Consider the following 57671-nt stretch of genomic DNA (forward strand, 5'->3'; position numbering starts at 1 on the left):
GACCGGCAGATCGTGCTGCACTGCAAGTCCGGCGTCCGCTCGGCGGAGGCGCTCGCCGCGCTCAAGGCAGCCGGATTCAAGGATGCCGTGCACGTGCAGGGCGGAGTGCTCTCCTGGATCAAGCAGATCGACCCGTCGCTGCCCGCGTACTGACGATCGAGCCGGGGCGGCCGCGTAGCCGCCCCGGCGAATCGACGCAGATGACGCCGAGCGGCTGTCCGGCCGGAGCGACGCAGCCATTCCGGGCTGGCCGATTCTCCGAGGCGGCATCGCGTCTGCGCAGGTAGCGTCTCCGCCGTGGTCGACTTGGAAGCCGCGATCGGGTTCGTCGTGGCGCATGGGGATGCGGTGGAACGCGCCCGCCTCTCCTGGCTCCGCAACGGCACCGCCGTGCCCGCCGAGTTGCTGGAGACGGCCGAGGTCGGCCAGTCACCGGACGGCGGTTGGCCGGCCACCTGGGGCGGCGAGGTCGCCTCGATCGACGCCACCTGCTTCCGGCTCGTCGAGCTGGACGACCTGGGCGGGCTGGGCCGTCCCGCCGCCCGCCGAGCCCTGGACTGGCTGGCGTCCCGGCAGCAGGCCGACGGCGGTTGGGAAGAGGACGCGTCGCTCGCCGACTCGGCACCGGAGTGGGCCCGTCCCGGCGACCCGGAGGCCGGGTTCCTCGTGTCGGCAAACGCCGGCTTCTGGCTCACCGTCGCCGGCCTGGACGCCCGGGCCTCGGGTCCGCTCGACCATCGGGTCGGTGGGGCGTACGCCGGGGTGGTGCAGGCGGCGGCCCACTCGCTCGCCGCGCGGCTGCGCCCGGACGGTAGCTGGCCGTCGTACCTCGCCGCTGGCTGGCTGAGCGCGGCCGTGCTGCACCGGCAGGAGATGTTCCAGGAGTCCGCCCGGATCCAGGTGGTGCTTGCCGAGCGGATGCCGAAGATGTCCCCCGGGGACGTGGCGTGGCTGGCGGCCACGTTGCGCCGCGCCGGCGTCGACCCACAGGACTGGATCATGGTGCGGGCGCTGCGCCGGCTGACCGAGACCCAGCGCAGCGACGGCGGCTGGGAGAGCGACGACGGCCACCAGTTCGACGTGCACGCCACGCTGGCCGCGATCCGGGCGGCCCGGCCCGCGCCGCCCGGCTGAGCCGCCCCGCCGCTAGCGCACGTGCCCGTCGCCGGTGACGACGTACTTGGTGCTGGTCAGCTCGGGCAGGCCCATCGGACCGCGAGCGTGCAGCTTCTGGGTGGAGATGCCGATCTCCGCACCGAAGCCGAACTCGCCCCCGTCGGTGAACCGGGTCGAAGCGTTCACCATCACCGCCGCCGCGTCCACCCTCGCGACGAAGTCGCGGGCCGCGCTCGCCGAGTCGGTGACTATCGCCTCGGTGTGCCCGGTGCCGAAGCGGCGGATGTGCGCGACCGCCGCGTCCAGCGAGTCGACCACCGCCACCGAGATGTCGGCGGACAGGTACTCGGTGGCGTAGTCCTCCTCCGTCGCCGGGACCACGGCGGCGGAGTGGGCGGCCACCTCGGGTGAGCCGTGCACCGTCACCCCCGCCTCGGCGAACGCGGCCAGCACCGGCGGCAGGAACGCGTCGGCGATGCCCGCGTGCACCAGCAGCGACTCGGCCGTGTTGCAGGTGGACAGGCGTTGCGTCTTGGCGTTCAGCGTCACCGCGACGGCCTTCGCCAGGTCGGCGGCGGCGTCGACGTAGACGTGGCAGTTGCCCACCCCGGTCTCGATCACCGGCACTGTCGACTCCTCGACCACGGTACGGATCAGCGACGCGCCACCGCGCGGAATGAGCACGTCGACGAGACCCCGGGCGCGCATCAGCTCCTTGACCGAGTCTCGGGAGCTGGCGTCGAGCAACTGCACCGCGTCGGCGGGCAGACCCGCCCCGGCGACCGCGTCGCGCAGCACCGCGACCAGCGCGGCGTTCGAGTGCGCGGCCGACGACGACCCGCGCAGCAGCGCCGCGTTGCCGGACTTCAGGCAGATCCCGGCGGCATCCACCGTCACGTTGGGCCGCGCCTCGTAGATGATGCCGACCACCCCGAACGGCACCCGGATCTGGCGTAGCTCCAGGCCGTTGGGCAGGGTGGACCCGCGGACCACCTCGCCGACCGGGTCGGGCAACGCGGCCATCTCACGCAGCGCGTCGGCGATGCCGGCCACCCGACCCGCGTCGAGCGCGAGCCGGTCCAGCACGGCCGCGCTCAGCCCGGCCTCACGGCCGGCCGCCAGGTCCGTCTCGTTCGCGGTCAGGATCTCCGGGGTACGCGCCACCAGCGCGTCGGCCATCGCCACCAGCGCGGCGTCCTTGACCGTACGCGTGGCCACGGCCAACTCCGCGGCGGCGTCCCTCGCCCGTCGCGCCTGCTCGGTCACGCTCATGCCGGCACTCCGCTGCGCTCCGTGCCGGCCTGAGGCACCAAAGCCCTGAGCCGATGATTCGCTCGCTGACGCCCGCTCATGCCGGCACTCCGCTGCGCTCCGTGCCGGCCTGAGGCACTAAAGCTCTGAGCCGATGATTCGCTCGCTGGACGCTCACTCATTGTTGACTCCTTAGAGCAGCACCAGGTCGTCGCGGTGGACGACCTCTCGTTCGTACGCCGGGCCGAGCGCCGCGGCGAGTTCGGACGTGGAGCGGCCGAGCAGCCCGGGTAGCTCCACCGCGTCGTAGTTGACCAGCCCTCGGGCGACCGGTGCGCCAGCGGTGTCCACCAGGTCCACCGGGTCGCCGGCCGTGAACGTGCCGTCCACGGCGGTGATGCCGGCCGGGAGCAGCGACTTGCGCCGCCCGACGACGGCGGCGACAGCGCCCGGGTCGAGGTGCAGCCGCCCCCGGGGCGAGGTGGCGTGGGCCAGCCAGAACAGCCGGGCCGTCGGCCGTCGCCGCTGCGGGTGGAAGAGCGTGCCGACCGGTTCGCCGGCCAGCGCCGGCGTGGCCAGGTCGGCGGCGGTGAGCACCACCGGGATGCCGAAGCCGGTGGCGATCCGGGCGGCCTCGACCTTGGTCACCATGCCACCGGTGCCGACGCCGGACCGACCGGCCCCGCCGATGGTGATGCCGGCGAGGTCCGCGTCGTCGCGCACCTCGGCGATCCGCGTCGAGCTTGGGTTGGTGGGGTCGCCGGTCCAGAGCGCGTCCACGTCGGAGAGGAGCAACAGCAGGTCGGCGTGCACCAGCGCGGCCACCAGGGCGGCCAGCCGATCGTTGTCGCCGAACCGGATCTCCTGGGTGGCCACCGTGTCGTTCTCGTTGACGATCGGCACCGCCCGCAGGTCGAGCAGCTTGCGCAGCGTCCGGTACGCGTTGCGGTAGTGCGCTCGCCGGGTCACGTCGTCGACGGTGAGCAGTACCTGCCCGACGGTGCGGCCGTGCCGGGCGAAGCTGGCCGCGTACCGGCCGATCAGTAGCCCCTGCCCGACGCTGGCGGCGGCCTGCTGGGTGGCCAGGTCGCGCGGGCGGCGGGACAGCCCGAGCGGGGCGAGCCCGGCGGCGATGGCGCCGGAGGAGACCAGCACCACCTCGCGCCCTTCGGCGGTGAGTCGACCGAGGGTGTCGACCAGCGTGTCGACGCGCTCGTCGGCCAACCCGCCGGTGGCGGTGGTCAACGAGGAGGATCCGATCTTGACGACGACCCGCCGGGCCGTCGTGACTGCGTCGCGCACCCGACCATTCTGCGTGGTCACTGCCGCACCGCCCGGCGGCGTTCCCATATGGTGGCGGATTGTGACTCCAGACGAGTACGTCGAGGCGGTGCTCGACCTGGTCGAGCGGATCCCGGAGGGCCGGGTCATGTCGTACGGCGGGGTGGCCGACGCGCTGTCCGAGCGCTCGGGGCGTGCCTCGGCCCGGTTGGTCGGCAACATCATGGCCCGGCACGGGGGCTCGGTGCCCTGGCATCGGGTGGTGACCGCGAGTGGGCGACTGCCGCCGGGGCACGAGCGGGAGGCGCGGGCCCGACTGCGGGCCGAGGGAGTGCCGCTGCGCGGCGAGGGAGTGGACATCGCGGCGGCGGGCTGGTCGCCGGACGAGGTTCGGTGACCATCGCCGAGCGGGTGCGGTCGGTGGCGCGGATCGCGAGCGGTGCGGTGCCCCTTCCGGGTTAGGGACGGGGCACCGCGAGGTGGATCAGAGCTTGAACGGGAGATCGACGCTGTTGTCGTCCCTTTTCAGATCGGGCCACTCGCGGTCCTGGGCGTCGTGGTGGGCGACCCAGAATCCCCGGATGTGCGCGTCGGGCCCGGGCTCACCCGGCACCAGTTGCACGAACGTGTAGCGCCGCGACCCACCGGCCGGTACTCCGGGTAGCAGGCACGACCAGTTGGCAGTCTCGGCCGCGTGCTTCGGGTCGCACTTCGACCAGTCCCCGCCCGCCGCCTCGAAGCCGAAGCCACGGATAGAGATTTGGGGCGCGTCGAGCGGCCCGGCGTTGGTGACCGTGAGGACGGTGGTGAGTTTGCGCCGGGTGTCGGTACCGGGAACGTCGACCAGTTCGTGGGTCATGCGCAACCTCAGGTCGGTGAGTCGGGGGTCCTTGCCGAATGCCGTGGGGCCGTCGGTCTGACCGAATCGCTTCCCGTCCCACTGGTACGTCCGCACCTGCTCTCGGCGCAGGTAGACCGGTGTGCCACAGCACGGCACGATGTCGGCCACGCGCACCTCGACCGACCCGTTCCGGTGGACTTCCACGGCGCGAATGTCGTCGAACCCGTCGCCGGTCCGGACCACCCTGCCGACAGTCACGATTCGACCGCCCGGGTCCCGGTCGAAGGCCACCACCTGCTTCGCCGACGCCTCGCCGTACCGGCAGGCGACGACGGCGAGGGTCTCGACGGCGCCGTCGTCGTCCAGGTCGCCGTACCTGAACGGGGCGTCCGCCAACATCGACACGAAGGTGTCCGTCGTGTCGGTCTTGAGCCGAACCTTCGAGGTGGTGCAGCCGCCCTCCGCCATCCCCGACGGCCAACTCGGTAGGTCGACCCGGGTGGCGAGCAGTTGGGCTCGACTGATCCGCCCGTCCGGGGCGTTCGGAGTGCTCGTGGTCGCCGACGGCGACGCGTTAGGAGTGGGCGTTGGCGGTGCCGAGGTCGACGGGGCGGTGGGTTGGACGGACTCCGCCGGCACCGGCCTGTTCTGGTCACCGCGCAGTGCGGCGTTGGCGACGACGGGGGCCACCACCAGAACGACCGCCGCGGCGGCCACGGCCACGGCTGTCATCCGCCGGCGTCGGCGCAGGAGGTGCCGGGCCTGGTCGGGGCCGGGGCCGGCGACCTGGGTGACCACATCATTGCGGTACGCGGTGAGCCGCTCGCGCAGTCGCGGGTCGAGGTCAGACATCGCACACCCCCTCGGTGTTCTCGTCGAGCAGCCCGGCCAGGGCCGTCCGGCCACGGTGCAACCAGGACTTCACGGTGCCCTCGGCCACCCCTTCCTGAGCGGCGATCTGACTGACGGAGAGGTCGGCCAGGTAGTGCAGGATGACCGCTCGGCGATGGTTGGCGGGTAACTGCGCCAGCGCCGCGTCGATCGCCACCCGGTCGGGGGTCGGGCCGGCCACCTCCGCCTCGGTGCGTCGTTGCCGCAGCAGATGGTTGCGGGCGGTACGCAAGCGTCGCCAGCGGCTCCGGGCCAGGTTCCAGGCGACCTGCCGGACCCAGGCCACCGGGTCGTCGTACCGGACCAGGCGGTCCCAGCGGGCCAACGCTCGGTAGAACGCCTCCTGGGCGAGGTCCTGCGCATGCCCCAGATCCCCGGTGTACGCACACAGTTGGGCGGTCACGCTGCTGAAATGCGCGTAGTAGAAGTCGTCGAAGGTGATCGTCGCCGCGACCACTCCACCGGCCGGTCGTGCCGCCGGTGGCTCATTGGCGCGGGCTCCCATCGTTGCTGTCACTGCCCCTCCCCGTTACCGCCAGGCTGGTCAGCCCTGGGCACCGGTAACACTCCGACACGGTGACGGCGGTTGCGGGCCCGTACTGCCGTCAACCTGACTGTTCGGCTGTGCGTACCAGGGCCGGCAGGTTGGTCAGTCCTCGAAATAACGTGAGTAACATTCGGGCCCATGAAAACGCCGCCGGGCGCCGGCTCGTCAGCCACCGGCTCGCTGCCCCGGTCGGTGCACGCCGGCTACGCGCTCGGTTCACTGGCGACCGGAGCGTTCGGCACCGTGCCCGGTCTGCTGCTGCTGCCGTACCTGACCGACACCCTGGGCGTGGCCGCCGGGCTGGCCGCCCTGCTGGTGTTGCTGCCGAAAGCCTGGGACGTGCTGGTCAACCCGGTCGCCGGGCGGATCTCCGACCGCACCCGGTCACGGTGGGGGGCTCGCCGGCCGTACCTGCTCGTCGCCGGCCTCGCGCTCGCCGTCCTGTTCGCGTCGATCTTCGCCGCGCCCTTCGGTAACGGTCCGGCCGCCGTGGCGTACGTGGCGTTCGCGTTCCTCGCCACCGCCACCGCGTTCGCCTTCTTCCAGGTGCCGTACGTGGCGATGCCGGCGGAACTGACCGGCGACTACGCCGAACGCACCCGGCTGATGACCTGGCGGATCGCGGTGCTGGCGCTGGCCATCCTGGTCTCCGGAGCGGTCGCGCCGCTGGTGGTGAGCGCCGGTGGTGACGGCGTGGCCGGGCACCGCTGGATGGGCCTGTTCGTGGCGGTGCTGATCGCCCTCGGCGCCCTCGGCGCGTTCCTGGGCACCCGGTCCGCGCCGACCGGCACGGTGGGCGAGAGCGAGCCGACGCTGCGCGCCCAGCTCGCCGTGGCCGGTGCCAATCGCCCGTTCCGGGCACTGCTGATCTGCTTCGTGGTGCAGTCCGCCGGGGTGGCGACGATCCTGGCCGGGGTCAACTACTTCGCCGGGCAGATCCTGCGTGACGAGGAGAGCGGGCCGACCCTGCTCTTCGTCTGCTTCGTCGGGCCGGCGCTGCTGGTGATGCCGATCTGGAGCCGGATCGGTGCCCGGCTGGGCAAGCGCACCGCGCTGGTCGTCGCCTCGCTGATCCTCGCCGTCGGCGCGTTCGCCCTGGTCGCCGCCCCGGTGCTGCCGGCGGTGGCCGTCTATCTCGTGGTCGCGCTGATCGGCGTGGGGTACGCCGGGCAGCAGGTCTTCGCGCTGGCCATGTTGCCGGACTGCATCGCGCACGAGACGGCGCGCACCGGTCGACGGCAGGCGGGCGTCTTCACCGGGCTGTGGACCGCCGGGGAGACCTTCGGCCTGGCGCTCGGCCCGGGCATCTACGGACTGGTGCTCCAGCTCTCCGGCTACGTGTCCTCCGACACCGGCTCGGCGGCGGCCCAGTCCGACACGGCGAGGCTGGGTGTCCTCCTCGGCTTCACGCTGATCCCGGCCCTGCTGATCGCCCCTCCGATCCTTCTGCTCCGCCAGTACACCCTCACCGCCCACAGCGACCTGGCAGATCGTGGGGTTGTGCTGGGGGACGAAAGTCGTTGACCGTCACGAGAAGGGCACCGTAACTCCATGATCGACGAGAACAGGGTTGAGGCTGGGGCGCTCTCCGCTACCGGGGTTCCGGCGGAACGGGTTCTGGAAGAGGTGCGGGAGCTGCGGGCGAGTGACGCGCCCACCCACGGGGGACGGCTGTTCGCGTACGTCTACGACCCGGCGGTGCCCGGCCTGGACGAGCTGGCCGCCGCCGCCCACCGGGAGAGCGCGCACGTCAACGGGTTGGACCCGACCGCGTTCCCGTCCCTGCTGGCCATGGAGAACGCGCTCGTCGGCGCCGCCAGCCGGGTGCTTGGCGCCGGCCCAGGCACCACCGCCCCGGACGTCGTCGGCAGCGTCACCAGCGGCGGCACCGAGTCGCTGATCCTCGCCGTCAAGACAGCCCGGGACGCGCACCCGGAGATCGCCGCACCCCGGATCGTGGTGCCGTCCAGCGCGCACGCCGCGTTCGCCAAGGCGGCGCATTACCTGCGGGTGGCGCTGGACGTCGTGCCCGTCTCCCCGGAGACGCTGCGTCCCGACCCGGCCGCGATGGCCGCCGCGATCCGCCCGGAGACGGTACTGGTCGCCTGCTCCGCGCCGTCGTACGCCCACGGGGTGGTGGACCCGGTCGCGGAGATCGCGGCCGCCGCGGCCGAGGCGGGGGTGCGCTGCCACGTGGACGCCTGCTTCGGCGGCTGGACCCTGCCGTACCTGCGTCGGCTCGGGGAGCCGGTGCCGCCGTTCGACTTCGCGGTGCCCGGGGTCACCTCCATCTCGGTCGACCTGCACAAGTACGCGTACGCGCCGAAGGGGGTGTCCGTGCTGCTGCACCGCGACGCCACGCTGCGCGCTCCGCAGTACTTCGCGTACGCCGACTGGCCGGGCTACACCATGATCAACCCGGTGATCGCGTCCACCCGCTCGGGCGGCCCGATCGCCGCCGCGTACGCCACGTTGCGGCACCTCGGAGACGAGGGCTACCTGCGGCTGACCGCCACCACCCGGGACGCGGTAACCGGACTGGCCGACGCGGTCCGCGCCGTCGACGGGCTTCGGCTGATGGCCGAGCCGGAGTCGACAGTCGTCTGCTTCACCGCCACCGAGGGTGGCCCCGACCTGTTCGTCCTGGTCGACGAGCTGACCGCGCGGGGCTGGCACACCCAACCCCAACTGTCGTACGACGGCCTGCCCGCCAGCGTGCACCTCACGGTGACCGCCGCGGTCGCGCCCCGGGTCGCCGAGTTCGGACCGGCCCTGACCGACGCGGTGGCCGCAGCCCAGACGGCCGGTCCGGTCGCCCTTCCGCCTGAACTGATGGCGCTGGCGACGTCGCTGACCCCGGACGCGCTGACCCCGGAGCTGGTCGCCGGCCTGGCCGCCGGGCTGGGCATGGGCGGCGAGCCCGATGGTGCGCCGCTGCCGGAGCGGATGGCGGTGGTGAACACGCTGCTCGACGCCGCGCCGCCGGCCCTGCGGGAGCGGCTGCTGGTCGAGTTCGTCGGGCTGCTGCAACGTCCCACCTGGTGATCGGAGCGCCGGCCGCTACGTACGCCCCCGTGGCGTACGTAGCGGCCGGCGACCGGATGCTCAGCGGTAGGTCATCCGCACCTGGTTGTCGGCGTCGTTGACGTCCAACAGGAAGTCGAATCCGGCGTCCATCGCCCAGACCCGCACGTCGGCCTTTCCGGTGCCCAGCGCGACCCCCTTGGCCACCCGGAAACTGAGGTCCAGCCGCACCTCCGCCCCCGCCGCCAGCCGACCGAGGGTGCAGGTCACCGGCTCGCTGGTGTCCTGGGGCTCGCCCCCGCACGGGGCCCATCCGTCGACGTCCGGCCGCACCGCCGCGGGTACGCCCAGCCGCAGGTCCACGTGGGCGACCGGCTTGGTGCCCCGGTTGCGAACCCGCACGGTGGCCGTACCGGTTCGGGAGCCGTCGTCCGCCGTGGTCAGCACGAGGTCGGTGGCGGTGACCGAGACGTCCGCCGAGTGCGGATTCTGGCCGAAGGCCGTCGGCCCCGAGACCTGGGCGAAGCCGTCGCCGTTCCAGCGGTAGCCCCGCCACTGCCGCTGTGACCACTCGGCGGGCCAACCGCCCCCGGGAGCGATGTCACCGACCTGCACGCGGACCGTGCCGTCCCCCACGACATCCAGCGCGAACAGCCACTGCGGCTTGTCGATGGTGGTCGCGACCACCCGGCCGACCGTCGTCACCTTTCCTTCCTTGTCGCGGTCGAAGGCGACCACCTGCATCGGCCCGCGGGTGCCGAGCACGCACTGCACGAGCGCCACCGTCTCCACCGCGCCGTCGCCGTCGAGGTCGCCGTGGTCGAGCGCCAGGAGCCAGTTCGCGCCCTCCCTGGCATCGGCGGTGAGCCGCGTCTGCGACGTCGGGCAGTCTGGTCCGGCCCGCCATGCCGGCAGGGTCACCGGCACCCCCAGCAGCTGGGCCCGGCTGAACCGGCCGTCCGGCACGGTTGTGGTCGGGCTGCTACTGGTCCCGGCAGGGCTGGGGGTCGGACTCGTCGGCGTCGGCGTCGGCGTCGGTGACTCCGAGATGTTCGGCGTCGGGTCGACCGGACCGGGCCGGTGGTCCGGGCCGCTCAACGCCGCGTATCCGACGGCCGACCCGCCGAACAGGGCGAGCGCTGTCGTGGCGCTGGCAGCCAGCCGGCGTCGGCCGCGGCCTCGTACGGTCCGTCGAACGGCGGCGGGTCCCGGCGCCTCGACCTCCGCCAGCGCGGTACGGCGGTAACGGGCGAACTCTTCGGCGAGGTCAAGGGTCTCCTGCTCAGACATCCCGCACCTCCTCATTGGTGTCGCGTAGGTGGGTGGCGAGTGCGGTGCGGCCCCGGTGCAGCCAGGACTTGACAGTCCCTTCGGCGACCTGTTCCTGGGCGGCGATCTCGGCGACCGTCAGGTCGGCGAGGTAGTGCAGTACGACGGCCCGCCGCTGCTTCGGCGGCAACTTCGCCAACGCGGCGTCGAGGGCGACCCGGTCCGGGCTCGGCTCCGCAACGTGTGTCTCCCGCTGCCGCAGCAGCCACAGCTGGGCGGTCCGCAGCCGCCGCCAGCGGTTGTGGCCGAGGTTCCAGGCGACCCGACGGACCCAGGCCAGGGGGTCCTGGTATGCGGCGAGCCGGTCCCAGCGGGCGTACGCCCGACAGAACGCCTCCTGAACCAGTTCCTGCGCCTGCCCCCGGTCGCCCGTGTACGCGGTCAACTGCACCACCAGGCCGCGGAAGTGGGCGTGGTAGAAGTCGTCGAAGACCAGCTCTGTCGACGCGGAGGTTGCGATTCCCGGTGGGTCCGGTGGGCGTCCACCCAGCCGCACATCTCGTGTCACAAGCACTCGTCCTCCCCGTGGCGACTGCCGGCGGTGTGTTCGCCAGCACCGGTCACACAAGCGAGCGCGCCGGCAGGTTGCGCGTCAATCGCTGCCGATCCTTGTCGGCTCCGAGACAGTTGGTGGGCCGCTCGCGCCGATCACCGCCGGACCGCACGGACGCCGTCTGTGATTCACTGTCGGTGAGGAGAGGGGGGCGGTCGTGCAGGTGCCGGCAGTGCTCGGTGAGCCGATCCGGTTCGTGCTGAACTGGGGGCGCCGCTACTCGCTCTGGGTTTTCAACTTCGGTCTGGCCTGCTGTGCCATCGAGTTCATCGCCACCAGCATGGGTCGGCACGACTTCATCCGACTCGGCGTGATCCCGTTCGCCCACGGCCCCCGCCAGGCCGACCTGATGGTGGTCTCCGGCACGGTGACCGACAAGATGGCCCCGGCGATCAAGCGGCTCTACGACCAGATGCCCGAGCCGAAGTACGTCATCTCGTTCGGCGCCTGCTCCAACTGTGGCGGCCCCTACTGGGATTCGTACTCGGTGACCAAGGGCGTCGACCAGCTCATCCCGGTCGACGTGTACGTGCCCGGCTGCCCGCCCCGGCCGGAGGCGCTGCTGCACGGCATCCTGCGCCTGCAGGAGAAGATCGCCGCCGAGCAGTCCGGCATCGGGGGTGTGCCGCAACGGGACGTGCTGGCCGCGCCGCTGGACGCCCCGCCGCGTGAGGCCGCCGCGCCACGCTCCGTCGACTCGCTCACCGCCCCGCCGGTACGCCCACCCACCGCCAGCTGAGGGCGGTGGGCCGCCATCCGGAGTTGATCCGGGCGGCGGCCGTCCGCTGGTTGGTCAGCTGGTCGGCAGGGCCAGGTTGAACGTGACGGTGTTGTCGCTCGGGTCGACGTCGGAGATCGTTTCCATCCAGTAGTGCGTGGCCAGCTCCACGGTGATCGTGGCCGACTCGTCCGCCGGGTCGGTCGGCCGGCTGATGAACAGCGCCACGTCGCGCTCCTCACCCTGCATCAGCAGCCCGCCCGGCACGAAAGCCTGCGGGCCGTATACCGGACCGTCGTGGGGATCGGTAAAGAGGATCATCGACCCGGCGGGCAGCTGCGTGGCGGTGAGCGAGTGGCCGAGTTGCGGGGCGTCACCGCCGTACCGGACCCGAAGCGGCACCCGCCGGGTGTTCTCGGGGCCGTCGGTCACCGGGCCGGCCAGCTCGACCGACGCGTCCGCCTGGGTGTCCTGCACGTACGTCTGTGGGCGGGCCAGCGTGCCGTCGAGGGAGCGGAACTGCGCGCTGAACGGAACGCTGCCCAACGATCCGGTCTCGTACGAGTAGGCGGTGACCAAGCCGCCCGCTGCGATCATCGGGTAGCTGCGGGCAGTGGTCAGCACCTGGAACTCCACGGTTGCCCTGCGGGACTCACCCGGGGCCAGGTCACTGCCGCTCGGCAGGGCGCAGGTGCGGACCAACCGCCCCTCCTCCACGCCGTCCGATTCGCAGCGTGACTCCACGCCCCCGGAGAAGGAGCCCGCCACCGCCTCACGGATCCGGAAGTAGAAGCCCTGCGTGCTGTCGCTGTTGTTGGTGATGGTCACTCGAAGGCTGCCCCGGTAGCCGCGTTCGGTCGGCTCGAGCACCAGCCGGCTCAGCGAGAACGTGGGAGCGTCGGCGGAGGCCGACGGTGCGGCCGCGGCCGGTCCGGCCCCGCCGATCGTCGCCGTCAGGCCGAGCAGTGCGGCGGTGAGTAGGGTCCCCGTCTTGTGGAGCATCTGTATCTGGTCCTCCGTGGTCGACGCCCGGCGAGGGACCTGTCGTCCGCGCTTGGCAGCGACGCGATCGACCGACGTGACCGTGGTGTCCGGGCCCCCGCGCCGTGACCCAGACAGCATGATCGATGGATGGGCCGTTCGCCACCCTGTTGTGGACCCGCCGCACTAGCCTGCGCACTATGAGCAGCTCAGCGGACCAGCGGTCCACCCACATCGTCGACGTGCTCACCGAGGAGTTCGGCGCGTCGATGGCGATCGACCCGGCCGCCTTCCGCCGCAAGTTCCGCAAGATGGCGGCTTCGCCGTTCGCCTTCTACCGGGGCAGCGCCGCGCTGTTCTACGCCGACCAGCTCGGCGACTTCGCCGACGACCGGTTCTCCGACGAGCAGACCAGCCGGGTGTGGATCCACGGTGACCTGCACGCGGAGAACTTCGGCACCTACATGAACGCCTCGGGGCAGCTGGTGTTCAACGTCAACGACTTCGACGAGGCGTACGTCGGGCCGTTCACCTGGGACCTGCGTCGGCTCGCGGCCAGCGTGGCCCTGCTCGGCTACGGCAAGGCGCTCTCCGACACGGCGATCGGGGAGCTGGTGGCCGGCTTCGCCCGGTCGTACCTGACCGAGCTGCGGGCCATCGCCGCCGGTGGTGACGACGCGATCGGTTCGATCACCCTGGACAACGCCGACGGGGTGCTGCGCCGGGTGCTCCAACGGGCCCGGCTCAACACCCGCGTGGACCTGCTCGCCGCGCAGACCACCATCGACAACTACGAGCGACGTTTCTCCGTCGGCGACGGGGTCTTCGAAATCGACGACGCCACCCGGGACCTGGTCAGCGCCGCCTTCCAGGATTACCTGGGCACCCTGCCAAGCGCCTCGACGCAGTTGCGCCCGGTGGCGGCGCGGATCAAGGACGTGGTGCTGCGCAAGGGGGTGGGCATCGGCTCGGCCGGGCTGCCGTCGTACAACCTGCTGCTGGAGGGGCACACCCAGGCGCTGGAGAACGACGTCGTCATCTACATGAAGCAGGCGCAGGTGCCGGCCGTGGCGCGGTACGTCACCGACGAGTCGGTCCGCGGCTATTTCCAGCACCAGGGGCACCGGACCGCCGAGTCGCAGCGGGCGTTGCAGGCGCACGCCGACCCGTGGCTGGGCTTCACCGAGCTGAACGGGGCCGGTCAGCTTGTCGCCGAGGTCTCCCCGTACGCCGCCGATCTGGACTGGTCGGACGTGAACGAGCCGGAGGAGCTGACCGGGGTTCTCGTCGACCTCGGCCGGGCGGTGGCCCGGATGCACTCGGTCGCCGACGACGAATCCAGTCACGATCTGGTGGACTATTCCACCGAGGAGGCGATCGTCGCGGCGGTGGATGCCGACGAGCCGGGATTCGTCGCCCACCTGGTGGATTTCGCGCACGCGTACGGGGTGCGCGCCCGCCAGGACCATCAGCTCTTCGTCGACCTGTTCCGCAACGGTCGACTGCCGGGCATCTGATCGGGCGGGGCGTCGCTCAGGACGCGAACTCCAGCACCACCTTGATGTCGTCCGGGCCGGGGGTGTACGCGTCGGCGTACCGGTTCACCGGCACCCGCCGGGTGATCAGCGACTCGAGCCAGACCTGGTCGGCGCGGGCGAGCGCCTCCGCGGCCAGGGTCCAGTGCCGCCGGTTGGCGTTCACCGAGCCGAACACCACGTTGTTCTCCAGCACGAGCGCCCGGTTGAGCGCCCCGGCGTCGAAGTCGATGGTCCGGCCACCGCTGGACACCCCGGCCAGGCAGACGATTCCGGTCGGGGCAGCCTTGCACATGACGTCGAGGACCACCGTGGGAGCGCCGGTGCACTCGATCACCACGTCCGGCTCGAAGGGCAGGTCGTTTACCGGCACCGTGTGGTAGGTGGCGCCGAGCCCGGCGACCAGCTCCGGCTTCGGCCCCTCGGTGTTCCGGTCCAGCACGTGGACGGTGAGCCCACGCTGGGTGCCGAGCAACGCGGCCAGCAGACCGATCGGCCCGGCACCTGTCACCAGCACAGTCTGCGGCTGCCACTCGGCCCGGTGCCCGATCCGCTCGATGTGGTCCCAGGCCTTCGCCACCACACTTGTCGGCTCCAGCAGCACGCCGACCTGGGCCAGTGTCGGGTCGAGCGCGACCGCGAACTGCGGCTCGACCCGCCAGCGGTCGCGGGCGAACCCGGCCAGTCCCTTGATGCCGTGTTCGGTGTACTGGCCGTTGCGGCACATGTCCCACTCGCCGACCGCGCAGTTCGGGCAGGGCACCGGATCGGGATGCCTGACGATCCCGGCCACCAGGTCGCCAGGTTGCAGGGTGCCGCTCGGGTCCTCGATCACCCGGCCCAGCGACTCGTGCCCGATGACCAGGCGGTCGGCACCCGGCGGCGCCTCGCCGTACTCCCCGGCGATGATCTCGTGGTCGGTGCCGCAGATCCCCACCGCCAGCGCCTCGACCAGGACAGAGCCCTCCTCGGCAGCCGGCTCCGGCTGATCCTCGACGAGGTTCAGCGAATTGGCGACCCCTGGTCTCACTGTCACAGCGCGCACGCCCTCATCTTTCCCCGCCGAGGCGTGCGCCGCGCCGAAAGCCGGCAGATCGCTGGGCATCGGCGGCGGCCAGGTGCGGGCCCGGCCGGCACTAGGATCAGCGGCATGACTCCCGAAGAGGTCGGCGCTCGACTGGTCGCGCTGCTCGCGCCGGTTGAGGCGACCCCGTCGGTCTCCGGCGGGCAACGTTTCGCCCGGGCCACAGTCGATGTGCCGCCCACGAGTTGGCTGACCGCGGTTTCCGCCGCCCGTGACGACGCCGAGCTGGCCTGCGACTTCTTCGACTGGCTCTCCGCCGTCGACGAGTTGGCCGAGGGCTTCGACGTGGTGGCGCACCTCTGGTCGACGCGACTGCGTCACGGCCTGCTGCTGCGTACCCGGTTGCCGCGCGGCGCGCCCACTGTCGCCTCGGTGGTCGACGTCTACCTCGGTGCCGCCTGGCACGAGCGGGAGACGCACGAGATGTTCGGCATCGACTTCGCCGGGCATGGGGAACTGCTGCCGCTGCTGCTGCCGCCAGAGTTCGAGGGTCACCCGCTGCGTAAGGAGTTCGTGCTGGCCTCTCGGGTGGCGAAGCCCTGGCCGGGTGCGAAGGAGCCGGGCGAGTCCGAGGCCGGCGGCGGGCGCCGACCGATCCGCCCGCCGGGCGTTCCCGCTCCGGGCGAGTGGGGGCCCACGCCCACCCCGGCCGGCGCCGGTGGGGTGGGGGAGGGCCCGCGTGGCGGCACCCCGGCCAGACCGGCCCGTGAGCGTCCGGCACGGCCCGCCCCGGGGGCCCGTCCGGCGCGTACTCCCCGGCCGGCCGGCGCCACCGACGGCCCGGCTCCAGTCGACCAGCCCGCGCCCGACGCAGGCCCGGCCGACCAGCCCGCGCCCGGCGCGACCGCACCTGGCGAGCCTGGCGAGGGCGCGGCCGCATCGGGTGGCGAGCCGATCGCGGACCCGCCGGGCCGCGATGGCCGGAGCGACCACGACGGGGGTACGGCCTGATGCCGCTCTGGGTGGAGTTGGTGATCCGGATCGGCGGCGTGGTGGTCGCGTTCCTCACCCTGCCGTTGCTTGTCGGCCAGGCCGAGCACAAGGTGATGGCGCACATGCAGGGCCGGCTCGGCCCGATGTACGCGGGCGGCTTCCACGGTTGGGCGCAACTCGTGGCCGACGGGGTCAAGTTCGTGCAGAAGGAGGACATCACCCCGCGCGAGGCGGACCGGGCGGTGTTCCGGTTGGCGCCGGCGGTGGCCCTGGTGCCCTACCTGCTGGTGTTGCTCGTCATTCCGCTCGGCCCGAACGACCTGGTCGGGCAACCGTTGGACATCGGCCTCTTCTTCGTGCTGGCAGTGGTCGGCGTCGGGGTGGTGGCGGTGCTGATGTCGGCGTGGGCGTCGGCCAACAAGTACAGCCTGCTGGGCGGTTTGCGCGGGGCGGCCCAGTTGCTCGGGTACGAGCTGCCGCTGGTGCTGGCCGCCGCGTCGGTGGCGATGGCGGCCGGCACGCTCAGCCTGTCGGGCATCGTCGAGGCGTGGCAGCCGTGGTGGCTGCTCTGGCAGGCACCCGCGATGATTATCTTTTTCGTTGCCGGGCTGGCCGAGATCCGTCGGCCACCGTTCGACATGCCGGTGGCCGACTCGGAGCTGGTCTTCGGCTACATGACCGAGTACACCGGTCTGCGGTTCGCGTTCTTCCTGCTCGCCGAGTACGTCGGCATCGTGGTGATCGCCGCGCTGACCACTGTGCTGTTCCTGGGTGGTTGGCAGGGCCCGTTCGCCGACGACCAGCTGGGCTGGCTCTGGACGCTGCTCAAGATCTTCGCGGTTTCTTTCGTGATCATCTGGCTCCGGGTCTCCTACCCCCGGCTACGCGAGGACCAACTCCAACGCCTCTGCTGGCTGGTCCTCGTGCCGGCATCCCTGGCCCAACTGGTCCTCACCGCAGCCGTCCGCATCGCCCTGTAGAACCCCGCACGACCGCGCATCGGGCGGTGAGGAACTTTGCATGATCGTGCTCGATCCTGGTTGTAGTGGTCTCGGCGATCTGGGAGACCCCTGAATCCAGGATCGAGCACGATCATGCGGCGGGTCAGCGCCCGTCAGCGCAGCGGGGTGTGTGCGGGGTCGACGGGCTCGGCGGGGGGTGGGGGTGGGGTGCCGTCGCCGAAGGGACGACCACTTAGTGCTTCCCGACCGTGTGGCGTGAGCCAGTTGGACAGGTCGGGGCCGAGCGGAACGATCCCGGTCGGGTTGATGTCGCGGTGCACCTCGTAGTAGTGCCGCTTGATGTGGTCGAAGTCGATCGTGTCGCCGAAACCGGGAGTCTGGAACAGGTCCCGGGCGTACGCCCACAGCACCGGCATCTCGCTCAGCTTCTGCCGGTTGCACTTGAAGTGGCCGTGGTAGACCGGATCGAAGCGGACCAGCGTGGTGAACAGTCGCACGTCGGCCTCGGTGATGGTGTCGCCGACCAGGTAGCGCTGGTCGGTCAACCGCTCGGTGAGCCAGTCCAGTCGGTCGAAGAGCTGGTGGTACGCCTTGTCGTACGCCTCCTGGCTGCCCGCGAACCCGCACCGGTAGACGCCGTTGTTGACGTCCCGGAACACCATGGCGTTGACCTCGTCGATCTGCTCCCGCAGGTGCTCCGGGTAGAGCTGCGGGGCACCCTCGCGGTGGTACGCCCTCCACTGCGTGGACAGGTCCAGGCTCATCTGCGCGTAGTCGTTGGTCACCACCTGCCCGGTCGGCACGTCCACGATCGCCGGAACGGTGATGCCGCGCTCGTAGCCGGGGAAGCGCTTGAAGTACGCCTCCTGGATGCGCTCGATGCCGAGCACCGGGTCCCGGCCGTCCGGATAGAGGTCGAAGGTCCAGCTCCGAGCGTCGTGGGTCGGGCCGGCCACCGCCATCGAGATGGCGCCCTCCAGACCGAGCAGCCGCCGCACGATGATCAGTCGGTTGGCCCACGGGCAGGCCCGGCTGACCGCCAGCCGGTACCGGCCCGGCTCGACCGGATAGCCGTCGCGCCCGTCCTCGGTGATCCGGGTGGCGATGTACCGCTGGTCGCGGGTGAACTCGCCGCCCGGCTCGACGTACTTGCCGCCTTTTTCCTCGCCCACGTCGCCCTCCCGGTCTGGTCAGTGTCTCTACCCAATCCTCGCGGATCTACGGCGCACCGTGGTCCCGGATACCCTGCCGGCATGACGGATGTGGAGGCGGCGGCCCGGCGGTTCATCGCCGATGTGTGGAATGCCCGCCAGGAGGAGTCGGCGTACGAGTTGGTCGCCGAGGAGTGCCCGGGGCTGGGCGGCACCGGGCCGGAGGCGACGTTGGCCTGGCATCGTGAGCGCCGGGCGGCCTTCCCGGACCTCCGCTACAAGATCGTCGACGTGGTCGCGTCCGGCGAGCGGGTGGCCGTGCACTGGCGGGCCGCCGGCACCCACGCCGGGCAGTTCGGGCCGGTGCCGCCGACCGGGCAGGTGGTCAGCTACTCGGGGGCGACGTTCCTGCGTTTCGACGCGGGGGGCCGGATCGTCGAGGTGTGGAGCTGCAACGAGCTGTTCCAGCTTCTGCAACAACTCGGCGTCGAGATGCTCCCACCGGCCGTCGTCAGCGGACCCGGGGCGTGATCCGGCTGATCGGCAGATTGATCGGAAAGGGCTCGCCGGTGTCGACGAACTTCGTCCACCGCCCGGTCTCGGTGTAGACCTCGTTCACCGCGTCGATCCGGTACGTCACGACCTCCAGCGCGCCTTCGGTCTCGATCCGCCAGTAGAAGGGGATGCCGGCCTGGGCGTACAGCGCCGGCTTCAACACCCGGTCGATCGAGCGGGTGCTCGGTGAGACGATCTCGATGGCAAGGACCATTTCATGCGGCTCGTACTTCGACGGCTCGCGGGCGGCGGCGACCGACGTGGTCACCAGAACGTCGGGGATGAACGAGCGGGTGCGGTTGATACGTACCGCTACCCCCTGGGTGACGTCGTAGTCGTCGGGGCAGTCGGCGTGCAGCTCGGCCATCAGTAGCCCAGCGATGATTTGATGCTTGCGGGTGGGGGAGGGGGACATCAGCAGCACTCCATCGAGCAGTTCCCGGCGGCGGCCATCCTCGGGCAGCGCGTCCAGATCGTCAGTCGTCCACCCGCTCTCGGGCGGGTAGTCGCTCTGCAGCGCGGCGGTCATGGCAGGTCCTTCCAGGTGCGCTCGTTCTCCCCGCGACCACGGTACCGCCGTCGACCTGTGGGTGGTGGTCGCGCGCGCCGTGGCCACAGGGCAGGATGGTCGACATGAGCGACCCCGGCGAGCGCGGTGACACCAGCGGACGCGGCCTTCCCGGCGCGGGCCTGGTGAAAGGGCTGGCGGTCACCCTCAAGACGATGACCAGCCGTTCGACCACCCAGCAGTACCCGGACACGGCCCCCGACCTGCCGCCACGCTCGCGCGGCGTGATCGCCCTGTCCGAGGAGAACTGCACGGTCTGCATGCTCTGCGCCCGCGAGTGTCCGGACTGGTGCATCTACATCGACTCGCACAAGGAGGAGGTGGTGGTGCCCGGCGCCGCCCGCCCCCGCCAGCGCAACGTGCTCGACAAGTTCGACATCGACTTCTCGCTCTGCATGTACTGCGGCATCTGCATCGAGGTCTGCCCGTTCGACGCGCTCTACTGGTCGCCGGAGTTCGAGTACGCCGAGTACGACATCAAGGACCTGCTGCACGACAAGGACCACCTCGGTCAGTGGATGGCCACCGTTCCGCCGCCGCCCGCGCACGACCCGAACGGCGAGCCGGCCAAGGAGGAGACCTCCGCCGCGCGCAAGGCTGCCGCCGCACGTCCCGCTCCGCCAGCGGTACGCCCCGACGCCGACCAGGACCCGGCGTCGTGAGCGCCCGAGCGGGAAGGGCGCCCCGGTGACCGGCGCGGACGTGCTGCTGCTCGCCCTCGGCGCGGTGGCGGTCGGTGCCGGCGTGCTGGTGGTGACCACGAAACACCTGGTCCGGGCCGGGCTCTACCTGGTGGTGTGCCTGGGCGCGTTGGCCGGTGACTTCCTGGTGCTCAGCGCCGAGCTGGTGGCCTGGGTGCAGGTGCTGATCTACGTGGGCGCGGTGGTGGTCCTGCTGCTGTTCGCGGTGATGCTGACCCGGGCCCCGATCGGCGCCTCCGACGACCTGGACCGGCCCGGCTGGCCGGCCGCGCTGATCGGTGGCGGCGCCGGGCTGGGGCTCTCCGCCCTGCTGGTGGACGCGTACCGCTGGAGCACCGTCACGCTGCCGCACGCCGGCACCGCCGAGCGGCTGGGTGAGCAGATCTTCCAATCCTGGGTGCTGCCGTTCGAGGTGCTTTCGGTGCTGCTGCTCTCCGCCCTGGTGGGCGCGATCGTGCTGTCCCGGCCGGACATCGGCCGAGCCGCCCCGCAACGCGACGGCACGCCAGGCGACCTGGTCGACAGCGAGCCCGGGGGGCGCCGGTGAGGCCGGTCATCCCGTACGTCACCGCCGCGCTGCTGTTCGGCCTCGGCGTGTACGGCGTACTGCGCCGCCGCAACGCGGTGCTGGTGCTGATGTCGGTCGAGTTGATGCTCAACGCGGTCAACCTGATCCTGGTCACCGCTGACACCACCGCCCGCGCCGTGCTCCCGCACTCGGGGCAGGTCTTCGCGCTGTTCGTCATCGTCCTCGCCGCCGCCGAGATCGGGGTGGGGCTGGCGATCGTCCTTCAGCTCTACCGGCTGCGGGCGACCGTCGCAGTGGATGACGTGCCGCTGACCGAGTCGCCGGACCTCCTCGCTGGGCGCGAGCCGGCCGTCGGAGACCCGGAGGTGGGTCGGTGACCGGGCTGCTCGGGGCGCTGCTGCCCGCCGTACCGCTGGTCGCCGGGCTGCTCGGTCTGCTGCTGCCGCCGGCCCCTCGGCGCGACGGCGTGACCGGCGGCGACCGGGCCCGAACGGCCGCCGTGACGCTCGGCGTCGCCGGTGCGGCCGGCGCGCTGGCGCTGGCCCTCGCGCTGCTGCTCACTGTCGACGGGCCGACGGAGACGTCGGCCACCTGGGTGGACTTCGGCGGGCTGGCGGTGACCCTCGGCGTACGGCTGGACGGCGCCGCCGCGCTGGTCGCGGTGGCGGTCACCGCTGTCGCCCTGGCCGTGCAGGTCTACTCGATCGGCTACCTGCGGCGCGGTCCGCACGACGACGTCGACGTGGACCACCGCTACCCGCCCTACGCCGCCCAGATCAGCCTCTTCACCGGTGCCATGCTGCTGGTGGTGGTCGCCAATGACCTGATCATGCTGTTGGTCGGCTGGGAGGTGATGGGCCTCTGCTCGTACCTCCTGATCGCCCACGACCGCCGACTGGCCGGCGCCCCCGCCGCCGCCATGAAGGCGTTCCTGGTGACCCGGGTCGGTGACGTCGGGTTCCTGCTCGGCATCGCGCTGCTGGGCGTGTCGACGGGCAGCTTCCGGATCGCCGACGTGCTCGCCCACGACCACTCCGGCGCGACGTTGACCGCCGCGGGCCTGCTGCTGCTCGCCGGTGTGGCCGGCAAGAGCGCGCAGTTCCCGCTTCACACCTGGCTGCCGGACGCGATGGCCGGTCCGACCCCGATCTCCGCGCTGATCCATGCCGCGACGATGGTCGCCGCCGGGGTGTACGCGGTGGCCCGGCTCTACCCGCTTTTCACCGCCGCGCCGGTGACGCTGACCGTGCTGGGCGTGCTCGGCGCGATCACGCTGCTGCTCGGCGCGCTCGCCGCCACCGCCCAGGACGACATCAAACGCGTGCTGGCCTGGTCGACAGTGTCCCAACTGGGTTACATGACCGGCGCGCTGGCGGTCGGTTCACCGTCGGCCGCACTGTTCCACCTGCTCACCCATGCCGCCTTCAAGGCGCTGCTGTTCCTCGCCGCCGGCGCGGTGATCCACGCCGTCGGCACCACCCTCATGTCGGAGATGGGCGGGTTGCGGCGCAGCATGCCGGTGACGTTCTGGTGCATTGTGGTGGGGCTGGGCGCGCTGGCCGGGGTGCCGCCGTTGGCCGGTTTCTGGAGCAAGGACGGCGTACTGACGGTCGCCGAGTCGGCCGCGCTGGAGGGCACCGGCCCGGCCCCGTCCTGGGTGGGCTGGATCGTCTGGATCGCCGGGCTGGTCGGCGTGGCGATCACTGCCTGGTACGCAGGTCGGCTGCTGCTGCGCGCCTTCTTCGGCACCCCGCGCCTGCCCCTGGTCCAGCCGCACGATCCGCCGGCCGTGCTGCGCTGGCCGGTGCTGCTGCTGGCCGTGCCGGCCGCGCTGCTCGGTCTGGCCGGGTTCGTCGGGGCGTTCGCCGACCGCCTGCGGTTCCCCACCGTCCCGGTGGCGGGCTCCGAGGACGGCCTGGTCCACCTGGGGCCGGGGGTGCTGCTGCCGCTCGCGTTCCTGCTGCTCGGCGCCGCGCTGGTGACGCTGGGCTGGCGGCGCGACAAGGCCGCCGATCCGGCCGGGGCGCTGGGTCCGCTGCGGCCGGTCTTCGCCCGCGCGTTCCGGCTCGACGACGTCCAGCGCACCCTCGTGGTACGCCCCGTCCGCGCGCTGGCCCGCGCCGCGCGCACGAGTGACGAGGTGGTGGTGGACGGCGCGGTCGAGGGCAGCGGGCGAGCCGCGTCCGGTCTGGGCGCGGGGCTGGCCGCGCTGCACCGCGCGGCGCTGCCCCGGGCCGCCGCCGGCGTGCTGGCCGGCGCGCTACTGATCGGCCTGGCCGCCGCCCTAATTGGAGGCATCCAGTGAGCGCGAGGAGTGAGCCGGGTTTGCGAGCCCCGCAGCCGCGAACAGAGGCGGTCCAATGACGTTTGGGCAGGGGTTGCTGGTAGCGGTGCTGGCGGTGCCGGCGTTGGGTGCGGTAGCGGTGGCGGCGACGCCCCGGGACCGGGCGGCCCGGCTGGTCGGCACTGTCGCGGCGGCGTTGACCCTGCTGGCCGCGGTGCCGCTGGTGTTCGGCGGTCGCGGCTGGGTCGCCTGGTCGGCGGACGCGCCGGCAGTGCGCCCGTGGCACCAACTGGACCTGCCCTGGGTGCCCGGTCTGGAGTTGCGCTTCCACCTCGGCGTCGACGGTATCTCCTGGCCGCTGGTGGTGTTGACCGCGCTGCTCACGTTGCTCTGCTGCGCGTACACGATGTGGCGGGTTCCGGACGGCGGCAGCGGCCGGGCGCTTGTCGCGCTGCTGCTGGTGGTCGAGGTGGGCATCCTGGGCACCTTCCTCGCCCTGGACCTGGTGTTGTTCTTCCTCTTCTTCGAGGTCGTCCTGCTGCCGATGTACGCGATCATCGCCGGCTGGGGTGGCGCGGACCGGCGTCGGGCGGCCCGGAAGTTCGCCCTCTACACGCTGTTCGGCTCGGTGCTGCTGCTGGTCGGCGTGTACGTCGTGGTCGCCGCCGCCGGCACCGCCGACCTGGTGACGTTGACCGGTGGCGCGGGGATGTCCAGGGGCACCCAGTTGGCCGCGTTCACACTGCTCGCATTGGCGTTCGCGGTGAAGAGCCCGCTGTGGCCGTTGCACTCCTGGCTGCCCGACGCGCACACCCAGGCACCCACGGTGGGCAGTGTCGTGTTGGCCGGTGTGCTGCTCAAGATGGGCACGTACGGCCTGATAAGGGTCGCGGTGGGGGTGGCGCCGGAGGGCGCCCGTTGGGCGGCGCCGGTGCTCGGCGTGCTCGCCGTCGCCGCGATCCTGATCGGTTCGCTGGTCTGCCTGGCCCAGTCGGACGTGAAGCGGCTCATCGCGTACTCCAGCGTGGGGCACATGGGCTTCGTGCTGCTGGGCGTCGCCACGCTGACCGCCACCGGCATCCAGGCGGCGTTGATCGGCAACGTCGCGCACGGGGTGATAACTGGCCTGCTGTTCTTCCTGGCCGGGGCGGTGAAGGACCGTACCGGCACGGGCACCCTCAATGAGCTGTCCGGGCTGCGGGAGACCGCGCCCCGGCTGGCGGGTCTGCTCGCGTTCGCGGCGATCGCGTCGCTGGGCCTGCCCGGGCTGGCCGGCTTCTGGGGCGAGGCGTTCGCGGTGATCGCCGCCGTGCAGGTGGGCGGCCCGCTCTGGACCACCCTCGGGGTGCTGGCGGCGGTCGGTGGGGCGCTCACCGCCGCGTACTTCCTGCGGTTGCTGCGCCAGGTCACCCACAATCGGCCGAGCCCCGCCGTCGGTCGGGTCGGCCCCGGCCTGGCCGGTGCGGAGTTGACCGCCTGGGTGCCGCTCGTGCTGCTCGCGTTGGCCATCGGGCTGGCGCCGACGCTGGTCCTCGGCGTCGCCGAGGCCCCCGTCGACGCCCTGATCGGTGTGGTTTCCCGGTGAGCGCGAGGAGTGCAGCGAAGCGGAGCCCCGCAGTCGCGAACGAAGGCAGGCTCGGATGAACGTCGTGCAGAGCGTGGACAGCGTCGCGTTGCTGCCGGCCTACCTGGCCGCCGGCACTGCCGTACTCGTGCTCATCACCGATCTGGTCGTGGCCCGGCCGCGGGCCACCATCGCGGTGGCCGCGCTCGGCGCGCTCGGCACCGCCGTCGGCTCCGCGCTGGTCGGGGCTGGTGACGAACGGCGGACGTTCTGCGTGGGCGCCGACTGCTCCTGGATCTTCGGTGGTCGGGCGGCCCTCGTCGGCGTGGTGGTCGCACTGCTCACCCTTGGCGTGCTCGGGCTGTCGGTGCCCGCGCTGCGGGCCGGGCGGTCACCCGTCGGGGAGTACGCCTTCCTGCTGGCCTGCTCGATGACCGGCGGCGTGGTGCTCGGCGCGGCCGGCGACCTGATCACGCTGATCGTCGCCCTGGAAACGCTGACCCTGCCGCTGTACGTGCTGGTCGGCCTGCGCCGGGGGAGCCTCGCGAGCGCCGAGGCGGCGGTGACCTTCTTCGTGGTCAGCGTGGTGGCGACCACGCTGACCCTGCTCGGCGCGGCGCTGCTGTACGCGGTGACCGGTGGGCTGCACCTGGACCGGCTCGGCGCGTTGCTCGCTGAGCAGCCGGAGCTGCGGGACCTGCCGTTGACCACCGCCGCGGTTGCGGTGCTGCTGGTCGGCCTGGCCTTCAAGGTGGCGGCAGTGCCGTTCCACGCCTGGGCACCGGCCACCTACGACGGCGCGCCGCTGCCGGTGGCCGCGTACCTGTCCACCGCGTCGAAGCTGGGCGGCCTGGTCGCCCTGCTCGCCGTGGTGCAACGGGCGCTGCCGGCGGACCAGACCGGTCCGGTGCTCGCCGTGCTCGCCGTGCTCACCATGACCGTCGGCAACCTGGTCGCCCTACGTCAGCGGCGGACCGTCCGGCTGCTCGCCTGGTCGTCCGTCGCGCAGGCCGGGTACATCCTCGCCCCGCTGGGAGCGTTGGCGCTGGCGGCCGGACGCACGGACGAGGCACGCTCCGCCGCGTACGCGGCCGCCATCGCGTACGCCGTGTTCTTCGTGGTGTTGGAGCTGGCCGCGTTCGCCGGAGTGACAGCACTGCGGCCGGTGGGTGCGGACGGCGGCACGCTGGACGACCTGCGCGGGGCAGCCCGGCGGCACCCGTGGCGAGCTGCGGCGTTCGGTCTCGCGTTGGTGGGTCTGGCTGGTCTGCCGCCGGGGCTGGCCGGCCTGTTCGCGAAGGTGACAGTGGTCCGGGCGCTGCTGGACGGTGGCGCGGCCTGGCTGGCGCTGGTGGTGGCGCTGAACGCCGTGATCGGGCTCGCCTACTACCTGCGGGTGACCGCCGCGCTCTGGGCGCCGACCACGACGCCCGGCCCGGCCGCGGCGCTCGCCGGTGGCGGAGCGTCGGGCGTACCCGTGGTGGGTGTGGTGGCGGTGGTGCTGGCGGTGGCGACGGCGGCCGCCGTGGTGCTCGGCCTCGCCCCGCAGCTGGTGCTTGACCTGGCCGGCCGCTGACCCCACCTGGGCCCCGGTCTCAGTCAACTCTCAGCGTTGAGACGGATGGTTGGTGGGTACCGGGTTGTTACACCGGTCAGCGGATCCCGGCGATCCGTGCACCGAAGGAGACATCGTGCACCACAACCGTCTGAAGACCGCAGCGCTGCTCGGCCTGCTCAGCGCCCTGATCCTGGCGGTGGGCTACTGGTTCGGCGGCAGCGGCGGCCTGGTCATCGCCGTCCTCGTGTCTCTGGTCATGAACGGCGTCACCTACTTCTACTCCGACAAGCTCGCACTACGCTCGATGGGGGCGCAACCGGTCACCGAGGCGCAGTTCCCCGAGCTGTACCGGATGGTCCGGGAGTTGGCCACCGACGCCCGGCAGCCGATGCCGCGGCTCTACGTCAGCCCCACCTCGCAGCCCAACGCGTTCGCCACCGGTCGCAACCCGCAGCACGCGGCCGTCTGCGTCACCCAGGGCATCAGCGAGATCCTCGACTACCGTGAGCTGCGCGGCGTGATCGGGCACGAGCTGTCCCACGTTTACAACCGGGACATCCTGATCTCCAGCGTGGCGGCCGGCCTGGCCAGCATCATCACCCTGCTGGCGAACCTCGCCTTCTTCATCCCGCTGGGTGGCGGGGACGACGAGGACCGACCCAACCCGGCTGTGCTGCTGCTCACCCTGATCCTGGGCCCGATCGCGGCCACGGTGATCCAGTTGGCGATCAGCCGGAGCCGCGAGTTCCAGGCGGACGCCTCCGGCGCCGAGCTGAGCCGCGACCCGCTGGCCCTGGCCAGCGCGCTCCGCAAGATCGACGCGGTGGCCCGACGCCGGCCGTTGCCGGCCCAGGGCCAGCTCACCAGCACCGCCCACCTCATGATCGCCAACCCGTTCCGGGGCGGCGGCATGGCAGCGCTCTTCTCCACCCACCCGAAGATGGAGGACCGCGTCGCCCGGCTGGAGCAGATGGCCCGCAACTCGGGGCCGGTGCAGTTCCAGCGGTGACCCGCTGACCCACCGCCTCCGCCCGTACCCGGCCGCGCCGGGTACGGGCGGATCGCTGTGTCGGAGGCTATTCCGCTGTCCTGCTGCCAGGCGGCGGCGTTAGGGTCATAACGGCTCACGCTCATTACATCCTCGGGAGGTTCACGGTGACCGCGCTGCGTCAGTACCTGGGTGTCTGGCGGATCCCCGGCGCGCCCATGCTGCTGATCACCGGCATCATCGGGCGGCTCGGAATCGGCATGACCCCGCTGGCGCTGCTCCTGGTCGTCGAGCAGGTGACCGGGCGCTACTCGCTGGCCGCCATCGCCGGCGGCATCTACGCCCTCGCCGGGGCCGCGCTCAGCCCGGTGGCCGGACGGATCGCCGACCGGGTCGGCCCCAGCCCCGTCCTGCTGCTCACCGCCGTGGCCCACCCGCTGGCGCTCATCGGGCTGCTGCTGGCCAGCCGCTCCGGCGACGACGCGCTCCCCGTCATCTACCTCACCGCAGGCGTGGCCGGCGCCACCTACCCGCCGCTCAGCGCCGCCATCCGAGGCGCCTGGAACGACCTGACCGGCCCCAACTCCGGCCGATACCACCTCCGCAACACCGCGCTGGCCGCCGAGACCACACTGTTCGAAATCGTCTTCGTCCTCGGCCCACTGCTCGTTGCCGGGTTCGTCCTCGTCGCCGACGCGGCGGCCGCGCTGATCGGTGCGGCCGTGGTCACCCTGGTCGGCACCACCGCCGTGGCCCTCGGCCGGGTCATGCGAGGCTGGCGTCCGCACCCGCAGGAACACCACGCCCGCGGGCTCGGCCCACTACGGGTCCCCGGCTTCCCAGCCCTGCTGATCTGCGTCGCCGGCCTGGGCATCGCATTCGGGGCCGCCGGTGTGATCGTGCCGGCATTCGCGAGCGACCACGCCACCGGCGACCCGGAGAGCCTCGCCGGCGTCCTGCTCGCGGTCTGGGGAGTCGGCAGTGCCATCGGTGGGCTCTGGTTCGGCGTCCGCAAGCCAGCACCGAACATGACCCGACAGTTCGCCCTGCTGCTCGCGGCGCTGGCCGCCACCTTCGCCGTGTTCGCGGTGATGCCCACCCCGCTCGCGCTGGGTGTCGCGCTGATCGTCGGCGGGGCCACCATCGCGCCCGCGCTGACCCTGGAGAACACCCTAGTCGGCCGGATTGCCCCAACCGGCATGTTGAACGAGGCGTACACCTGGGTGGTCACCGTCGCGGTGGCGTCGAGCGCCGCCGGCGGCTCGGTGGCCGGCGTGATCGTGGACCACGCCGGCGGCGTCCGCTGGGCGTTCCTGTTCGCCGGGGCGGCGGTCGCCGTCGGGGCCGCGGTCGCCGCACTACCCGCCGGGCCCATCGCCCGCGCGGAAACCACTGCGGTACGCGCCGAACACCCCGTCCCCGTCTGACCGCGCAACTCGGTCGGCTCGCGTCGCGGTCGGTCCGTGCTTGGTCGGTCCGTGCCGCGGTTGGTCCGTGCCGCGGTTGGTCCGTGCCGCGGTTGGTCCGTGCCTTGGTTGGTCCGTGCCGCGGTTGGTCCGTGCCTTGGTTGGTCCGTGCCTTGGTTGGTCCGTGCCTTGGTTGGTTGTCCTTGATCGACTCGGGTTTCTGAATGTCGCGGTGTCCCAGTCGCCCGGATGCCCCGACTTTCAGGAACCCGAGTCGATCTCAGCCGGACGCGTTGCGCCCGGGGACCGGATCGCTGGAGACAGCCGTCAGCGGTAGTTGTTGAACTGGAGGGCGACGCCAAAATCCTCGCCCTTGAGCAGCGAGATGACAGCCTGGAGGTCGTCGCGCTTCTTGCCGGTGACGCGCAGCTGGTCGCCCTGGATCTGCGCCTGCACGCCCTTGGGGCCCTCGTCCCGGATCTTCTTGCTGATCGCCTTGGCCTTGTCCGTCTCGATGCCCTGGATCACCTTGCAGTCGATCTTGAAGATCTTGCCGGACGGGCGCGGCTCCCCAGCATCCAGCGACTTCAGCGAAATGTTCCGCTTGACGAGCTTCTCCTTGAACACGTCCAGCGCGGCGCGGACCCGCTCCTCGGTCTCGGCCTGAAGGCCGATCGCCTCCTCGCCTGACCAGGAAATTTCCGCGCCGGTGCCGCGGAAGTCGAACCGCGTCGCAAGCTCCTTCTCCGCCTGCCGGAGGGCGTTGTCGACCTCCTGACGGTCAACCTTGCTCACGATGTCGAACGACGGGTTCGCTGCCATGTTTCTGCTCCTGCTGTCCGGCGGTCTGGGCCTGCCGTCGGCCGCCGACCAGCGGCACGACCCCCTGACCGTACCCGGTTGCGTAGGCGCCGGGGGGAGCCGCTATCCTTGCTTCCGCCGCCGCGTTACGACGCGGTGGGGTGCCCTGGCGGGTTGCCCGAGCGGCCAATGGGAGCGGACTGTAAATCCGTCGCGAAAGCTTCAGAGGTTCGAATCCTCTACCCGCCACCAGGTGCAGACACGGCCCCTGACCAGCAGAGATGCTGATCGGGGGCCGTTGTCGTTGATCTAGCTAAGTCTGGCTGAGTCCAGCCGTTGACGACTGGTTGTGGGCAGATGGTGGGCAGGTCGATCTTGCCCTCTGAGGGCTCCTCTGGGGTCTGCGAACGCCCGCCCTCCGGGAGTTGCCGGCCCGGTGCGATCGCACCTGGGGCACCGGCTGAGGCTGCTGCCGGCTTAGCTGGCTGCGTAGGTAGCCCGTGGGCAAGCCAGTCCCGGGGTTGGACTGGCGCGGCAGTCGGAAGCCCTGGCCCGCGATCAGGTTGACTTGCCGGCTTCCGTGCCGCCTGGCCGTGGTCATGGCGCGTCTGGGGTCATGGCGCGTCTGGATCAGTCGACTTCGGGGCGGCGGTCCGGCGGCAGTCGGTGGCTCTCCGCCCCGGCGCCGGAGGCGGCCGGGGCGGCTTGCCGCCGGCCGGCTCACCGCCCGCGCCGCGCGAAGCGCGGCGCCTTGATCCAGAACAGAGGAAATCGGCAGTAGGAACCTGCCGGTGCTGTCCTACCCGGCCTATGTTGTCCCGGACAACGGCCACCCCTGTGCCGCCAGCGTGAAGTGGTCCAGTGCAAAAGCTAGGGATTCAGCCAATCGCGGTCTGGGCGCGCCAGAAGCCGAGCATTCTTTAGTGCCGCCGCTAGTGGTAGGACAGTCTCTCCGTGATACTCGTTCTGTACCCGCCTGACGACGAGAGCTAGTTGCGCCTCGCCAGTCCCGCGAAGCGACAGCGGAAGCAGCAACTGGACCTCTCCCCGGTGGAACTGGGGCACAGCGGCCTTGTAGTTCCGCTCGACGCGCTCCTTCGCGCGATCAACTGCGGATCGTGTCACCATGAGCGCCATAGCCTCGTTCTGCAGGTCTCTCGGATACCGCGATATGTTGTCGCGAACGAAGTGATCCCAGTCCAGAATCAGGGGTAGACGAGTGTCGTAGAAGAGAACCGATGAATCCCCCCAATAGGTGGCCCGAGCGGGACGGGGAGAGAAAACACCGGCGATCCGACCGTCGGATTCCTTCACCCAGCCGAGGAACCGCCATGGATAGCCATCGTCCGCCAATTTCTCGGCCAGTAGTCCATAAATTTCCTCTTGATTATCAGTTACGAGTCCCGTGTTGAAGGCGGCACGTTGCCCGTCCAAGCTGGCCCCGTAGGCGATCTTGTCCTGCTCCACCAGGCGCGAGAACGTATGACGGATGTAGCTCTGGAGAACTGGGAGGTCGGGCACAGATGGTGTAGCTGTTGACGGCGGCTCGTCGGCAAGAACCTCCATCGAGGATTCATCATCCTCATCTGGGTGGTTGAAGACCCAAACGTCGTCCTCGGCGAGTTCGGCGAGGGGCTGCCACGCTTGTTGGGGGATTCGAACAAACTGGCTTAACGCGTCTCGAGGGTCGAGTCGCTTCACGTGGCTGGCTGCAGGACCTCTGTCCGTGTCGGTCAGGTCGAAGGTCACCCTTTCCCCCTCGGCAAGGGTGACACGGACCCCTGACGGGCCGAGAATATCGGCATAGTGAACAAAGACGTTCTGCTTCGACTCATCGTCGAGGATCTTCCCATACCCCTTGAGGTGGTCGAACTGGGTGACCACACCGGCCCGGCGGTCCGCCGGGAATGACAAGGCTGTTACGTTCAGGCCCCGGTTGGCGGTGGCAACCTTAACTTGGACATGCTCGCCGGTAACAAGACATCGATATCCCGTGCCAGGGATAACGGTCACATGAACGAAGGCAGTATCGCCGGAGGGGGCAATCCTCACCATGCCGAATCCGCGGTCGTTGTTCCACCACTCAACCACGGCTGGTTGCGACTCCTCAGCCGTGCGTTGACGGGGTACCGGTGTAGCCTGCCCGAGGTCTTGCCTCGGTAGCCCGTCTTCCGCCCCGGATAGACCCAGGCGGCGGGGTGGCATATTGCGGGGAGTTGGGCGGGTGCCGGGCTGCTCCGTCATTCTTGAACTACTCCTCAGGCCTCGATGGTTGCCATGCAGATCTGTGCGCAACGTGACGCGCTCACTCTCTCGCGGGGCCCAGGGATCGTGGGCACCACCGCTTCCGCTGCTGGCGGCCGGCTTTCCGGTGGGCGATGTGCACGGCCATTTGCTGCAACTCGTCGGTCGTTGTGCGCTCCCCGAGTTGTCATGGATGGACCGTCAGCCTACGACCGGATGCCAGGCCGCTGCCTTAGATAGCCGGCTCCCGCAAGGTTGTCCCTGCGCAGATAAGCCGTCGGGACTGCCTCCTAAGTCCTAACTGAAGTGACCTCGACGATGCGGCTGACGGAAGCGCGCGCGGCATTGCATCGAAGGCTGGCTAACGCCTTTGGCTTACGAGGGAATGAGCTCGGCCGCCCTCGCTCGTCGGCTGCCGCCCCAGCCGATCCCGGACCGCCATACGGAGGCGACGCCGAGGGAGCCGAGCATCCCGACGTAGGCGTCGCCGAGGGGTTCCGAGAAGAGGGCTAGCAAACCGGGTGGGTTGCTCGGGTCATAGAAGAAGTGGCGGTACTCGATCAGTTGGCCTAGCGCCGCCCTTGCAGCTCCAGATACGTCGCCGCTGTACACCATCTTGACCTCAGCTAGCCAGACTCGACCAGTACGGGTCAGCTCCATGTCGCGGGGGTGAACAGTGGTGATGGCGGTCCAGCCTTCGCGCATCATCGCCGTGCCGTACGCCTCTAGCAGCGACTCGTGGTCTCTCGACTTCACCAGCTCTCGCGCCCGAATCTGTGCGCGGTAAGGGGCGGAGCTCTTCGGACTGAACTGGCCGAGCTGTGGGCGAACGTGCTTCGGAAGGCGCCCCATCGTTGCTACCTCCGTCTGGCCCAAGGAGGACAAACCCCACGGCTCGCCTCGCTGAGTGGGCAGCAGCACACCAGACTTCTTGAGCCTGTCGTAGAGCGAGTCGACGTTGTTCTTCCAGGCCGGTTCGTTCCCTGGCCGGCCAACTCTCGGTGCGCGGTCTTCGGCAGTGAACTCGGCCCCGAAGAGGTCCTCGACCCGCTGGTGTACCTCAGCCCGTCGGCCCTTGCCCCCCAGGTGCTGCAATGCCAGCAGGAGCCACTCGCGAAGTCTCTTCCCGTTGGTCTCGGCCACGCGATGATTCTGACTTGGGTAGGTGGTGAGATGGAAGACGATGCCTCTGCCTGCCGCCTAGCAGGCAGTTTGTCGCAAGGTTCCGAGTTGACACGATTAGGGAGCCTTCTGCTGAGGCTGTCGAGGGAACGATCGGTCCTTCCGACTGGTGCGCTTGGTTGCTGTGGCCAAGGGAGCGTCCTCATGCGCTCCGTTCACGTCTTGTTTCCCACATGAACTCGCCGATGATCCGGATCAGCTTCTCTGCCCGCGCGTCATCGCCCATGGTGGCACCGGAGAGCTTGCCGACCGCCGACTCCAGGTCGAACGCGGCATCAACGATCGACTCCCGCAGGTCCTGTGAGTCGAGGAATTGGTCCTTCGCATTGTTGTCGATCTGGTCGGCGATTCCAGGCGCTCCCTCAGCCTTGGCCGCGACGGGCTTCACGAATCCCTCAATCTCTGCAGGCCCGAGCTCACCGCCGAACAGGTCGTTGATGCGCGCGATCACCTCAACCAACCTAACTAGCTGCGGGTCCTGGTTCACTCCTCCAGACCCGGCGCCAGAGATCGGCGGCAAGGACGCATCAACGGACCCGAGGGTGATCGGCGCCTTGCCGCGGTCGATCTGCTTAACGCGCTTAAGCACGAGATCGGACAGGTCCACATCGGTTGCGACCCGGTCGACGTCGATCACCCGCACGAGCTGGCGCAGGTACACGCACAGTTTCTCGAGGTCGGTGTCTCCGTAGTCGATGACTTGGGACATGAAGTCGTACATCCGCACGAACGTTCCTGCGTCCTTGCGGAACAACTCCAGCCGCTCCCGCTCCGCCCGATCATCGCGGGAACGCGCAGCCTCGTAACGGGCCGCAAAACGATCCTTGCCCGGCTTCACCGCCGCCGCCAGCTCGGCGTGGGACCCGCCGGAGAACCATGCAGAGGCGAATTCGTCGACCTCCGACCGCAAGTAGAGGTCCGCCTCGGCGAGCTTGGCCGCGATCTCGTGCACGATGTTTGGGTCGGTCTCCCTCTCGACCACGGCCTCGGTGTAGTACGGCTCGAACGCGGACTGGATGTCGGCGGGGTCGTTGACGAAGTCCAGTACGAACGTGGTGTCTTTCCGCTCCCCGCCTGGAGTGCGGTAGGTGCGGTTTAGCCGGGACAGGGTTTGCACGGCGTGCACGTCCGGGAGCTTCTTGTCCACGTACATTGCGCACAGCAGCGGCTGGTCGAAGCCGGTCTGAAACTTGTCGGCCACGATCATCACCCGGTAGTCCGCCCGGCGGAACTCCGCGGCCAGATCCGACCCCAGCCCCGGATTCATCGACGACTCGGTAGCGCCCTCGATCCCTGACTCCGGGTCGTTCACCGCCCCCGAGAACGCCACGATCGTCTTCAGCGGGTACTTTTTGTGGGCGATGTACTTGTCGATCACGCGCTTGTACCGTACGGCGGCGACCCGTCCGTCGGTCACGACCATCGCTTTCGCGTACCCCTCCAGCAGGTGCGCCACGTTCGCCAGGAAATGCTCGACGATGATCTCGACCTTCTGGCCGATGTTCGCCTCGGACAGCTTTACGAACCGCATGATCCCGCGCGATGCGGCCTTCGAGTCCACCAGGTCCGCGACCTCATCACCGGTCAGGGTGCGCACGCCGCCACGGGCCCGCCGCTCGATCTCGAACGCTGTCTTATACGTCTGGTATCCGCGCAGCACGTCGAGGATGAACCCCTCCTCGATCGCCTGCCGCATCGTGTACACATGGAACGCCTGCGGGGGCCCATTGGGATCCACCGGGTCCTTACGGCCGAACAACGTCAGCGTCTTTGACTTCGGCGTCGCCGTGAACGCCAGATAGGACACGTTCTGCGGGTTCGCCCGCGCCGACGTCATCGCAGTGATCTTCGCGTTGAGCACGTCCTCGGCCGAGATCTCTTCGTCCTCGGCAACCTCAACCCCGCCGGCGGTGAGGACCTTGCGCAGGTCCGCCGCCGTCGCACCCGACTGCGAGGTGTGCGCCTCGTCCACGATCACCGCGAAGTTCTTCCCGGCCAAGTCACCGGTCATCAGGTCCATTACGAACGGGAACGTCTGGATCGTGACGATCACGATCAACGACTTCCCCGACAATGCGGCGGCTAGTGCCTTCGACTTCGATCCGCCGGCCCGCCGCACCTCGGCCGGGTCGATCGTGGTCACTAGGTCCGAGGTGTTGTCGACCTGCCGCACTGCGTCCTGCAGTTGCCGGTCCAGCACGTTCCGGTCGCTGATCACCAGCACCTTGTCGAACATCTTCTGGTTCTCAGAGGTGTGGAGACGTGCCAAGCGGTGCGCCGTCCACGCGATCGTGTTCGTTTTGCCCGATCCGGCCGAGTGCTGCACCAGATACCGCGACCCTGGCCCCTCCAAACCAACAGCCGCCACGAGCTCGGTGACCGCCTCCCACTGGTGGAACCGCGGGAAGATCAGGGTCGACTTCTTCGACGTACGCCCCGTGATTGGATCGGTGTCCTCCTCGTGGCGCAGGAACATCAGCGACCCCAGGATGTTCAGCCATGAGTCACGCTGCAGCACCCGCTCCCACAAGTAGGACGTCGCCGCACCACCCGGCACCGGAGGGTTCCCTTTCCCACCGTCGGCGGTGCCGCGGTTGAACTCCAGGAAGAACGTCTTGGGCCCGGCTAGGCGCGTGGTCATCCAGACCTCGTCGTCATCCAGCGCGAAGTGCACCAGCGTCCGCCCGAACGCCAGCAGCGGCTGCCCCTTGGGGTGGCGGTCCTTGCGGTACTGCTCGACGGCCGACCGTGCCTGCTGCTTGAAGTACGTCTTCAACTCGAGCGTTGCCACCGGCAGGCCGTTCACGAAAAACACCAGATCGATCCGGCCGCCGCCACCGTCCGGCGAGTACGTGACCTGACGCATCACCCGCAGCCGCACTGCTGCGTAGTCCACCACGGTCTTGGGGTTCAGGGACGACGCCGGAGCGAACTGGCACATCCGGAACTTCGCATTGATGTGCGACAGGGGCCGGCGCAGCACGTTCAACGTGCCACCGCCGTTCTCCATTTTCGCGTCCAGCCGCTTGAGCAGAGTGTCCAGCAGGTGCGCCCGCTGCTTCGCCTCCGACGTGGCACCGACCGACACGACTTTCGCGAACTCCTCCGGCTGCGTCTCCTCCAGCCAAGAGAAAACGTCTTCCGGGAACAACGCGCGCTCACGGTCATAGCCGCCCGCGTTTGGCGAGTACAACCAGCCGTGCGCGGCGAGGGACTCGGCGATCTCGACCTCGAACGCCTCCTCGCGGGTCGCGTCCACCATACGTCTACGCTCCCTCGGGGGCTCGGCCCGTCGACACATCAATCCTGCCCGTCACAGCCTCCGTAATCAGAGCGGCACGCCGCTCTCGCGCCAGAGCAATGAACTTTTCAGCCTTCGCGATCAGAGCGTCGATTTTGGCGGTCTGATCGTCGAGATAGTCAGCGATCCGACGCTGTTCATCAACGGAGGGGGCAGGAACTCGGAGTGCACGGAGCTTCTCTGCCGTCAGGTGCGCGATCGTCGACTTGTTGCAGACGACATCAATCACACCGATATCACGATAGGTGCGCAGGACGTAGGATGCGAATCGAGGATCCCAGTCGGCAATCGGCCGGAGCCTGTTGACGGTCTTCTGGAAAGACCACCCTGGCATAGGATCCGTTATCACGATTGACGTGCCGACCGCCCCCCCTTCCACGACAAGAACGTCACCAGCCCGAAGGTCGAGAGACCGCGCTTCTGCGGCCGAGAAGGGCATTGAATTGACGTCGTGTAGATGTAAACCGTCGTCCTGGATGTTCGCCGCACGAATATACGGAAGGACCTGCTCAGTCGACTTGACGTTGCGGGCAGTGTCAAGCATTTTGCCAAGCGTCACCGAATAGCCATAGCCAAGGGCAGCAAATGCAACGGTGGCATTCGTCGAAACATGTAGTGGATCGACACCACGGAGCGTCTGACTCGCGATGACACCAAATCGGCGCTCACGTAGGCCGGAAATCAACTGCTCCTGCTTGAGTATCAAGGAATCGATTTGCGCCGTCTCACGGTCCAGGTAGTCCGCTATCCGTCGCTGCTCGTCGAGCGGCGGGATCGGAATTTCGATGCGAGCGAGATTGCCCACAGAGAGGCGAGGGAGTCCAGCACCGCGCATCATCACGGCAGACTGCTCCTTGACAGTCTTCGAAGCAAAGACGAACTGCAGGAACCGCGAATCCACCCGCCTTTGATCTGGAGTAATGATAACCAGTGACGACGCCACAACGAATTGGTGATTCCCGATTACCAAGGCGGTCGAACCGACAGTGCCATCCTTCGAGAAAAGCACGTCTCCATCCCATGGTTGGCAACCTGTGCGCACCATGTACTGGTATGTCTCCGGCGTCGTCTTCAGAGAGCCGAAAAAATCAATCTGGCCGCCAGACAAGTCGCGGGTTGACACAAAATCATATACCCCACCGTCGGTGTCTGGAGAAATGTGGGCCCCGTCCGTGACGCGGCGCGCAATCGACTTAACCCGCCCGAGATTCCACGCACTGGGTAGATTCGGATACCAGGCACTTAGAACCTTCGAGCCGCCGTCCCCGATCGCCGCGGAGGGTGTGGACGCCGTCACGCCTCGACCTCTCGGAGCATGTCAAGGATCTCGGCCACGACCTTCTCTAGATCGGCGTCGATCTCCGCCAGCGGCCGCGGGGGCACGTACTGGTAGAAGTGGCGGGTGAATGGAATCTCATAGCCGACTTTCGTCTTGGACTCGTCGATCCAGGCGTCGGGGACGTGGGGCTTGACCTCCGCGTCGAAGTACGCGGCGATCGTTTCTTGCATTGCGTCGTGCGCCTTGGGGTGGCTGCCCCAGCCGAAGGGCACGATCTCGGTGTCGCGTAGCCCGGTGTCGGGCTCGGGGTTGCCCTTGGAGTCGGTGCAGACGTCGGCGTCGTCGTCCCGTTCACCGAGGGTCTGCCAGAGGGTCTTTCGCTGCGCCGTGGTTAGGCGGATGCCCGCGGACCCGAGATGCTTGCCGAGGTCGCGCAAGAAGTCTTCGCGCTTGCGGTACAACTCAGTGCCGAAGGAGCCGAGGGAGGCGACCAGGCCGTCGATCTTGCTCAGTTGTTTGTGCTGGGCTATGGCCTCTATGCGCTCAGGCGTGCAGGTGAAGTTTAGGCGTAGGGGGCGTTCGACGGTGACGGACCAGTAGGCGAAGTCGAGGGCGTCGAAGACCTTGGAGATGTCCGAGGTCGCCATCGTGGCGTAGGCCTGCAGGACCGCGCCGCGGTCGGCCTTGCTGATCTCGACGCGCTTGTTGCCCAGGGACTTGCGCATCTTGGTGGCGAAGCCGGTGGCGTCGATGAGCTGGACCTTGCCCTTGCGCTCGGGCTGCTTGGTGTTGTCCAAAACCCATAGGTAGGTTGCGATGTTGGTGTTGTAGAACATGTCGGTCGGCAGGGCGACGATCGTGTCGATCAGATCGTTCTCCAGTAGGTGCCCGCGGATGCCGGACGGGCCGGAACCGGCGCCACCGTTGAACAGTGGGGAACCGTTCAGCACGATGCCCGCGCGACCACCGCGACCGTGCTCGTCGACGTCGCGCATCTTGGAAGCAACGTGAAGCAGGAACAGCATTGCGCCGTCGCCGATCGCTGGCAGACCGGGGGCAAAGCGCCCGTTGGCGGCCTCGTGCTCGCGGCGTACTTGCCTCTCCGAGGCCTTCCAGTCCTGACCGAATGGCGGGTTGGACAGGATGAAGTCGAAGCCGCGGTCGGCAAACTTGTCCTCGGCGAGGGTGTCACCCAGGCGGACGTTAGACACGCCCTGCCCCTTTAGTAGCAGGTCGGACTTGCAGATCGCGTAGGAGTGCTTGTTGATCTCCTGGGCGAACAGGTTCAGGTTCGCCTTCGGGTTCATCGCCAGCAGGTGCTCCTCGGCGACCGAGAGCATGCCGCCGGTGCCCGCCGTCGGGTCGTAGACACTGCGGGAAACGCCGGGGGCCCGCAGAGCCTCGGGGTCCTCGGCAAAAACGAGGTCAACCAGGAGGCGGATCGCATCGCGCGGGGTGTAGAAGTCGCCGGCCTGCTCGTTCGAGGCCTCAGCGAACTTGTAGATCAGGTTCTCGAACAGATCACCCATCGCGGCGTTGTCCGCCTTATCCGGGTGCAAGTCGATCTCGGCGAACTCGCGGGTGACCAGGCCGAGGCGGTTATGCTCCTCGAGCTCCTTGATCTGCGCCTCGAACCCGAAGTTCTTGAAGACGTCGATGTCCGCACTGAAGCCGTTGACGTAGTCGATCAGGTTCGCCGCAAGGTTGTCCGGATCCTCGAGCGCCTTCTTGAGGCTGTAGGCGGAGGTGTTCCAGAACGACAGGCCCGCGCTCTCATCCGTGCGGGTACGGCGGCGCAGCTGGTTCCCGATCCACATCGCGCCATACCCGCCATCGGCGGCCTCCTGGACCACCACCGTCATGACCTCGCGGTGCGGCTCCATCACGCACTCGAGCCGGCGCAGGATCGTGAACGGCAGGATCACGCTGCCGTACTGGTTCGGCTTGTACGGGCCTCGCAAGAGATCGGCGATGCCCCACACAAAGTTGCTGAGCGCGCTCACGTGGTCGGTGCTCCAGATTGTGCGTCGACGTGTTGCCCTGCACGTAAGTGCAGCGACTCGGGGGGCCCAAGCCTACCGGCGCCATTGGTGCACCGACCGCCCTCAACTCGTCAACGCGGCCGGTGTGCGCTCCTCTCCGCCGCGTGGTTGCTGGCGCACGGCCCGGCTGCGTGTCGCCGTACCGCGCCAATGGCCGGCGCGGGCCCAGGTAGCGTGCGGACCGTTCAGGCCGCCCCCTTCCGGGGTGTCGAAGGTGCACTGAACCTCTACTTCGCTCGCCGTAGGCGGTAGGTCCTAACGACCGCTTCGACGGCTCCATTTGCGCGCGTGACGCTCTGTCGTTCGACCACAGGCGCACCTACCTCGACGGCGAAAAGGGCTGCGAGCTCGGTATCTGCTGGGACCTGACGCAGTCGCGTCTCCGTCTCGGATCCCTCGCCGTGTCCGCCCTCGTGCCGCCGGGGAGTCGCGTAGGTGCCGCGGCCATGCTCGGTAGCGACCAAACGGTCATCTCGCAAGGCCGCAATGGCTTGGCGCACCGTCCCGCGGCTTGTCCGGAACTCCGCGGTAAGCGCGCTCTCGGTCGGCAAGAGGCCGCCCGGCGGGATGGTGCCGTCCTCAAGCCGTCTTCTCAGTTCATCTGCGATGGCGCGGTAGCGGGGCTGGCCGTAGTGCGGGGTGGGCACCCGCTCACCGTACCTGGCACTTGTCTTACCAAGTGCCAACTAAGTGACCTATTTCGACGTCTAGACAACTCGTCCACTTGTAGATACGTTTCCTGGTGTGCGGCTGGGGTGACGGCCCGTATTAGGAGTGGTTTCGCGTCGGCCCTGGTCGCACCTGATGCGCGGCGTCCTGTGGGACCGGTTGCGGTAGCCGCGCGTACAAGTTGGCTCGGCGATACCCGACCCGTCCGGCGTCGGACGGTGCGCCGTGCCTTCCATCCGGGCCGGTGGCCGGCCGCATTCCCCCGTGGCTGGCCACCGGTCCCCGCCTACTTGTGGAGGTGCGATGTCCGGCTCCCATCGTCGACACCATTGGCTCTCGTCCTGGTGGTCTCGGAGACGCCCATCTGCCCGGAGTACCAGCAGCAACGGTCGGTCAAGTCCTCGCGCGGCTTCTACGACCCCCTCGCCAAGGTGGTCCGCGGGCGCCACCCGTGAATTGCCTGCGCTCCGGTATGCGCCCTTGATGACGCGGGCCCAGCTCTATCGAGGCAATGGCGGGCGGTGGCCGCGATGAGTCGTACGAGCAAGCCGGCCGTCGTCACGAGCCACCCGGACTGGTGCGCCCCGGATCGCTGCGGCTATCTGGTGCCGCCGGTGATGACGCACATGGCCCGTCGTCATCGCGGCCCCATTCAGCGGGTCGGCGACAGTCGGGCGGGCGGGCTCGTCGTTACGTACCTCATCAGCAGTGAGGCTCTGGGCGGTCCTATGGTCGGTGTGCACGTGACGTGCCGGGCCGGGAACGCCTGGGCGGAGTTGTCCTTGCCGCAGGCAGCCCAACTGGTCGAGCAACTTCGCGGATCGCTGGCACAGGCCACCGGACAGCAGGGGGCCGGCGATGAGTGAGGGTGCTGCCGTCCCACAGGGCTCGCCGCCGTCGTCGATCGCGCCGGTCGTGTGCCCGGTGTGGTGTCGGGGCTGTGGACCAAACGACCCGATGCACCGCGGGCTTCTCAGCACTATTGGGCGGGAGCGGACCGGCTGGGTCACCGTCCAACTGGTCATCGACCGGTTCGCCCGCCGGGACCTGGCCGTGAAGCTCGACGCGACCCGCTACGGCGCGACGCAGACCGTGCTCCTGTCGCCCGCGCAGGTAGACCGGCTCATTGACGAGCTGATCTACGCCCAGCTGGAGATGCTGACACCGGCAGATGGTGGCGAGCGGGCCGGAGAGACGCGGTGAACGCCTACACCCGTCGGGGTTCAGCCGTTCCTCGTACCCCTGGCCTGCGCCCTGCGCGGACACCGCGCGCAGCGGTAGCCGTACCGCCGGTTCCTGAGCGGCCCGCCGGCGGGACCACCTGGCAGACGTTGGAACGTCTAGGGGGTACGGTGACCGGTGTGCAAGGCCGGGACTGGCGCCCTCGCTACCTGCAACTCGCGGAAGAGTTGCGGGCAAAGATCGTGAGCGGCGAACTTGCCCCCGGCACCCTGATGCCCAGCGAAACCGAGCTGGCCGACACCTCCGGCCTGTCACGCACCAGTGTCCGCAACGCCATCCGACAGCTCCGCGAATGGGGCCTGGTCCGCGCGGAGCAGGGGCGCGGCACCTACGTGCGGGCACCCCGCCAGCGGGTACGTCGTCGCAACACCGAGCGGTACCAGTGGGAGAAGGATCGCGTCCTGCTCGACGAGGACGAGCGGCTGAAGACTGGCGCCACCGAGCACGACACCGGCCTAACCGTCGACGATCTGAAGTTCCACGCCGAGTACTCGCGGGTGGAAGCGGATGCGGAGATGGCGGCGGCCTTGCAGGTCGAGCCGGGAACGCCGCTGCTGCGCCGGGTCTACTGGACATCCTCGCGGCACGAGAACGCACCGCTGACCGTGTCGTACTCCTACCTGCCTTACGACCTGGTGGCCGCGAACCCGGACCTGCTCGACGCGGGCAAGGAACCCTGGCCGGGCGGCACACAGCACCAGCTCTACACGCTGGGCATCGAGTTGGACCGAATTGACGACGAGATCCGCGCCCGCCCGCCGTCGCCGGATGAGGCCGAGTTGCTGGACATCGACCCAGGCGTCTCCGTGCTCACCGTGCGGAAGACCTCGACCGACACCACGGGTCGCGTCGTCGAGGTCGCTGACGTGGTGATGCCGGGGGACCGCACGGAGCTTGTCTACTCCCACAAACTCCAGCGGTGGAAAACTTGACGCAGCTCGTCTCAGTCATCACCCCGGTCCACGCGCCCAGCATCGAGCACCTGGCTGGCGCCTACGAGTCGTTGGCCAAGCAGGAGATGCCTGACGGCTGGGACTGGGAATGGCTCGTCCAGGAGGACGGGCAGACCGGCGCCCTGGTCGACGCGCTGCCCGACGATCCTCGAATCAGCCTGGGCGCCGGGCGTCCCGGTGGGCCTGGTGTTGCCCGTACCCTCGCGCTCTCCCGAGTCTCCGGGCAACTCATCAAGGTCCTGGATGCCGACGACCAGTTGACCCCCGGCGCGCTCGCCCGGGACATTGCCGCGTTCGACGCACACCCGCAGATCGGCTGGACCACCTCGCGGGTACTCGACCTGCTGCCCGACGGGTCGACCGGCGGATGGGACAAGGACCCTGCCGGCGGGGTCATCGAGCGCGGCTCGGTCCTGTCGTTCTGGAAGGCCAACGACTACCGGGCATCGGTGCACCCGGCGACCCTGTGCCTGCGGCGGGATCTTGTGTTCGCCTTGGGCGGCTGGATGGCGCTGCCGGCCTCCGAGGACACGGGCCTTCTGCTCGCCGCCAACGCGGTCACTGCGGGCTACTTCACCCGCGAATACGGCTTGCTCTACCGCAAGTGGCCCGGCCAGGTGACCAGCCAGGCCGCGCACCGGGAGCCGGCCGAGTATCAGGCGCGGATGAGGATCATCGAGGCCCGAGCCAACGCTCTGGCCTCGATGATCCCGAACGGCTTTAGCGGTCGCGCTACGGCGTAGGTTCGTGCCCCGGCATCCCGTGGGTGCGGCGCCGCTCCTTCATCTCCGCCTCGAAGATGTGCCGCCGGCCGCCGGCTAGCTTCTCCCGCGCGTCCCGCTCGATCTCCTGGAACGCGGCATAGTAGCCGTCGTCGAACTCCTCCACGATCTGGAACGTCCAGCGGCCCGGAAGTAGGTTCCGGCCGAGTAGTTCCTGTTCCACGCGGTTAGCAACTTCCGCGTGTCCCGCTTGGCGCATGAGCTTGACCACCCGGTCGAGGGTCAGGTCTGCACCGCCGACGAGTTGGTGTGCCGAGTATAGGTGTCCGCGCACCCGGTGGATCGTTTCCAGCGCTTTGCTTAGTTCGCCCAGAGCCTCGACGGTGGTGTCATCCAGTCCGGGTAGGCGGGAGTGCTGCTCGTCCGTTGAATCCCTGCTAACCATGACGTTCCTCTACCCAAAGGTGGCCGTGCTACCCGTATCGCGATAATGAGTCTCGAAACGTGAGCGCTTCTTGTGTCGATACCTATTCGGGCACGCCTCGACTTATGGGTTCGGTGCGCCCGTCACCTGTCGAGTCCCGGCACCTGATCTTGCTCTCATCGCTGCAAGGGCCCCGTTGATGCTTTTATGCAAGTTGACCAGCTCGCTCATATGCTCGCTGTTGATGTGTTTTTGTTCGATGCTTCGAACGATCTGAGATGCTACCGCAGTCTTTCCCGGGGCCTTGATACCAGCCTTCGTGCACCAATTCTCCAGGTTTTTCGCGATGGTGCCTGGTCCCGCGAGATCGGTTGCTGATGGAAGTGTTCCGTTATGTCCTCCTTCTCGCATGAGTTGCGAGACGACTTTGAGATATGCGTATGAATCTATGAAGTCCTCAATCGCCAGGCCAGAGGGCAAGGAAAGTAGCTGGTCATCATGCACCCCGGCCTTCGCCAATTGAGACAACAATTTTCTGCCACCCGAATCGCCGTCAGCGAGATAAACAACCCGGGCTGCGATATCCGATGAAATAATATCTTCAACTCGAGCGGCGGATAAGCCAGGGGCGATCTGGTATGGAAGTTGTGTGAGGTTGTTGGCCAGGCGCAACAGTGTGGGAAAGAGGATCATCTCGCTAGGGCCCTCGCATAACACAGCATTTCGGCAAATCGAAAACGCCGCCGCGCTCGCACCCATTGCGATAAGAAGCGGACTGTACCCAGGAGTGGATGACTGCCAGAAGTCGTTTCGAAGCTTGCTGAGGCCCTGTTCCGCGGGGTCCGGTTCGATGAACCTCACGCCAGTACCTAAGTCCGACGGTAGGCACCCTGGCGAATGAGTGGTGTAAATGACCTGCTGCGCCAGTGCCTGGGTCGAGAGAACCTCAACCAAGTCAGCTTGCGCGTCTAGATGAAGGTGGGTTTCGGCTTCGTCGATCAGGAGAATCGGCTGAACATTTGTCGGTCGCACGGTCAAGAAGCAAAGAAGTGCGATGAAAGTTCGAAGTCCGTCGCTTCTCTCATCAATCGCTGTTATGGCCCCTGCCGGGTCGCGCTCTTCTATCAGTACCTCTAAGGTTGTTGCGTCGGTGTTGATCGCAACAGTCAGGTCGGCTTGTCGCCAACTCGGCCGCAACCGCGCCTCTAGGCTGGTATTGGCGCGACGGATGAGCGTTCGCAGTCTTGTCTTGTCGTTACTCTGCACGGCGTTGAACAACTCGTCTGCGCTTGTCTCGGCGACTGACAGCAAGTTTGCGAGTGCGCTAGGCGGGTCTGACCTCGTTGATTCATCGGCAAGTTCGTACGTCGTTTTCAGATTCCGATCGTCTTCAGTGAATAATATGAACTGTGGGCATCGCTCGAGGAGAATCCGCCGAATTTTACTACTCGGTGATTCATCGCGGATGGCTGTGGATGCTGTTTCAAGCAATGAAGCGAGTGAGTCGACTAAGTGTGTGAGTTCATGCTTGACGAGAGCCTTCTCGGTGCGATCTGAATAGTCATCCTCCGGAATTGACTGCACTTGCTTCAAGGCATCTATTAATGGGTCAATTAGATTGGCAACGTCTTCGGCTGTTGTCTCGTCGGGTTCCTGGAAAAGCTTGCGCTGTCGCTCGAGATAGGTTTTGAGTAAGGAGATCTCTTCCGGTGGGTCGTCGTCGAATGCCGCCTCAAGCATTTGTTCGACTTCGGCTGCGCACGCGCTGGCCGCTTTGAAGGGTTCCGCGACTTTTACGGGCTCGGGCAGTGCGCCTGCCCGCCTCTGCCCGCCGGCAGTTCGGACTAAGACGAAGCGAGTTGGTGCTCCTTCGTACTCCACATGCTTGAAGGATTCACGATCTTCTGAGGAGAGAATGAACGTGGCGCGTACTACTTCGGCGTCATCTGAAATATCAGCATTTCTGGTTCTTTTGTAGCCAGGTAGGCGCTCTCCTTCGCCTAGCCAGGTGAGCGCATTTAGCGCGCTACTCTTCCCCGCCTCGTTGGGGCCCAATATTGCGATTATCTTTCCATCGAAATTGCAGGAGGTTGACCGGAGTCGCTTGTAGCCGTTGAACTCAACTTTTGTTAAACGCATCTCGTCCCAATCGGAGCTCTAACCGATGTCGTGCTTGATCGAATGAGTTGCTGAGTTTACAGCTTTATATCTGAACCTTGCGGTTCTGCCGCTTCTAAATCCTCATCCGGCATTCGCATGCTGCATCTCCTGTCAAATAGCGCCTTCTTGACCTTCTATACAAAACAGGCAAACGGCCCGGTGTGGTTGTTGACTTGTCTGCCAAGTGCCGTCTACGTTGACTCACAACTTGGCAGACAAGTTAACAAGTGGAGGTTGAGCGATGGCTCTGCGAGGCGGCACGAGGTTCGCGGTGCGGTGTGAGGACGTGTTCCCGGCGGGGTGCGCGTTGGTGCCCGAGTCTCTGGGCGAGGTCGAGGACTACGACGAGAAGACGGGCCGGCGTAGCCCGGCGAAGGACAAGCTGACCGGCCAGCGGGTGTGGCAGGTCCGGGTGATGGATCTGGATCCGGAGCTGGGGAAGCGGTCGCGGGAGACGACGGTGAAGATCTCGGCGGACTACCAGCCGGTGCCGCCGACGGGTGGCCTGTTCGAGGCGGTGGAGTTCGACGGCATGACCGTCACGCCGTACGTGGGCAACAACGGTCGGATGGCGTATTCGCTGCGGGCCACCGGGATGCGTGCCCCGGCGGGCGTGGCCGCGAAGGCGGCGCAGTAGCCGCATCTGGTGGGGGCGGGGCTGTCAGGTCTTGGCGGACGGCAGCCCCGCCCTCTGTCTCTTTCCCCTGCTCTGTCGAGAGAGGTAGTGACGTGTCCAAGCGTATGCCTGCCGTCCTGCGGCGGCCCACAGTGGCGGGTGCGCGATGATGCGCCGGCCGCGCGGCGAGGTCGTGATGACCACCGCCGGAGACCTGATGGTGATCCGACCGCGCCGGCTGGAGCTGCCGGTCTGGCTGATCGCGCTCGGCCTGGTGCTGCGGTGGCTGTCGCGGGGCCTGTGGTGGTGCCTTCGCCACCCGGTCGCCGTCGGCCTGGTCGTGGCCGGGGTAATCCTCTTCCGCGAGTTCGGCCGGACCGGCGTGATCGTGCCCGTGGTCCTGGCCGCTGCCGTGTCGGCGCTCTGGCGATGGCGGCACGAGTCGTCCTGGTGGTCCTGGTGCGCCGGCCCGATCCTCGGTCGCTTCCGGCAGCTTTTCGTGTACCGGCGGGCCTGGCGTGAGGCCATGACCCTCTGCGGGCTGGCCAAGGTGTACGACCACCGAACCGTCCTGCCGGAGCTGCTGCGGGTCCGCTCGGATCAGGCGCTCGACGTGCTGACCATCCGCATGGTCCGCGGCCAGACACCGGAGGAGTTCCAGAAGGCAACGGCGAACCTGGCGTACGCCTTCGGCCGGCGGCACGCCCGGGTCTACTCCGAGCGTCCCGATGACCCGCCGACCCGGTCGGGCTACTGGGCGCTGGTCCTGGGCGCGGTGGACCGGCTGCGGTTTCGGGACCGGCCGTCGGTGGTCTACCTGGTGGTGGTCCGCACCGATGCGCTGCGCACCCTGGTCGACCCGTTCGACGTCCCATCGGTGCCCGACTTCACCGCTCTGCCCCTGGCACGGCGGGAAGACCTGCGGCACTGGTGCCTGCACCTGCTCGCCACGCACGTACTCATCGGCGGCGCCACTCGCTCCGGGAAGGGCTCGGTGCTGTGGTCGCTGGTCCGCGTCCTGGCCGGGGGGATCTCCTCCGGGCTGGTCCGGCTCTGGGTGATCGACCCCAAGGGCGGCATGGAGTTCGCCATGGGTCGGCCGTTGTTCGCCCGGTTCGCCTGTAAGTCGTTCGAAGCCATGGCCGACCTGCTCGACGAGGCCGTCACCGTGATGCGGGAGCGGCAGACCCGGCTTGCCGGCGCGGTGCGGGTCCACACTCCGACCCTGGCAGACCCCCTGGTCGTGGTCGTCATCGATGAGATGGCGGCGCTGACGGCGTACCTCCAGGATGTCGACCTGCGCAAGCGCATCGCCGGCTCGCTCGGGTTGCTGCTGTCGCAGGGTGCCGGCGTCGGTGTCCTGGTGGTGGCGGCGTTGCAGGACCCCCGTAAGGAGGTGCTGCCGTTCCGGGACCTGTTCCCGACCCGGATCGCGCTCGGCCTGACCGAGGCCGCTCAGGTCGACCTTGTATTGGGTGACGGTGCCCGCAACCGGGGTGCCCTCGCCGACCAGATGCCGCGCTGGGCCAAGGGCGTCGGCTACGTGATCCTCGACGGCACCCCTGAGCCCGCGCGGGTCCGCTTCTCCTACATCTCCGATGACCACATTCGGGAGCTGGCTGCGGAGTACCCGGCGCCGGCCGACGCGGCGGACATCCTCGCCCAGGTCGGCCGGGAAACCGCCACCGAGCCAACCCGGCCGCCTCTGCCCCGGCAACGTCGCGGACCGCTGCTGCCCGACTCGCTGCTGAACATCCTCGACCGGGACACCGACGGGGGTGAGCCGCGGTGACCGCCCCGACCAACGGCCGAACCTTCTACCGGCTGCGCGCACCCGGCACCGACGGCGCCACCAGCACAGCCGTGTCCGTCCGCGTCGACCCCGCCCGGCCCGATGCGTACCCGGTCTATCTAGCGGTCGGTGGCGGCCGGCGCCGCATGTACCTGACCCCCGACGAGGCGTGGGCGCTGTGGCGCTGCCTCTCCGAAGCGGTGGCCTCCCTCGGCGAGCCACCCGACCACATCCGTACCCGCGTCGCCCCGGCCCGGAGGTAACCGATGTCCCTCAAGAGCTTCTTCCTCGGCACCCACCGCCTCAAGCCGCTGCACATCGACCTCGACGGCCCTCCGGACCGGCTCGCCGGTGCCCTGCACGGCCTGGCGCACATGGTCAACCGTCGACGCGACCTCAACGGCCAGCAGATCAGCATCACCCTGACCATCCAGGACAACAGGGGCGGCCGATGATCCGCGAACGCGCCGAATCAGGCGTCCGGGTGCTGATCCTGCTCGTCGTCGGCACCATGGCCGGCGCCGCTGCCTTCACCCACGTCCACGATCTGACCGTCGCCCACGGCCAGCCCGACTGGATCGGCTGGGCCAACGCCGTAGCGGTCGAGCTGATGGCCATCTACCTCGGCCTGGAGATCCGCGCCCGCCGCCGCGATGGTCGACCCGTCGGCCTGGTCGGCGTCCTCCTGATCGCGTTCGCGCTGCTCTCCCTCGCCGCCCAGGTCGCCGAAGCCGAACCGTCCGTCTGGGGCTGGATCGTCGCGGCGGTGCCGTCGCTGGCCTTCCTCGCCCTGGTCAAGGTCGTCCTGTCCAGCGCACCCACCACCCCGCCGGCTCCCGCGCCCGATCAGCCGCAGAACGATTGGTACGACGAGCCGCAGCGTGTCGAACCCGCGCCGCCGGCTCCGGTGATGCCGCCGGCATCAGCCGCAGTGCTGCCCCCGATCAAGGCCATCCAGCCCAACCGGCCCCAGGTCGTCGGGATCATCCGATGACGGCTCCGACCCTGCCCGGTCTCGAACCCGCTCCGACCCCGGTTGCGCCTCGGCCAGGGTCGCGGGCGGCCCGCATGGCGCTGCCCCGCTCGATCGACGTGCTCAAGGACATCGCCATCGAGTACGGCGTCTGCGTCCGACCGCTCGCCATGCGCCGCACCGATCTCGACACCGGCCTGACCGAAGTCATCGACCTGCCCTGCGGCGCGACCCGCGAGGACAAGTGCCCGCCGTGCGCCAAGAAGAACCGCCGGCTACGGCAAGCCCAGATCCGCGAGGGCTGGCACCGCGACGACGAGCCACTACCCGGCCCAGAACCCGCGACCGAAGCGCAGAAGTCCCTGATCCTGTTCCGCGCACATCTGGAGTTCTCCCGCGACGAAGCCGTACGCGCTGCGCAGTGGGACCAGGTGACCGACCTCGACGAGGCAATCCGCGAAGTAGAGGAAGCCATCGCCACTGAGGGCCTGCGCGGGCGCGTCGGACCACCACACGCCAGCAACGACGAGGACCAGGACGACGAGCCGGGCCAGCGACGCAAGCGCTCCACCAAGCGGCGCCAGGACGCCCCCGAGCTGCCTCGGCGCAAGGTCGAACGGCGCACCGTCGGCAAGACCTACACCGCCCCGGACGGCTCCACCTACCAACCGTCGATGTGGCTCACGCTCACCCTCGACTCGTACGGCCCGGTCCGCCCCGACGGCACCCCTGTCAACCCGGCCAGGTACGACTACCGCCGCGCCGCCTGGGACGCGGTGCACTTTCCCCGGCTGCTGGACCGGTTCTGGCAGAACCTCCGACGGTGCGAGGGCTGGAACGTCCAGTACGCCGGTTGTGTCGAACCGCAACGTCGCCTCGCCCCGCACGCCCACTTCGCCATCCGAGGCACCATCCCTCGGGACGTGCTCCGCACCGTGGCGGCGGCGACCTATCACCAGGTGTGGTGGCCCTCGGTCGACGTTCAGCGCTACACCCTCGACCGGCTCCCGATCTGGGACGAGCAGGCGACGGCATGGGTAGACCCGGACACCCGCGAGCCGCTGACCACCTGGACGGAAGCCCTCGACGCCATCGACGACGACCCGGACGCCGAGCCTGTGCACGTCGTCCGCTTCGGTGCCCAGGTCGACGCCCGCGGCGTCATGCCCGGCACCGAGGACGCCGAACGAACCATCCGGTACGTCACGAAATACATCACCAAGCACACCGGCGACTGCCACAAGGCGACCACCGACCGGCAACGCAAGCACCTCGACCGGCTCTGGCAGCAACTCCAACTCACCCCCTGCACCGAGCGGTGCGCCAACTGGCTGCTCTACGGCGTCCAGCCGAAGAAGGCACACGCCAAGCTCAAGCCCGGCCGCTGCAAGGGCAAGGTCCACCAGCGCGACACCCTCGGCATCGGCGGCCGGCGCATCCTCATCTCCCGCGACTGGTCCGGCAAGACCCTCGCCGACCACAAGCACGACGTTCGGGCCTGGGTCCGGGCGCTGCTCGGCGTCACCACCGACGGCACCCAGCTCGTCGACGACCAGGGCGACACCACCGAACGGGTCCGGCACGCCTGGGAGCTTGCCCGACCCGACGACCCCGACGTCGGCCCGATGACCCACCGACTCATGCGCTCGATCAGCGAACGCGCCCGCTGGCGGTCCGAACTGCTCGCAGCCAAAGACCGGGCCGCGCAGGGGTCTTCAGATCTTTCGGCAACTCAGCACAGCGCACAGCACGACGGGGAGGAGACGCAGTGAACGATGAGTTGTTGACCGTGCCGGAAGTGCTCGCCGAGCTGCGCGTACCGCGCTCGACCTGGTTCTACTGGCGGCAGACCGGCAAGGGACCACGGGTGATCAAGCTCCCGAACGGGCAGCTGCGGGTCCGCCGGTCCGCGCTCGGTCGGTGGCTCGGCGACCTGGAGCAGGACGCCGCATGAAGAGCTACGAGGTCCAGATCTGGGAGATCGCCAAGCGCGCTGACCGGAAGGCTCGGCCGTGGCGGGTCCGCTGGGCGGTGAGCGGCCAACGCTTCGAAGACATGTTCCGTACCAAAGCCCTGGCGCACTCGTTCCGCGCCGAGCTGGTCCAGGCGGCCAACGCGGGGGAGCCCTTCGACCCGGCCACCGGTCGCCCGGTCTCGGAGGCCAGAACCAAGAACCCCACCACCTGGTACGCGCACAGCCGCGCGTACGTCGAGATGAAGTGGCCCCGGGCGGCGGCCAAGACTCGACGCTCGATCGTCGAAGCGCTGACCTCCATCACGGTCACCCTGACCCGCCCGGCGAAGCGGGGCCGACCGACTGACGCCCTGCTCCGTGAGGCGCTGTACCTCTACGGCCTCAACCCCCGCCGCTGGACCGACGAGATCCCGCCCGAACACGCGGCGGCCCTCGCCTGGCTGGAAACCGCGTCACTCCCGGTCGTCGAACTGGACTCGCCCGCAATGGTCCGCCGAGTCCTCGACAGCCTGTGCGTACGCCTCGACGGCAAGCCCGCGGCTGCCTCCACCGTCCAGCGCAAGCGGGCCACCTTCTACAACGTCCTCGGGTACGCCGTCGAGCTGGAGCTGATCGCCTCCAACCCGGTCGACCGGGTCCAGTGGACCGCTCCCGAGGTTGCGCAGTCCATCGACCGCCGGGTGGTGGCGAACCCGGCCCAGGTCGCCACGCTGCTGGAGGCGATGAAATCTCTCGGCAAACGCGCCGACAAGGTCACCGCGTTCTTCGGCTGCCTCTACTACGCGGGGATGCGTCCCTCGGAAGCCGCGGACCTACGGCGAGAGGACTGCGACCTTGCCGGCCGGTGCGCCGACTGCGGGACCGACTTCGACGACCTGGCGGCGGTCAAGCCTTCCCGGTCCTGCGAGCACGAGAAGATCGAATATCGCTGGGGCCGCCTGGTGCTCGCCGGCACCTCGCCGCGCGCCGGGTCCCACTGGACCGATGACGGCGGCTCCCACGAGCGGCGCGGACTCAAGCACCGGGGAAGGGCTGAGACTCGTACGGTCCCGATCCCGCCCCGGCTCGTCGAGCTGCTGTGCGCGCACGTCGAGAATCACGGGGTCGGCCCGGACGGCCGGTTCTTCCGGGGCCTGCACGGCGGACCGCTCTCCGAGTCGGTCTACGACCGGTGGTGGAAGCTCGCCCGTGACAAGGCGCTGACCGAATCGCAGGTCGCCTCGCCGCTCGTCCGCCGACCCTACGACCTGCGGCACGCGGCGGCCTCGCTCTGGCTGAATGCCGGCGTCCCGCCGACCGAGGTCGCCCGGCGCCTGGGCCACGGCGTCGCCGTCCTCCTCCGCGTCTACGCGAACTGCATCGATGGCGGAGACGACACCATGAACGACAAGATCGGCGACGCCCTCGGATGACGCTGCTGGCTTGGGCAGCGTGCTGCTGAGGTGATGTGGACGAGGTGCGCTAGAAGGAGGGGGTGGAGTTGCCCGCACCGCACGACTCAACCCGGTCCGAGGTCCGCGTCACGGTTGATTCGATCCCAGCCAGTGATAGTCGCGTGCCTCAGCTGCGCCTCTGGGGTATCCGTCGGTCAATCGCTTTGGCTGTCGCAACTGCGTTGCTGCTGGTCGGTGGCCTGATTGCTGCAGCGCTCGGCTTCGCCGGTTGGCCTGGCCTTGAGCGGGGCGCAACCGTCACCGCAGCCACGCTGTTCGACCTCTTGAAGCTCGTCTTCGCCGTTGTGGCGGGCATCGGCGGTGTCGCCGCCTTAGTGGTTGCCTACCGTCGGCAACGGGTAGCGGAGCACACGAACGCGCTGGCGGAATTCGCTCATCAGCTGGCGCAGGCTGCTGATCTGCGTGCCGAAGTGACCAAGGCTCTCGCTGAGGCGGCCGATGAACGGGCAAAGATCGAGACTGACCGCAACGGCATCCGGCTGTTCAACGAACGCTTCGCCAAAGCATCCGAGCAGCTCGGGTCGGAGAAAGCGGCCGTACGCCTGGCGGGCGTTTACGCCATGGCCGGACTCGCTGATGACTGGCGAGAAGGGCGACAGACCTGCATTGACGTCCTCTGCGCCTACCTCCGGATGCCATACATCCCACCCTCGGATGCCCCGAGCGAGATGCCGACACAGGCCGACAGTCAGGCGCCGATGATGGATGCGGAGACGGTCCGGGCCGCTCGGGAGGAGCGGGAAGTGCGTCACACTGTCATACGCCTCGTCGGCAGACATTTACGTCCTGCCGAAGATGACGCGACCTCATGGAGCGGCTGCGACCTCGACTTCACAGGCGCCGTCTTCGATGGCGGGGACTTTTCGGGTGTGACGTTCAGCGGCGGACGGGTGTCCTTCGTCGGGGCGACGTTCAGCGCCGGGGTTGTGGCCTTCGACGAAGCGACGGTCAGTGGCGGGCGAGTGTTCTTTGACTATGCGACGTTCGATGGTGGGCAGGTGTCCTTCGAGGGGACGACGTTCAGTGGTGGGCGTGTGTCCTTTGACTATGCGACGTTCGATGGTGGGCAGGTGTCCTTCGAGGGGACGACGTTCAGTGGTGGGCATGTGTCCTTTGACCATGCGACGTTCGATGGTGGGCAGGTGTCTTTGGAGGGGACAACGGTCAGTGGTGGGCGTGTGTCCTTTTACGCGGGGACGTTCAGTCGTGGATGGGTGACCCTTGGTGGGGCGACCTTCAGCGGCGGGGAGGTGTCCTTTAGCGGAGCGAATTTTAGCGGTGGGGACGTGGTCTTTGATGGGGCGACGTTCAGTGGTGGGGTTGCATCGTTCGCTGGGGCGAAGGTCAGCGGTGGGGAGGTGTCCTTCGGCGTGGCGTCGTTCAGCGGTGGGGAGGTGTTCTTTGGCGGGGTGAAGTTCAGTGGTGGGCTAGTGAACTTTGACGAGGCGAAATTCAGTGGTGGGAAGGTTGTCTTCGACAAAGCGACATTCCTTGCCATGCCCGCATTCGCTGACTGGCCAGGCGGGCGTGCGCCAGATGGTCTGGTCCTGCAAGAGTCGTGAGTTCTGTGGGCGTGGGCAGATGGTGGGCGACGAGTCAGCCGGCACCGGGCTGCGGGACAGAGATAGCAGTTCAGGTGCGCTGAGGCTGGCAAGATCGCCGACGCCCTGTAAATCCGTCGCGAAAGCTTCAGAGGTTCGAATCCTCTACCCGCCACCAGGTGCAGACACGGCCCTCGACCAGCAGAGATGCTGATCGGGGCCGTTGTCGTTTGTCTGGCCGCCAACTCATCCGCAGCGGCGACACCATGAACGACAAGATCAGCCACGCACTCGATGAGCGACCTTCTTTCAGCTGCTGATCTTGGCTGTGGTGTCGAAGACGAGATGGCGAGCTTCGGCGATGACGTCTGCGTCGACGTCCGCTGTCGTTGTGCTGGTGTACGGGTGCTCTCAAGCCAACGTCGCAGGTCGTCACCCTCGTTGCCCTTGGTTGGCGAGATGTCGGCGAGAGGATCGCGAGGGTCGGACCGTCCACACCTGCGATCAGACAGTCGCATGCGGCCGAGATCGCGCCGGCCGCCGTGCTCGGTCTGACCGCTCCACAGGACTGCGGTCGTGTTCCGGGCGTTGCGGTGATCCTGTCGGTGGGTCTGCCGTCAGGTTGGCGCTCGGGCTCGTGGCGGAGTTGACCTACGCCGGAGCGCGCTCCATCTGTCGCCGCCGATGTCAAGTGCGATGTTAGCTGCGCATCCACTGCTCGTGATCAGCGCCCATGTTGCTGTCCGCCCACTGAAATGAACCCGACGAGGGGCTGGCGGGATGGCGAGGAGCCGGTATGGTGGTCGATGGCCGGATTGGAGGCGCGGGTTCGTCGCCGGCTGTTGAGGTGTTGCTGACGGTGACCGTCGGAGAATGTGGCGAGTGCCTACAGCTGGCCCCGAATTGCGGTGAAGGTCGTATTCAACGCTGCGTGAAGCGGTGAACCACCCCGCAAGCTTGTGATCTGGTCCGGTGCGTTGGGGGCCGTAGGCCGAACGGCGGGAAGTAACAGACGGTGGGGCCAGTAGGGCGACCACCACTTCTCTGGCTGCCCGCGCTGTGGCACGATCGTGGAACCTCCATCAACGCTGTACATCTCCCGACAGGAGCGATCATGTCTGGTCGAAGGCTAGGCCGACTCGGTGGGTCTCTCCTCCTTGTTCTCGCTGCCGCCACCATCGTTGCCTTCCCCGCCGGCCTCTTCGACGGCAGTGCCAGCGGAGCTCAGGCCATCGATCTCATCTGGACTGTCGTTCCGGAGAACACTGTCTTCGGCAGTGGTCGCTGACTGGTTCAGCTCATCCCCACTCAAGGGCGGTAACCGCAGGCGCCGTAGGGAGCGGTATGGCTCCGCGTGATCGATCGCGACGCCGTTCGGCGGATCGTGCCTGGTTCATCACCGCGCCGCTGGTGTTCTTCGCAGCGATCTGTTCCATGGTCACAGGGCTGGTGTCCTCCCAGCCTTTCGGTGAATGGCTTCTCGCGCTCCTGTTGTTGGTCGCCATGGCCGCCGTGGGCATGCCGGTCCTCAACTTTGTCGTCCGGCGGCAGTCGTTCGGCATGACCCTGACCGAGATTCCGCTGGTACTAGCGCTCTTTCTGCTACCACCGCTGACCGTCGTCGCCATCTACACGGTGGCGTCCATGCTCACGCAGACGCGGCACCGGTTCGCGCCCGTCAAGTTCTGGTTCAACGTGGCCAAGGCGGCCGCCGGGACCTCTCTCGCCGTCCTCCTCCTTCAGGCGCTACCGCCCTCGAAGGAGGTGGACGACCCCGGTACATGGCTGAGTCTTTTCGCGGCCGTGACCGCGGTGATCCTCGTCAGCCTTGCGGGCATCGTCGGCGTGCATACCCTCCTACAGGGCTGGCCGGCGGGACGGGACTCTCTTCGCACCGCACGCCCCGCCCTGCTCACTGCGGCGATCAACGTCTCGCTCGGTTTGATCATTCTGATTGCCGTCACGACCACCTGGTGGTCGTTGGTGCTGCTGATTGCACTCGGTGTGGCCCTAATTCTGGTCTACCGCTCCTACGCGGAGTTCTTCCGGCAACACCGGACGCTGGCCGCGATGTACGACCTGACCCGCGCAATCGGGGAGCGCGGTCAGGACGGGACGCTCGTCGATGCTCTCCTGGGTCGGGTCAGGGCCCTGATGCAGGCCGAGTACGCGACTCTGTGGCTGCCCGCCCTGGGCCGCCATCCTGAGGTGTTACTCACCGCCAGGGTTGACGATCCGGGTCTGCTCGACGTCGTACGGACGCCGGCCTCCCTCCGCCAGCGAGCCGCTGGCGAGGGGCGGACCATCGCGGTGGGGCGCGCCTTCGACGAAGAGTCGAACGAGCGCCAGGCCCTGAGTCTCGGCAAGATCAAGGACGTCATCGTCGTGCCGCTCCGGTCCGGCCAGGCGGTCATCGGCACCCTGGAGGTCGCCAACCGGCTCAGCGACGTCGGCCATTTCACCCGTGGTGACATCCCCATCTTCGAGACCGTGGCAGCGCACGCGGCCGTGGCCCTGGAGAATTCGCGGCTGGTCGACCGGCTCCGGCACGACGCGCACCACGACACGTTGACCCGACTGCCCAACCGGCGGCGGATCACCGGAGCGTTGGACGAGTCGGTCAAGATCCGCGCACCGGGCGAGGTGGTGGCGCTGCTGCTCTTCGACGTCGACGGCCTGCGCCAGGTCAACGAGTCCCTGGGGCACGCGGCCGGGGACAAGGTCCTCACCGAGGTCGCCAATCGGTTGCGGGCCAGCGCGCCGTCGTCGGCTCTGGTTGGCCGTGCCGGCGGGGACGAGTTCCTGGTGACGCTGCGGTTGGAGAGCGCTGAGGCGGCGCTAGAGTTGGCCGCCCAACTGCGCGACCAGATCCGCGACGAGATGGTCTTCGACGCGCTCACCCTCGACGTGGACACCGCCGTCGGGGTGGCCGTACACCCGGATCATGGCAGCGACGCGGCGACCCTGCTGCTCCGGGTCGACCTCGCCGCCACTGCGGCCAAGTCGGTGCCGGGCAGCGTGCAGTTGTTCAATCCCGCACTGGAGTCCCGTTCGCTGCGCCGGTTGGGTCTGGCCGGCGACCTGCGCCGAGCACTGGACCAGGACGAGCTGGAGGTCTACTTCCAGCCCAAGGTGACCCTGCGCGACCGGCGCCTGGTGGGTGTGGAGTGTCTGGCTCGCTGGGAGCACCCGGCGCACGGCACTGTCGCACCCGAGGACTTCGTGGCGGTGGCCGAGCACACCGGCCAGTTGAGCCGGCTCACCGAGGTGGTCCTCCGGGAGGGCCTTCGGCGCAGCCGGGACTGGGCGCTGGCCGACCAACCGCTGCCCATCGCGGTCAACCTTTCGGCTCGTACGCTCATCGACCAGCACTTCCCGGACCGGGTCCAGGAGTTGTTGACCGAGTACAAGGTGCCGGCGCAGCGCCTCACCCTGGAGATCACCGAGTCGGGGGTGCTGGACGGCACGGACCGGCCGATCCCCACCCTGCAACGGCTGCGGGATCTCGGCGTACGGCTGTCGGTGGACGACTTCGGCACGGGTGACTCGTCCCTGGCGCATCTGCGCCGGCTGCCTGTGCACGAGGTGAAGGTGGACCGCTCCTTCGTGCAGGGCATGGCGACCGACCCGGGGGACCTGGCGATCGTCAACGCGGTGGTCACCCTCTCCCAGCAGTTCGGTCTGGCGGTGGTGGCCGAGGGGGTGGAGAGCGAGCTGACCCTGGAGCTTCTCCAGGACATCGGTTGTGAGATCGGGCAGGGCTTCCTGTTCAGCAGGCCGCTGCCGTACGAGCGGCTGGCTGCCTGGTTCGGTGCCCAGGTCGAGCCGGAGACGGTCGCCAACGGGGAGCTTCCGCGCCTGCGTGTCGTGCCCTGAGCAGGGCGCGGACGATCACCGGGGATCCGATTTCACCTGTCGAGCCGGGCCGTGTACTCTTACTCCTGCGCGCCC

Annotated in this window: 51 protein-coding genes, 1 tRNA gene and 1 pseudogene (1 of these 53 running past the window's edge); 34 read left to right on the top strand and 19 right to left on the bottom strand. The window is 68.7% G+C overall.

The window, feature by feature from the left end; all coding sequences use genetic code 11:
* Together moeZ and FB453_RS13210 are read left to right on the top strand one after the other, a co-directional pair.
* A protein-coding gene (gene moeZ, locus FB453_RS13205) for an adenylyltransferase/sulfurtransferase MoeZ (RefSeq protein WP_112584748.1) crosses the window boundary here: on the top strand, positions 1 to 153 show its end. It extends 1029 nt beyond the left edge of the window; 153 of the gene's 1182 nt are visible here — the last part of the coding sequence; the start codon falls outside the window, past its left edge; its stop codon occupies positions 151 to 153.
* A gap of 93 nt (positions 154 to 246) precedes the next feature.
* A complete protein-coding gene (locus tag FB453_RS13210; RefSeq protein WP_145790215.1) occupies positions 247 to 1134 on the top strand; it encodes a prenyltransferase/squalene oxidase repeat-containing protein in 888 nt (295 codons plus the stop codon).
* Positions 1135 to 1146: 12 nt separating this feature from the next.
* Here the strand turns inward: FB453_RS13210 and FB453_RS13215 are convergent, their stop codons facing one another.
* Complete coding sequence (locus FB453_RS13215; protein ID WP_091402551.1) at positions 1147 to 2388, bottom strand: glutamate-5-semialdehyde dehydrogenase; 1242 nt, start codon at positions 2386 to 2388, stop codon at positions 1147 to 1149.
* A 171-nt stretch (positions 2389 to 2559) separates the two neighbouring features.
* Complete coding sequence (gene proB, locus FB453_RS13220) at positions 2560 to 3717, bottom strand: glutamate 5-kinase (protein ID WP_145790217.1); 1158 nt, start codon at positions 3715 to 3717, stop codon at positions 2560 to 2562.
* Between the two features lie 13 nt (positions 3718 to 3730).
* Here proB and FB453_RS13225 point away from each other — a divergent pair, with 13 nt between their 5' ends.
* Positions 3731 to 4045 carry an MGMT family protein gene (locus FB453_RS13225; protein ID WP_112699104.1) on the top strand — a complete coding sequence of 105 codons (315 nt, stop codon included), beginning with the start codon at positions 3731 to 3733 and terminating at the stop codon, positions 4043 to 4045.
* Positions 4046 to 4132: 87 nt separating this feature from the next.
* Here the strand turns inward: FB453_RS13225 and FB453_RS13230 are convergent, their stop codons facing one another.
* Together FB453_RS13230 and FB453_RS13235 are read right to left on the bottom strand one after the other, a co-directional pair.
* Complete coding sequence (locus tag FB453_RS13230; protein WP_145790219.1) at positions 4133 to 5341, bottom strand: hypothetical protein; 1209 nt, start codon at positions 5339 to 5341, stop codon at positions 4133 to 4135.
* Positions 5334 to 5897 (bottom strand): SigE family RNA polymerase sigma factor, encoded by a 564-nt coding sequence (locus FB453_RS13235; RefSeq protein WP_112584755.1) that lies wholly within the window; start codon positions 5895 to 5897, stop codon positions 5334 to 5336. Before FB453_RS13235 ends, FB453_RS13230 begins: the two co-directional genes overlap by 8 nt.
* Before the next feature lie 168 nt (positions 5898 to 6065).
* On the opposite strand from FB453_RS13235, the gene FB453_RS13240 reads away from it, so the two are divergent.
* Entirely contained in the window at positions 6066 to 7451 is a 1386-nt protein-coding gene (locus tag FB453_RS13240) for an MFS transporter (RefSeq protein ID WP_145790221.1), read from the top strand.
* A gap of 27 nt (positions 7452 to 7478) precedes the next feature.
* On the top strand, positions 7479 to 8972 hold the full coding sequence (locus tag FB453_RS13245) for an aminotransferase class V-fold PLP-dependent enzyme (RefSeq protein WP_145790223.1): 1494 nt from the start codon (positions 7479 to 7481) through the stop codon (positions 8970 to 8972).
* Between the two features lie 60 nt (positions 8973 to 9032).
* Here the strand turns inward: FB453_RS13245 and FB453_RS13250 are convergent, their stop codons facing one another.
* Complete coding sequence (locus tag FB453_RS13250; protein WP_145790225.1) at positions 9033 to 10241, bottom strand: hypothetical protein; 1209 nt, start codon at positions 10239 to 10241, stop codon at positions 9033 to 9035.
* Positions 10234 to 10794: a SigE family RNA polymerase sigma factor gene (locus FB453_RS13255; protein ID WP_145790228.1), complete on the bottom strand. Its 561-nt coding sequence runs from the start codon at positions 10792 to 10794 to the stop codon at positions 10234 to 10236. The genes FB453_RS13250 and FB453_RS13255 overlap by 8 nt, the downstream gene beginning before the upstream one ends.
* Positions 10795 to 10990: 196 nt before the next feature.
* Here FB453_RS13255 and FB453_RS13260 point away from each other — a divergent pair, with 196 nt between their 5' ends.
* Positions 10991 to 11572 carry an NADH-quinone oxidoreductase subunit B gene (locus FB453_RS13260; RefSeq protein ID WP_112584765.1) on the top strand — a complete coding sequence of 194 codons (582 nt, stop codon included), beginning with the start codon at positions 10991 to 10993 and terminating at the stop codon, positions 11570 to 11572.
* 54 nt (positions 11573 to 11626) lie between these two features.
* On the opposite strand, the gene FB453_RS13265 is transcribed toward FB453_RS13260, so the two are convergent.
* The gene (locus FB453_RS13265) at positions 11627 to 12553 is read right to left on the bottom strand and encodes a hypothetical protein (RefSeq protein ID WP_145790230.1); all 927 of its coding nucleotides are present in this window, start codon (positions 12551 to 12553) and stop codon (positions 11627 to 11629) included.
* Between the two features lie 179 nt (positions 12554 to 12732).
* Here FB453_RS13265 and FB453_RS13270 point away from each other — a divergent pair, with 179 nt between their 5' ends.
* On the top strand, positions 12733 to 14049 hold the full coding sequence (locus FB453_RS13270) for a DUF2252 domain-containing protein (protein ID WP_145790232.1): 1317 nt from the start codon (positions 12733 to 12735) through the stop codon (positions 14047 to 14049).
* A 16-nt stretch (positions 14050 to 14065) separates the two neighbouring features.
* On the opposite strand, the gene FB453_RS13275 is transcribed toward FB453_RS13270, so the two are convergent.
* Complete coding sequence (locus FB453_RS13275) at positions 14066 to 15112, bottom strand: glucose 1-dehydrogenase (RefSeq protein WP_112638047.1); 1047 nt, start codon at positions 15110 to 15112, stop codon at positions 14066 to 14068.
* A gap of 105 nt (positions 15113 to 15217) precedes the next feature.
* Here FB453_RS13275 and FB453_RS13280 point away from each other — a divergent pair.
* Positions 15218 to 15814: pseudogene (locus FB453_RS13280) on the top strand (NADH-quinone oxidoreductase subunit C); the annotation flags it as partial.
* 287 nt (positions 15815 to 16101) lie between these two features.
* The gene (locus tag FB453_RS13285; RefSeq protein ID WP_091402514.1) at positions 16102 to 17064 is read left to right on the top strand and encodes a complex I subunit 1/NuoH family protein; all 963 of its coding nucleotides are present in this window, start codon (positions 16102 to 16104) and stop codon (positions 17062 to 17064) included.
* Positions 17065 to 17198: 134 nt separating this feature from the next.
* Here FB453_RS13285 and FB453_RS13290 read toward each other — a convergent pair whose 3' ends face one another.
* Complete coding sequence (locus tag FB453_RS13290; protein ID WP_145790234.1) at positions 17199 to 18218, bottom strand: glutathione S-transferase C-terminal domain-containing protein; 1020 nt, start codon at positions 18216 to 18218, stop codon at positions 17199 to 17201.
* Positions 18219 to 18299: 81 nt separating this feature from the next.
* On the opposite strand from FB453_RS13290, the gene FB453_RS13295 reads away from it, so the two are divergent.
* Positions 18300 to 18728: an ester cyclase gene (locus tag FB453_RS13295; RefSeq protein ID WP_145790236.1), complete on the top strand. Its 429-nt coding sequence runs from the start codon at positions 18300 to 18302 to the stop codon at positions 18726 to 18728.
* Here FB453_RS13295 and FB453_RS13300 read toward each other — a convergent pair.
* Positions 18709 to 19281 carry a Uma2 family endonuclease gene (locus tag FB453_RS13300; protein ID WP_145790238.1) on the bottom strand — a complete coding sequence of 191 codons (573 nt, stop codon included), beginning with the start codon at positions 19279 to 19281 and terminating at the stop codon, positions 18709 to 18711. The two genes, FB453_RS13295 and FB453_RS13300, sit on opposite strands and share 20 nt — an antisense overlap.
* 95 nt (positions 19282 to 19376) lie before the next feature.
* Between FB453_RS13300 and FB453_RS13305 the strand changes: the two genes are divergently transcribed.
* The 8 genes from FB453_RS13305 (at position 19377) to FB453_RS13340 (ending at position 28371) form a co-directional block, all read left to right on the top strand.
* Entirely contained in the window at positions 19377 to 19982 is a 606-nt protein-coding gene (locus tag FB453_RS13305; protein WP_112584780.1) for a NuoI/complex I 23 kDa subunit family protein, read from the top strand.
* A 25-nt stretch (positions 19983 to 20007) separates the two neighbouring features.
* Positions 20008 to 20568 (top strand): NADH-quinone oxidoreductase subunit J, encoded by a 561-nt coding sequence (locus tag FB453_RS13310; RefSeq protein WP_145790240.1) that lies wholly within the window; start codon positions 20008 to 20010, stop codon positions 20566 to 20568.
* Positions 20565 to 20927 (top strand): NADH-quinone oxidoreductase subunit NuoK, encoded by a 363-nt coding sequence (gene nuoK / locus FB453_RS13315; RefSeq protein ID WP_145790242.1) that lies wholly within the window; start codon positions 20565 to 20567, stop codon positions 20925 to 20927. The genes FB453_RS13310 and nuoK overlap by 4 nt, the downstream gene beginning before the upstream one ends.
* Positions 20924 to 22855: an NADH-quinone oxidoreductase subunit L gene (locus FB453_RS13320; RefSeq protein WP_145790244.1), complete on the top strand. Its 1932-nt coding sequence runs from the start codon at positions 20924 to 20926 to the stop codon at positions 22853 to 22855. Before nuoK ends, FB453_RS13320 begins: the two co-directional genes overlap by 4 nt.
* Positions 22856 to 22910: 55 nt before the next feature.
* On the top strand, positions 22911 to 24419 hold the full coding sequence (locus tag FB453_RS13325) for a complex I subunit 4 family protein (protein ID WP_112605381.1): 1509 nt from the start codon (positions 22911 to 22913) through the stop codon (positions 24417 to 24419).
* 55 nt (positions 24420 to 24474) lie between these two features.
* Positions 24475 to 25974 carry an NADH-quinone oxidoreductase subunit N gene (locus FB453_RS13330; RefSeq protein ID WP_145790246.1) on the top strand — a complete coding sequence of 500 codons (1500 nt, stop codon included), beginning with the start codon at positions 24475 to 24477 and terminating at the stop codon, positions 25972 to 25974.
* Between the two features lie 115 nt (positions 25975 to 26089).
* On the top strand, positions 26090 to 26965 hold the full coding sequence (gene htpX, locus FB453_RS13335) for a zinc metalloprotease HtpX (RefSeq protein ID WP_145790248.1): 876 nt from the start codon (positions 26090 to 26092) through the stop codon (positions 26963 to 26965).
* Positions 26966 to 27111: 146 nt separating this feature from the next.
* The gene (locus tag FB453_RS13340; protein WP_145790251.1) at positions 27112 to 28371 is read left to right on the top strand and encodes an MFS transporter; all 1260 of its coding nucleotides are present in this window, start codon (positions 27112 to 27114) and stop codon (positions 28369 to 28371) included.
* Positions 28372 to 28677: 306 nt separating this feature from the next.
* On the opposite strand, the gene FB453_RS13345 is transcribed toward FB453_RS13340, so the two are convergent.
* Positions 28678 to 29172 carry a YajQ family cyclic di-GMP-binding protein gene (locus FB453_RS13345; protein WP_124774541.1) on the bottom strand — a complete coding sequence of 165 codons (495 nt, stop codon included), beginning with the start codon at positions 29170 to 29172 and terminating at the stop codon, positions 28678 to 28680.
* A gap of 147 nt (positions 29173 to 29319) precedes the next feature.
* On the opposite strand from FB453_RS13345, the gene FB453_RS13350 reads away from it, so the two are divergent.
* Positions 29320 to 29403, top strand: a tRNA-Tyr gene (locus FB453_RS13350).
* A gap of 618 nt (positions 29404 to 30021) precedes the next feature.
* Here the strand turns inward: FB453_RS13350 and FB453_RS13355 are convergent.
* The 6 genes from FB453_RS13355 to FB453_RS13380 form a co-directional block, all read right to left on the bottom strand.
* On the bottom strand, positions 30022 to 31242 hold the full coding sequence (locus tag FB453_RS13355; RefSeq protein ID WP_186718247.1) for a DUF3825 domain-containing protein: 1221 nt from the start codon (positions 31240 to 31242) through the stop codon (positions 30022 to 30024).
* A gap of 528 nt (positions 31243 to 31770) precedes the next feature.
* A complete protein-coding gene (locus tag FB453_RS13360) occupies positions 31771 to 32538 on the bottom strand; it encodes a hypothetical protein (RefSeq protein ID WP_145790255.1) in 768 nt (255 codons plus the stop codon).
* 181 nt (positions 32539 to 32719) lie between these two features.
* Positions 32720 to 35839: a type I restriction endonuclease gene (locus tag FB453_RS13365; RefSeq protein WP_145790257.1), complete on the bottom strand. Its 3120-nt coding sequence runs from the start codon at positions 35837 to 35839 to the stop codon at positions 32720 to 32722.
* Positions 35840 to 35843: 4 nt separating this feature from the next.
* Positions 35844 to 37175: a restriction endonuclease subunit S gene (locus FB453_RS13370; protein ID WP_145790260.1), complete on the bottom strand. Its 1332-nt coding sequence runs from the start codon at positions 37173 to 37175 to the stop codon at positions 35844 to 35846.
* Entirely contained in the window at positions 37172 to 39160 is a 1989-nt protein-coding gene (locus tag FB453_RS13375) for an HsdM family class I SAM-dependent methyltransferase (RefSeq protein WP_145790262.1), read from the bottom strand. Before FB453_RS13375 ends, FB453_RS13370 begins: the two co-directional genes overlap by 4 nt.
* 266 nt (positions 39161 to 39426) lie before the next feature.
* Positions 39427 to 39846: a GntR family transcriptional regulator gene (locus tag FB453_RS13380; protein ID WP_186718249.1), complete on the bottom strand. Its 420-nt coding sequence runs from the start codon at positions 39844 to 39846 to the stop codon at positions 39427 to 39429.
* Positions 39847 to 40197: 351 nt separating this feature from the next.
* On the opposite strand from FB453_RS13380, the gene FB453_RS34840 reads away from it, so the two are divergent.
* From FB453_RS34840 to FB453_RS13400, 5 genes are all read left to right on the top strand, one after another.
* The gene (locus FB453_RS34840; protein ID WP_486480256.1) at positions 40198 to 40323 is read left to right on the top strand and encodes a hypothetical protein; all 126 of its coding nucleotides are present in this window, start codon (positions 40198 to 40200) and stop codon (positions 40321 to 40323) included.
* A 75-nt stretch (positions 40324 to 40398) separates the two neighbouring features.
* Entirely contained in the window at positions 40399 to 40734 is a 336-nt protein-coding gene (locus FB453_RS34845; RefSeq protein WP_486480257.1) for a hypothetical protein, read from the top strand.
* A 91-nt stretch (positions 40735 to 40825) separates the two neighbouring features.
* Positions 40826 to 41071: a precorrin-4 C11-methyltransferase gene (locus FB453_RS13390; RefSeq protein ID WP_145790267.1), complete on the top strand. Its 246-nt coding sequence runs from the start codon at positions 40826 to 40828 to the stop codon at positions 41069 to 41071.
* A gap of 149 nt (positions 41072 to 41220) precedes the next feature.
* Positions 41221 to 42042, top strand: a complete 822-nt coding sequence (locus FB453_RS13395) for a GntR family transcriptional regulator (RefSeq protein ID WP_145790269.1) — start codon at positions 41221 to 41223, stop codon at positions 42040 to 42042.
* Complete coding sequence (locus tag FB453_RS13400) at positions 42030 to 42806, top strand: glycosyltransferase family 2 protein (RefSeq protein WP_486480258.1); 777 nt, start codon at positions 42030 to 42032, stop codon at positions 42804 to 42806. Before FB453_RS13395 ends, FB453_RS13400 begins: the two co-directional genes overlap by 13 nt.
* Here the strand turns inward: FB453_RS13400 and FB453_RS13405 are convergent.
* Positions 42796 to 43230, bottom strand: a complete 435-nt coding sequence (locus tag FB453_RS13405) for a hypothetical protein (protein ID WP_145790272.1) — start codon at positions 43228 to 43230, stop codon at positions 42796 to 42798. The genes FB453_RS13400 and FB453_RS13405 overlap by 11 nt on opposite strands.
* A 102-nt stretch (positions 43231 to 43332) precedes the next feature.
* Positions 43333 to 45348, bottom strand: coding sequence for an AAA family ATPase (locus FB453_RS13410; RefSeq protein WP_145790274.1), 2016 nt, complete (start codon positions 45346 to 45348; stop codon positions 43333 to 43335).
* A 262-nt stretch (positions 45349 to 45610) separates the two neighbouring features.
* Between FB453_RS13410 and FB453_RS13415 the strand changes: the two genes are divergently transcribed.
* The 10 genes from FB453_RS13415 to FB453_RS13460 all read left to right on the top strand — a co-directional run bounded on the left by FB453_RS13415 (position 45611) and on the right by FB453_RS13460 (position 57596).
* Positions 45611 to 46006, top strand: coding sequence for a hypothetical protein (locus FB453_RS13415; protein ID WP_030489556.1), 396 nt, complete (start codon positions 45611 to 45613; stop codon positions 46004 to 46006).
* A gap of 175 nt (positions 46007 to 46181) precedes the next feature.
* The gene (locus FB453_RS13420) at positions 46182 to 47777 is read left to right on the top strand and encodes an FtsK/SpoIIIE domain-containing protein (RefSeq protein WP_145790287.1); all 1596 of its coding nucleotides are present in this window, start codon (positions 46182 to 46184) and stop codon (positions 47775 to 47777) included.
* Positions 47774 to 48040 carry a hypothetical protein gene (locus tag FB453_RS13425; protein WP_145790289.1) on the top strand — a complete coding sequence of 89 codons (267 nt, stop codon included), beginning with the start codon at positions 47774 to 47776 and terminating at the stop codon, positions 48038 to 48040. Before FB453_RS13420 ends, FB453_RS13425 begins: the two co-directional genes overlap by 4 nt.
* Before the next feature lie 3 nt (positions 48041 to 48043).
* Entirely contained in the window at positions 48044 to 48232 is a 189-nt protein-coding gene (locus FB453_RS13430) for a hypothetical protein (protein WP_145790291.1), read from the top strand.
* On the top strand, positions 48229 to 48771 hold the full coding sequence (locus tag FB453_RS13435) for a DUF2637 domain-containing protein (RefSeq protein ID WP_145790293.1): 543 nt from the start codon (positions 48229 to 48231) through the stop codon (positions 48769 to 48771). The genes FB453_RS13430 and FB453_RS13435 overlap by 4 nt, the downstream gene beginning before the upstream one ends.
* On the top strand, positions 48768 to 50522 hold the full coding sequence (locus tag FB453_RS13440; RefSeq protein ID WP_145790295.1) for a replication initiator: 1755 nt from the start codon (positions 48768 to 48770) through the stop codon (positions 50520 to 50522). Before FB453_RS13435 ends, FB453_RS13440 begins: the two co-directional genes overlap by 4 nt.
* The gene (locus FB453_RS13445) at positions 50519 to 50704 is read left to right on the top strand and encodes a helix-turn-helix domain-containing protein (protein WP_145790297.1); all 186 of its coding nucleotides are present in this window, start codon (positions 50519 to 50521) and stop codon (positions 50702 to 50704) included. The genes FB453_RS13440 and FB453_RS13445 overlap by 4 nt, the downstream gene beginning before the upstream one ends.
* Complete coding sequence (locus tag FB453_RS13450) at positions 50701 to 52137, top strand: site-specific integrase (protein WP_145790299.1); 1437 nt, start codon at positions 50701 to 50703, stop codon at positions 52135 to 52137. The genes FB453_RS13445 and FB453_RS13450 overlap by 4 nt, the downstream gene beginning before the upstream one ends.
* 62 nt (positions 52138 to 52199) lie before the next feature.
* Complete coding sequence (locus FB453_RS34200; protein WP_186718251.1) at positions 52200 to 53741, top strand: pentapeptide repeat-containing protein; 1542 nt, start codon at positions 52200 to 52202, stop codon at positions 53739 to 53741.
* A gap of 1323 nt (positions 53742 to 55064) precedes the next feature.
* Complete coding sequence (locus FB453_RS13460; protein ID WP_145790301.1) at positions 55065 to 57596, top strand: GGDEF and EAL domain-containing protein; 2532 nt, start codon at positions 55065 to 55067, stop codon at positions 57594 to 57596.
* Positions 57597 to 57671: the final 75 nt, after the last annotated feature.

Source organism: Micromonospora sp. CNZ322 (genome assembly GCF_007827755.1).

What these genes read in the sequence shown, in the direction of transcription:
- FB453_RS13325 (WP_112605381.1), top strand. Translation starts at nt 22,911, where the DNA reads ATGACGTTTGGGCAGGGGTTGCTGGTAGCGGTGCTGGCGGTGCCGGCG.
- FB453_RS13270 (WP_145790232.1), top strand. Translation starts at nt 12,733, where the DNA reads ATGAGCAGCTCAGCGGACCAGCGGTCCACCCACATCGTCGACGTGCTC.
- FB453_RS13305 (WP_112584780.1), top strand. Translation starts at nt 19,377, where the DNA reads ATGGTCGACATGAGCGACCCCGGCGAGCGCGGTGACACCAGCGGACGC.
- FB453_RS13460 (WP_145790301.1), top strand. Translation starts at nt 55,065, where the DNA reads ATGGCTCCGCGTGATCGATCGCGACGCCGTTCGGCGGATCGTGCCTGG.
- FB453_RS13250 (WP_145790225.1), bottom strand. Translation starts at nt 10,241, where the DNA reads ATGTCTGAGCAGGAGACCCTTGACCTCGCCGAAGAGTTCGCCCGTTAC.
- FB453_RS13345 (WP_124774541.1), bottom strand. Translation starts at nt 29,172, where the DNA reads ATGGCAGCGAACCCGTCGTTCGACATCGTGAGCAAGGTTGACCGTCAG.
- FB453_RS13300 (WP_145790238.1), bottom strand. Translation starts at nt 19,281, where the DNA reads ATGACCGCCGCGCTGCAGAGCGACTACCCGCCCGAGAGCGGGTGGACG.
- FB453_RS13440 (WP_145790295.1), top strand. Translation starts at nt 48,768, where the DNA reads ATGACGGCTCCGACCCTGCCCGGTCTCGAACCCGCTCCGACCCCGGTT.
- proB (WP_145790217.1), bottom strand. Translation starts at nt 3,717, where the DNA reads ATGGGAACGCCGCCGGGCGGTGCGGCAGTGACCACGCAGAATGGTCGG.
- FB453_RS13365 (WP_145790257.1), bottom strand. Translation starts at nt 35,839, where the DNA reads ATGGTGGACGCGACCCGCGAGGAGGCGTTCGAGGTCGAGATCGCCGAG.
- FB453_RS13420 (WP_145790287.1), top strand. Translation starts at nt 46,182, where the DNA reads ATGACCACCGCCGGAGACCTGATGGTGATCCGACCGCGCCGGCTGGAG.
- FB453_RS13230 (WP_145790219.1), bottom strand. Translation starts at nt 5,341, where the DNA reads ATGTCTGACCTCGACCCGCGACTGCGCGAGCGGCTCACCGCGTACCGC.
- FB453_RS13430 (WP_145790291.1), top strand. Translation starts at nt 48,044, where the DNA reads ATGTCCCTCAAGAGCTTCTTCCTCGGCACCCACCGCCTCAAGCCGCTG.
- FB453_RS34845 (WP_486480257.1), top strand. Translation starts at nt 40,399, where the DNA reads ATGAGTCGTACGAGCAAGCCGGCCGTCGTCACGAGCCACCCGGACTGG.
- FB453_RS13415 (WP_030489556.1), top strand. Translation starts at nt 45,611, where the DNA reads ATGGCTCTGCGAGGCGGCACGAGGTTCGCGGTGCGGTGTGAGGACGTG.
- FB453_RS13265 (WP_145790230.1), bottom strand. Translation starts at nt 12,553, where the DNA reads ATGCTCCACAAGACGGGGACCCTACTCACCGCCGCACTGCTCGGCCTG.
- FB453_RS13330 (WP_145790246.1), top strand. Translation starts at nt 24,475, where the DNA reads ATGAACGTCGTGCAGAGCGTGGACAGCGTCGCGTTGCTGCCGGCCTAC.
- FB453_RS13405 (WP_145790272.1), bottom strand. Translation starts at nt 43,230, where the DNA reads ATGGTTAGCAGGGATTCAACGGACGAGCAGCACTCCCGCCTACCCGGA.
- FB453_RS13410 (WP_145790274.1), bottom strand. Translation starts at nt 45,348, where the DNA reads ATGCGTTTAACAAAAGTTGAGTTCAACGGCTACAAGCGACTCCGGTCA.
- FB453_RS13450 (WP_145790299.1), top strand. Translation starts at nt 50,701, where the DNA reads ATGAAGAGCTACGAGGTCCAGATCTGGGAGATCGCCAAGCGCGCTGAC.
- FB453_RS13435 (WP_145790293.1), top strand. Translation starts at nt 48,229, where the DNA reads ATGATCCGCGAACGCGCCGAATCAGGCGTCCGGGTGCTGATCCTGCTC.
- FB453_RS13240 (WP_145790221.1), top strand. Translation starts at nt 6,066, where the DNA reads ATGAAAACGCCGCCGGGCGCCGGCTCGTCAGCCACCGGCTCGCTGCCC.
- FB453_RS13215 (WP_091402551.1), bottom strand. Translation starts at nt 2,388, where the DNA reads ATGAGCGTGACCGAGCAGGCGCGACGGGCGAGGGACGCCGCCGCGGAG.
- FB453_RS13245 (WP_145790223.1), top strand. Translation starts at nt 7,479, where the DNA reads ATGATCGACGAGAACAGGGTTGAGGCTGGGGCGCTCTCCGCTACCGGG.
- FB453_RS13390 (WP_145790267.1), top strand. Translation starts at nt 40,826, where the DNA reads ATGCACCGCGGGCTTCTCAGCACTATTGGGCGGGAGCGGACCGGCTGG.
- FB453_RS13295 (WP_145790236.1), top strand. Translation starts at nt 18,300, where the DNA reads ATGACGGATGTGGAGGCGGCGGCCCGGCGGTTCATCGCCGATGTGTGG.
- FB453_RS13285 (WP_091402514.1), top strand. Translation starts at nt 16,102, where the DNA reads ATGCCGCTCTGGGTGGAGTTGGTGATCCGGATCGGCGGCGTGGTGGTC.